The sequence below is a fragment of the Actinoplanes philippinensis genome (assembly GCF_900113015.1).
In the GTDB taxonomy this organism is placed as follows: Bacteria; Actinomycetota; Actinomycetes; order Mycobacteriales; family Micromonosporaceae; genus Actinoplanes; species Actinoplanes philippinensis.
The window spans coordinates 171,356-228,519 of record NZ_FONV01000001.1 but is presented as its reverse complement, the minus strand read 5'-3'; the positions used below and the strand labels follow the sequence as shown (position 1 = coordinate 228,519).

Below are 57,164 nucleotides of genomic sequence, written 5' to 3'. Positions count from 1 at the left end.
CGCACCGTGTGGAAGGGGGGCACGATGGCCGTACATCTGATGGTTTCTGCCGGACGCGGACCGCAAGAGTGCTCATGGGCGCTGGCCCGGCTGGTCGATCGGCTGGAGGCCGATGCCGCGAAGCGGGAGATCGTGACCCGGCGGGTGGAGACCGTGGCCGGGGAACGGGCCGGGACCTACCGGTCGGTGCTGCTGGAGATCAGTGGTGACGGGGCGGCCGGGTTCGCGGCGTCGTGGAGCGGGACGCTGTGCTGGCAGGCGCCGAGCCCGTATCGGGCCGGGCCGGGGCGCAAGAACTGGTACGTGACCGCGCGGCCGTGTTCCGTCGAGGAGCGGCGGACCGTCTTCGACGAGGCGGACGTGGAGATCGTGCCGACGCGGACCGGCGGGCCCGGTGGGCAGCACCGCAACAAGGCCAGCACCGCGGTCCGGGCCACCCACCGGCCCAGCGGGATCGTGGTGGTCGCCGACACCGAGCGGCAGTTCGGCCTGAACCGGAGCATCGCGCTGCGGCTGATCCGGGAGCGGCTGGCGGCCGGTGACGCCGCGGCCTCGCAGGCGGCCGGGACGGCCCGTTGGCGGATCCACGACGAGCTGGTCCGCGGCAACCCGACCCGTGTCGAGCGCCCCTGACCGATCAGAGCGGCAACCCCGATCCGTGTCGAACGACCCTGGCGATGAGGGCGGTGGCCCGAACCGGTGCCACCGCCCTCATCGATCAAGACGCCCGCCGGTTGTCGATGGTTGCCTGGGCAGCCGGAACGTAACGGGGTGTTCACATCCGGGCGGTCACCGCGCCGAGCTGTTTCACGTGCCGCAGCAACGGCGACGACTCGACCCGGTCGACGCCGTCCAGGCCGCTGATCCGCTCGGTCAGGTAGCGGTAGAAGGCCGCCATGTCGGTGCAGACGACCGTGGCCACCAGGTTCGTCGAGCCGGTCGTGGCCGCCGCGAACACCACCTCCTCGTGCCCGGCCAGCGCCGCCCCCACGGCGGCCAGCCGGGCCGGGGCGACCGTCACCCACAGCAGCACCGGCGCGTGGAAGCCGAACACCCGCGGATGCACCTCGACGTCGTAGTAGAGCGCACCGGACCGGCGCAGCTCCCGCATCCGGCGGCGGACCGTCGACTCCGGCCAGCCGGTCGCCGCCGCCAGCTCGGCGTGACCGGCGCGGCCGTCGCGGGACAGCACCTGCAGCAGCGCGTCGTCGCCGTCGGCCAGACGCACCGGGGTGCTGCCGGCCGGTGGCCCCGCGGTGGCCGGCCCGGCCAGGGTGAACGGCGGCGGTGGCGGCGACGGCACCCCGTCCGGCGCCAGCGCGGCCATCTGCTCCGCGGTCAGCGCGGCGTCGCGCAGGTCCGGGCCGACCGCGCCGCCGACGAAATGGTGGATCAGGCAGTGCGCGGTCACCGACACCAGCCGCGGCGTACGCGGAAGCTTGTGCAGCAGCAGCGACTCGCGGTCCTCGTGCGCGGCGAGCCGGGCCAGGCAGGAGATCTCGGTGCCGCCGGAGAACACGCTCACCCAGGCGGTGTCGGGCCGGCGGGCCAGCGCGTCGGCGAGCGGCGCCGCCATGTCCGGCGAGGTGTGCAGCCGCAGCATCCACGACTCGTAGCCGAGCCGGATCGGGTTGGGCATGCCGACCACCCGCACCCCGGCGCTCTCCCGCAGCCGCCGGTAACGCCGGGCCACCGTCTGGTCGGAGACGCCGAGAACCGCGCCGATCTCCCGGTAGCCGGCCCGCCCGTCGACCCGCAGCGCGTGCACGATCTGCCGGTCCAGCATGTCGATTTCCACGCCGGCCACCCTAGCTCGATGTCGAGATCCGCCGCATACCGCCGATGACGTGGTGTGTTCCGGAGGGCAGGCGGCAGAGTACGGCGCATGCGAAAGTGGTCACCCCTGATCGCCGTCTGTCTCGGCACCTTCCTGCTGCTCGTCGACGTCACCATCGTCATCGTCGCGCTGCCCAGCATCGCCGGCCACCTCGGCGCGAGCCCGCACGACCTGGCCTGGGTCCTCGACGGCTACGCCCTGGCGCTGGCCGCCCTGCTGCTCGGCGCCGGAGCGCTCGCCGACCGCTACGGCCGTCGCCGCACGTACCTCACCGGGCTGTTGATCTTCGGACTGTCGTCGCTGCTCTGCGCCGTCGCGCCGACCGTGAACACGCTCGTCGCCGCCCGGGCACTGCAGGGCGTCGGCGGCGCCGCGATGTTCGCCACCACCGTGGCCATCCTCAACGTCACCTACCGTGGCCGCGATCGTGGTGTCGCGTTCGGCGTGTGGGGCGCTGTCAACGGCGCCGCCACAGCCGCCGGGCCGCTGGCCGGCGGCCTGCTCACCGAACATTTCGGCTGGCGGTGGATCTTCCTGGTCAACCTGCCGATCGTCGTGGTCGCGGTTGCGGTCACGCTGCGTACGGTCACCGAGTCCCGCTCCGACCGGGCCGGCCGCTTCGACGTCCCCGGCACGATCACCTTCACCCTCGCCGCCACCGCCCTGGTCTATGGGCTGATCCGCGCCGCCGACGACGGCTGGGCCTCCGCCGCGGTGCTCGGCCCGATCGCCCTCGGACTCGCCGGGACCGCCCTGTTCGTCGCCGTGGAACGCCGGTCCGCCGCCCCGATGCTGGATCTCGCCCTGTTCCGGCGGCCCGCGTTCACCGGCCTGATCGTCGCCGCGTTCCTGTGCCAGGCCGCCGCCTTCGCGTACCTGCCGTTCGCCACGATCTGGCTGCAGCGGGTGCTCGGGTACGGGCCGGTCGACGCCGGGCTGCTCGGCGCGCTGCCGCTGAGCGGGGCCGCCCTGCTGGTCGGCGCGTTCGCCGGACGGTTCCTGCAGCAGGCCCGGCCGTGGCTGGCCATCGGGCTGGGACTGCTGCTGATCGCGGCCGGCGACGCCGCCCAGTCGGTCGTCGGGGCGGACAGCGGGGCGGCCGTGCTCATCCCCGGCCTGATCCTGGTCGGACTGGGTGCCGGGGTGGTGCTGCCGGTGCTGTCGTCGGCGGTGCTGGCCGAGGTGCCGCACGAGCGCAGCGGCATGGCCGGCGGGGCGCTCAACACGTTCCGCCAGCTCGGGTTCGCGTTCGGTGTTGCGATCTTCGGCACAGTCGTCGCGGATGTCTCCCCTCAGCAGAAGGCGTACGCCGCCGGGTTGAGTGACGCGGTTCTCCTCGCCGCCGGATTCGCCCTGGTCGCGGCCCTGATGACGGTTCTGCTGGCCCGCCCGAAGGTGGAACAGCCGGTGAAAATCGGGTGACAGGCCCCGGCGGCGGTGCGGCAGCATGGCCGTCGTGGTGGATACGCGCGGACCCGTCCGATATCTGTGGTGGCTGGCACGACAGGTGAAAGGGTGGGTGGCGCGCGGGGCGATCTTCGGGTCGCTGTGGTTCGTCAGCCTGGCCGTCACGCCGTACCTCATCTCCCAGGCCATCGACCGCGGCCTCGCGCCGCGCCGCGCCGGTGTCCTCTTCGCCTGGGCCGCGGTGATCCTGCTCGTCGGGGCGGCCAGCGCGGGCCTCGGCATCATGCGGCACCGCAACATGACCAAGCTGCGGCTGGCCGCCGCGCTCCGGACCGCCGACCTGGTGATGACGCACGCCACCCGGCTGGGCGCCGCCCTGCCCCGCCGGGTGACCGCCGGCGAGGTCGTCACCATCGGCATCTCCGACGTGTGGACCGTCGGCCGCGCCATGAACGCCGGCGGGGTCGGGGTGGCCTCGATCGTCGCGTTCTGCGTGGTCGCGGTGCTGCTGGAGCAGATCTCCGGGCTGCTCGCCGTGGTCGTGCTGGTCGGCGTGCCGGTGCTGGCGCTGATCATCGCGCCGCTGCTGCGCCGCACCCAGCGGGCCGCCGGCCGGTACCGCCACCACCAGGGCGAACTCAACGGCCGGCTGGTCGACGTGATCGGCGGCCTGCGCATCCTCAACGGGCTCGGCGGCAAGGAGGCGCACCTGGAGCGCTACCGGCGGGAGTCGGCGAGACTGCGTGACCAGGGCTACCGGGTCGGCGGGCCGTCCAGCTGGATCGGCGCGCTCGGCGACGGCCTGCCGGTGGTCTTCCTCGCCGTGGTGATCTGGCTGGCCGCCCGGCTCGCGGTCGCCGGCGACCTCACCGCCGGCCAGCTCGTCGCGGTGTACGGCTACACCGCGATGCTCGTCATCCCGGTCAACGTGATGATCTTCGTGGGGTTCGACGTCACCCGCGGCATCGTCGCCGCCCGCCGCATCACCGACTTCCTGCGCCTGCCCGAGGACGACCCGGCCGGCGAGCCCGGACCGCCCGGCCCGGCCCCGCTGCGTGACCCCGGCTCCGGGGTGTGCGCCGAACCCGGCCGGTTCACCGCGCTCGCCGGCGACCGGCCCGCCGACGCCGCCGAGATCCTCGACCGGCTCGGCCGCTACCTGCCCAGCGACGCCACCTGGGGCGGGCGGCCGCTCACCGGGATCGCCCAGCCCGACATCCGCAGCCGCATCCTGGTCGCCACCCACGACGCCGACCTGTTCGCCGGGCCGCTGCGCGCGGTCGTCGCCGGAGCCGCCGAACCCGACGACGACCGGGTCCGCCAGGCCCTCGACACCGCTGTCGCCCACGACGTCGGCGACGACCTGGACCGGCCGATCGACTGGGGCGGGCGCAACCTGTCCGGCGGGCAGCGGCAGCGCATCCGGCTGGCCCGGGCCGTCTACGCCGACCCGGAGATGCTGCTCGCCGCCGAACCCACCTCGGCCGTCGACGCGCACACCGAAGCGGCCATCGCCGACCGGCTCAGCGCCGCGCGTACCGGCCGGGGCACCGTCCTGGCCACCACCTCGCCGGTGCTGCTCGACCGCGCCGACACCGTCCACTACCTGGTCGGCGGCCGGGTCGCCGCCACCGGCACCCACCGGGAGCTGCTCGCCGCCGTCCCGGGATACCGCGCCCTCGTGGCCCGCGCGTTCGGAGCCGACCGGTGAACATCCTGCTTCCCGTCGCCAGCCCCCGCGAGGTCCTCCTCGCCGCCCGCCGGCTGGTCGCCGCCGACGGCCGGGCCGTCACCGGCATGCTCGCCCTCAGCTCGCTGGCCGCCCTCGCCGGGCTCGGCGGCCCCTGGCTGCTCGGCCGGATCATCGACACCGTCGCCGCCGGCGGCCGGATCACCGACGTCGACCGGCTCGCCGCCGCCGTCCTGGCCTGCGCCGTCGCCCAGACCCTGCTGTCGCGATACGCCCTGTCCGCCGCCTACCGGTTCGGCGAACGCACCGCCGCGCGCATCCGCGACACGTTCCTCGAACGGGTGCTCGGCCTGCCCGCCTCCGTGGTCGAGCGCACCCCCGCCGGTGACCTCGCCGCCCGCGGCAGCACCGACGTCGACGGCGTCGCCACCGCGCTGCGCGACTTCCTGCCGCCGATCTTCGTCGGGCTCGTGCAGATGGTGTTCCTCATCGTCGCCGTCGTCGTCCTCGACCCGCTGCTCGGGATCGTCGGCGTCATCGGGTTCTCCGGCATCTGGTTCGTCACCCGCTGGTACCTCCGCCGCGCCCGCAACGCCTACCTCACCGAGGGCGCCGCCACCTCCCGGCTCGCCGACGAGATCGCCGCCACCACCGACGGCGCCCGCACCGTCGAGGCGTTCGGGCTCCACCAGCGGCGCGTCACCGCCGGCGACGCGGCGCTCGCCGAGACCCGGCGCACCCGGCTCATCACCCTCGGACTGCGCAGCGTGTTCTTCCCGATCGCCGAGACGTCGTACGCGGTGCCCGCCGTCCTCGCCCTCGTCCTCGGCGGCCTGCTGCACATCGACGGCCGGGTCACCGTCGGCACCGTCGCCGCGGCCGTCCTCTACCTGCGGCAGCTCGTCAGTCCCCTGGACACCATCCTGATCTTCCTCGACCAGATGCAGGCCGGCGGCGCGTCCTTCGCCCGCGTCGAAGGCCTCGGCACCGTCCCGGCCCCCACACTCGTGACCGACCGGGAGCCGACCGACGAGCGCATCGAGGTACGGGCCGTCCGGTACGCGTACGACGAGGGCCGCGACGTGCTCCACGACGTCGACCTGACCGTCCGCCCCGGCGAACGGCTCGCCATCGTCGGGCTCTCCGGCGCCGGCAAGTCCACCCTCGGCCGTCTCGTCGCCGGCGTCGAACGGCCCACCGCCGGCAGCGTCACCGTCGGCGGCGTCCCCATCGCCGAACTGCCGCCCGACCAGCTGCGCCGCCACGTCGTCCTGGTCACCCAGGAGCACCACGTGTTCCGGGAGACGCTGCGGGAGAACCTGATGGTCGCCGCCCCCGACACCGAACTCCACGAGGCGCTGCGCACCGTCGGCGCCGACTGGGCCGACGACCTCGACCGTGACCTGGGCGAACACCCGCTCGACGGCGCGCAGGCCCAGCAACTGGCCCTGGCCCGGGTGGTCCTCGCCGACCCGCACACGGTCATCCTCGACGAGGCGACCGCGCTGCTCGACCCCACCGCGGCACGCACCGCCGAACGGTCCCTGGCGGCGGTGCTGCACTCGCGTACCGTCATCGCCATCGCCCACCGCCTGCAGACCGCCCACGACGCCGACCGTGTCGCCGTGATGGACGACGGCCGCATCATCGAACTCGGCACCCACGACGAGCTGGTCGCCGCCGACGGCCCCTACGCGGCGCTGTGGCGCTCCTGGCACGGCGGCGAGAGCATGCCCGTCGGATAGCGCCGCAGCGATCCGCCGACGCCCCGCGCCCACACCGACATGCGGGCGCGGGGCGTCGGGCACTACCAGGCGGCGACGTCGTCCAGATCGCCGGCCTGGCGGTACCCGGAGAGCAATCGCACCGCCTCGGCCTCGCTCGCGCTGTCGTCCCGGTCGCCCCACCCCTCCCGGACCAGGCTCACCGAGCACCCGCCGACGACCATCGTCAGCACCCCGTCGCCCCGGCGTCTCACCTCGTACGGCCCGGCGCTCAGGTCACCGCCGGCGGTGTCGTCCGGCCGGGTGCCGGGACGGGCCCGTTCCACCCGCAGCGAGAACCACCGCTCGTCGTCACCGAGCCGCAGCGCGCCCTCCTCGAAACCCCTGTCGCCCAGGGTGACGCTGCAGCTCAGCAGGGGCGCCCCGGGCACCCGGAACGGTGTCGTGCACCGCTGCGCGGCGTCGAAGCGCACCGTCCCGGTCACCGCCACCGCCTGTTCCCGGGTGTGCGCGAACGTCTCCAGCCTCGCCCACAACCCGTCGGCCGGCTGCCACCGGACCGTCCAGACCCCCGCGCCGCCCGGCAGCCCGTCCACCCAGGCCACCCCGGGCCGGTTGCCGACCCGCACGTCGTACGTCGTCACCGGATCACCGGACGCCCCGAGCGTCCGTGTCTCCGCTGCCAGATCCTTCTCGGTACGGGCCAGCACGAACAACGCCGTCATCGGATCACCCCGGACCTCGACGCTCTCCACCCCGCCGCCGGCCGCCCAGGTGACGGACGAGGCGCCGGCCGTCAGCTCCGCCGCCGTGAAGTGCAGTGTGGTCGCGTCGGTGCCGACGAGCTCCGGCCGCGCCGAGGCGCCCGCCCGATCGGCAGCGGCCGGCAGCACCATCGGGACGGGCCCGGATCCGCGCCCGCCGGCGCCGAGGACGGTGGCTCCCGCAACGATCGCCGCCACCGCCGCCGCGCCGAGGACGGTGCCGGCCCGGCGTCGCCGCCGGAGACGGCCGCCGTGCGTGCGCGCCCGCTCGACCAGCCCTCCGACGTCGACGCCCGCACCGGCGTGGGCCTGCAGGCTCGCCGTGATCCGCTCCTCGAGATCGTGCGACATCAGAGCGCTCCCGTCGTCAGGGCGGAGGTCAGCGACGCGCCCGGCCCGGAGCCCGGCGTGCAGGTCGCCGCGGAGGCGGGCGGAGAGGCGGGGGCCGGCGAAGAGGCCGGGGCCGGTGGACCACCCGGCGGGGAGGGCGGCGGTCCGGGCGGTGACAGCAGCGGCGCGGCACGCAGCGCCGTCAGGGCCCGCGCCGCATGGGTACGCACGGTGCCCGTCGAACAGCCCAGGATGTCGGCGATCGCCGTGTCGCCGAGATCCTCGTAGTAGCGCAGAACGATCACCGTGCGCTGGCGCACCGGCAGCGCCTGGACGAGCCGCCACATCGCGTCGCGCTCGTCGACCGCGGCAGCCTCGTCGCCGGCGCCCGCCGCGTCGGCGACCACCGGAACCGTCACCTCGTGGCTGCTGCGCCGCCGCCACCACGAGTGGTGCGCGTTGACCAGCATCCGCCGGACGTAGAGGTCGGGCTGTTCGGTGCTGCCGATCCGGCCCCACCGCGCGTAGGCCCGGGTCAGCACATCCTGCACCAGGTCCTCGGCCCGATGCGGATCACCGGTGAGCAGCCGGGCGAGCCGCACCAGCGACGGCCCCCGCGCGTAGGCGTATTCCTCGAACGTCACGCCCTATTGAACGCACCGGCCCACCCTCCGCGTAGACACCACCGGCAAGATCGTTTCCGGCCGGCTCCGGGGCTGTCGAGCGGCACGGGGGACGGCTACGAGAACCGGCCGGGTTGGGGTTGACCGGGGTTGGCGGCCGCACGTAATCTACGCGTAACTCTGAAACGTTTCACGATGTGACCGCCGAACCCGACGAACGAAGAGCGGATTCCCATGACCAACCCCTCAGTCTCCGAGCTCATCGCCCGCTCGAACCGCCTCGGCGCGGATCCGCGGACCACCAACTACGCCGGCGGGAACACCTCGGCCAAGGGCGCCGACACCGACCCGGTGACCGGTGAGCCGGTCGACCTGGTGTGGGTGAAGGGCTCCGGCGGCGACCTCGGCACCCTCACCGAGAAGGGCCTGGCCGTGCTCCGCCTGGACCGGCTGCGGGCGCTGACCGGCGTCTACCCGGGTGTGGAGCGCGAGGACGAGATGGTCGCCGCCCTCGACTACTGCCTGCACGGGCGCGGTGGCGCGGCCCCGAGCATCGACACCGCGATGCACGGCCTGGTGGACGCGCCGCACGTCGACCACCTGCACCCGGACGCCGGCATCGCGATCGCCACGGCCGCCGACGGGCCGGCGCTGACCAAGGAGATCTTCGGCGACCGGGTGCTGTGGGTGGACTGGCGGCGGCCGGGCTTCCAGCTCGGCCTGGACATCGCGGCGGCGCACCGGGCGAACCCGCAGGCGATCGGCGTCATCCTGGGCGGGCACGGGATCACCGCGTGGGGCGCGACGAGCGAGGAGTGCGAGGCCAACTCCAACGAGATCATCAGCACCGCGGCGGCCTACATCGCCGAGCACGGGCGCGGCGAGCCGTTCGGCGCGGCAGTGGTCACGGCACTCGAGACGGACGAGCGGCACGAGCGTGCCGCCGCGCTCTTCCCGGTGATCCGCGGGCTCGCCTCGACCGACCGCCCGCAGGTCGGGCACTACGACGACAGCGACGTGGTGCTGGAGTTCGCCGGCAGCGAGCGGGCCGGCGAGCTGGGCGCGCTCGGCACCTCCTGCCCGGACCACTTCCTGCGCACCAAGGTGAAGCCGCTGGTCCTGGACACCGCGCCGGACGCCCCGCTGGACGAGGTGATCGCCCGGCTCAGGGAGCTGCACGAGGCGTACCGGGCGGACTACCGCGGCTACTACGAGCGGCACGCGACCGAGGACAGCCCGGCGATCCGGGGCGCCGACCCGGCGATCGTGCTGGTCCCGGGGGTGGGCATGTTCTCGTTCGGGGCAAACAAGCAGACCGCGCGGGTGGCCGGCGAGTTCTACGTGAACGCGATCAACGTGATGCGCGGCGCCGAGGCGATCTCCCGGTACGCGCCGATCGACGAGTCGGAGAAGTTCCGCATCGAGTACTGGGCGCTGGAGGAGGCGAAGCTGCAGCGGATGCCGAAGCCGAAGCCGCTCGCCACCCGGATCGCCCTGGTCACCGGCGCGGGTTCGGGCATCGGCCGGGCGATCGCGCTGCGGCTGGCCGCCGAGGGCGCGTGCGTCGTGGTCAGCGATCGGGACACCGAGGCGGCCGCGACCGTGGCGGCGGAGATCGGCGGCACCGACGTGGCGGTCGCGGTGAGCCTCGACGTCACCGACGAGGACGCGGTGGCCGCTGCCGTACGACAGGCCGTCCTGGCCTTCGGCGGGGTCGATCTCGTGGTCAACAACGCCGGCCTGTCGCTGTCGAAGTCGCTGCTCGACACCACCGCCCGTGACTGGGACCTGCAGCACGACGTGATGGCGAAGGGCTCGTTCCTGGTGTCGCGGGAGACCGCGCGGGTGCTGATCGCGCAGGGCCTGGGCGGCGACATCATCTACATCTCCAGCAAGAACTCGATCTTCGCGGGCCCCAATAACGTCGCCTACGGCGCCGCCAAGGCCGACCAGGCCCACCAGGTCCGCCTGCTCGCGGCCGAACTCGGCCCGCACGGCATCAGGGTCAACGGCATCAACCCCGACGGCGTGGTACGGGGCTCCGGCATCTTCGCCGGGGGATGGGGCGCCGACCGTGCGGCCGTCTACGGGGTGCCCGAGGAGAAGCTGGGCGAGTTCTACGCGCAGCGCACCCTGCTCAAGCGTGAGGTGCTGCCGGAGCACATCGCCAACGCGGTCTTCGCGATCACCGGCGGCGACCTGACCCACACCACCGGGCTGCACGTCCCCGTCGACGCGGGTGTCGCCGCGGCGTTCCTGCGATGAGCGACGCGTTCGCGGCTGTCGATCTCGGCGCGTCCAGCGGGCGCGTCGTGGTCGGCCGTTTCCACGACGGCACCCTGGAGCTGGAGGTCGTGCACCGGTTCCCGAACGAGCCGGTGCGGGTCGTCGGCACCCTGCACTGGGACATCCTGTCGCTGTACCGGGGCGTGCTCGACGGGCTGGCCGCCGCCGGCCCGGTCCGCAGCATCGGCATCGACTCGTGGGCGGTCGACTACGGGCTGATCGACGCCGACGGGGCGCTGCTCGGCAACCCGGTCCACTACCGGGACGCGCGCACCGACGGGATCGCCGACCGGGTCAAGGACCTCTACGACGTCTGCGGACTGCAGAAACTGCCGTTCAACACGGTGTATCAGCTGATCGCGGCCGAGCCGACGGCACAGTACGCGGCGGCCGACCGGCTGCTGATGATCCCCGACCTGCTGGCCTACTGGCTGACCGGGGGGATCGGCGCCGAGTACACCAACGCGTCGACGACCGGGCTGCTCGACGTCCGTACCCGCGAATGGTCCTGGCCGTTGATCTCCGAGTTGGGGTTGCGGGCCAGGCTGTTGCCGCCGGTACGGCACCCGGGCGACCGGATCGGACTCTTCGGCGGGACCCCGGTGATCGCCGTCGGGTCGCACGACACGGCCAGCGCGGTCGTCGCCGTCCCGGCCGAGGGCGACGACTTCGCGTACATCTCCTGCGGCACCTGGTCGCTCGTCGGCCTGGAGCTGGACGCGCCGGTGCTGAGCGAGGAGTCCCGCGCCGCGAACTTCACCAACGAGGGCGGCGTCGACTCGACGATCCGCTACCTGCGCAACGTGATGGGCCTGTGGCCGCTGCAGGAGTGCCTGCGCGAATGGGGCTCGCCCGCCCTGCCGGAACTGCTCGCCGCGGCCGCCGCCGAACCGGGCCTCGCCCACGTCGTCGACCTGGACGACCCGGTCTTCCTGCCGCCCGGCGACATGGCGGGCCGGCTGCGCGAACGGGCCGGCCTGCCCGCCGGCGCGAGCCACGCCACGATCGTTCGCTGCATCCTGGACAGCCTGGCGCTCGCGCAGCGGCGCGCGGTGCGCCAGGCCCAGGAGCTGGCCGGACGCGACGTCAGCGTGGTGCACCTGGTCGGCGGGGGAGCGCTGAACGAGCTGCTCTGCCAGCTGACCGCCGACGCCTGCGGGCTGCCGGTGCTGGCCGGGCCGGTCGAGGCCACCGCCATCGGCAACCTGCTCGTCCAGGCGCGTGCCGCCGGGGTCGTCGAGGGTGGACTGGATGCGATGCGGGCGCTGGTGCGCCAGACTCAACGCATCGTGCGCTACACACCGGCGGGCTCGGAGCAGGACTGGGACGCCGCGGCCGCACGAGCAGGGAGGTGACCCGTGCGGATCGCGCTCTTCGCCACCTGCCTGGCCGACACGCTCTTCCCGGAGGCGGCCAAGGCCACGGTGCGGCTGCTCGAACGGCTCGGCCACGAGGTGGTGTTCCCGTTCGAGCAGACCTGCTGCGGGCAGATGCACATCAACACCGGGTACCAGAAGGACGCGTTGCCGCTGGTCCGGCGATATGCGAAGACCTTCGATCCGTACGAGGTGATCGTCGTCCCGTCCGGGTCGTGCGCCGGGTCGATCCGGCACCAGCACGGCATGGTCGCGTCCGCCTACGGTGACGCCGGGCTCGCCGCCCGCAGCGAGTCGGTGGCGGCCCGCACCTACGAGCTGTCCGAACTGCTCGTCGACGTGCTCGGGATGGAGGACGTGGGGGCCTACTACCCGCACCGGGTCACCTACCACCCGACCTGCCACAGCCTGCGGATGACCCGGGTCGGCGACAAGCCGCTGCGGCTTCTCCGGCAGGTCCGCGGACTCGACCTGGTCGAGCTGCCGGCGGCCGAGCAGTGCTGCGGGTTCGGCGGCACCTTCTCGATCAAGAACGCCGAGACGTCCACGGCGATGCTCGCCGACAAGATGACCAACATCGTCTCCACCGGCGCCGACGTCTGCACCGCCGGCGACACCTCCTGCCTGATGCACATCGGCGGCGGACTGTCCCGTCTGCGGACCGGGGTGCGGACCGTCCACCTCGCCGAGATCCTGGCCTCCACGGAGTACGCATGAGCGAGCCCGCGAGCGCATCATCGAGCACCTTCCTGGGCATGCCGGCCACCGCCCCGCGCGGCGTCGGCCACCTGCGCGGCGACCGGCCGTTCCCCCAGGCGGCCCGGGACGCGCTGCAGAACTCGCAGCTGCGGCGCAACCTGCGGCACGCCACCACCACGATCCGCGGCAAGTCCGGCCGGGTGATCGCGGAGCTGCCCGACTGGCAGGCGCTGCGCGACGCCGGGTCGGCGATCAAGACCGACGTCATGTCCCGGCTGCCGGAACTGCTGGTGGAGCTGGAGGAGCGCGTCGTCGCCGCCGGTGGCGTGGTGCACTGGGCGGCCGACGCCCACGAGGCCAACCGCATCGTCACCGGCCTGGTGCAGGCGACCGGCTCGGAACGGGTCATCAAGGTCAAGTCGATGGCGACCCAGGAGATCGGGCTCAACGAGGCGTTCGAAGCGGCCGGGATCACGCCGGTCGAGACCGACCTCGCCGAGCTGATCGTGCAGCTCGGCGACGACAAGCCCAGCCACATCCTGGTGCCGGCCATCCACCGGAACCGGTCCGAGATCCGGGAGATCTTCCTGCGCGCCATGCCCGGCGTGGACCCGGCGCTCACCGACGACCCGCCGGTGCTGGCCGCGGCCGCCCGGCGCTACCTGCGGGAGACGTTCCTGTCGACGAGGGTGGCGGTCAGCGGCGCCAACTTCGCGATCGCCGAGACCGGGACGCTCGGGGTCGTCGAGTCCGAGGGCAACGGGCGGATGTGCCTCACCCTGCCGGACACCCTGATCACCGTGATGGGCATCGAGAAGGTCCTGCCGTCGTGGCGTGACCTGGAGGTCTTCCTCCAGTTGCTGCCGCGGGCGTCGACCGGGGAACGGATGAACCCGTACACCACGATGTGGACCGGGGTCACCCCCGGCGACGGTCCGCAGAACTTCCACCTGGTGCTCCTCGACAACGGGCGCAGCGCGGTCCTCGCCGACACCGCCGGGCGGTCGGCGCTGCACTGCATCCGCTGCTCGGCCTGCCTCAACGTGTGCCCGGTCTACGAGCGGACGGGCGGGCACTCGTACGGCTCGGTCTACCCCGGGCCGATCGGCGCGGTGCTGTCGCCGCAGCTCACCGGGGTCGCTGACAACGCCTCGCTGCCGTTCGCCTCGTCCCTCTGCGGCGCCTGCTTCGACGCCTGCCCCGTGAAGATCGACATCCCGTCGCTGCTGGTGCACCTGCGGAACAAGGCGCCCCATGCGGCGGCCGAGAAGGCGGCCATGGCGGCCGCCGCCCGGATCATGGATCGCCCCCGGTGGTACGCGTCCGCGCAGCGGGCCGCCAAGATGGCCCGTATCGCCGGCCGGCGTGGCCGTGGCCTGCCCCCACCGCTGTCCGGCTGGACGGCCGGTCGCGACCTGCCCGAGTTCCCGGAGCAGACGTTCCGCGACTGGTGGTCCGGGCGAACGGACACCCCCGCCCGGCCCGCCGCCGACCCGCCATCGCCGGGCTTTTCGTCCGGAGTGTCCGGGAGTGACGGTGGCTCGTCGGCGGGCCGGGATGCGTCCGCGGGGCCGGGGTCGTCGGCGGGCGGGGAGTCGTTGGCGGCCCCGGAGTCGTCGGTGGGTCGGGAGTCGTCGGCGAGCCCGGATGCGTCCGCGGGCCGGGAGTCGTCGGCAGGCTGGGAGGATGAGCGATGAGCTCGCGGGAACTGATTCTCGGGCGGGTGCGGGCTGCGCTGCGGGACGCGCCGGTGGTGCCCGAGCCGCCGCGTGACTATCGGCCCGCCGGGGCGAACTGGGCCGACCTCGATGTGCTCGTCGACCGGCTCGTCGACTACAAGGCCGAGGTGTACCGGGTGACATCCGCCGAGGTGGCCGCAACCGTGGCCGGGCTGGTGGGGGAGGGCGGGGCGGTGCTCGTACCCCCTGGCCTGCCGCACCTGTGGCGTCCGGAGGGCGCCTTCGCCGACGACGGCCTGCCGCCGGACCGCATCGCCGGAGCCGACGCCGTGCTCACCGCCGCGGCGGTCGCCGTCGCCGAGACCGGGACCATCGTGCTGGACGCCTCACCGGATCAGGGACGGCGCATCATCACGCTGCTCCCGGACGTGCACGTCTGCGTGCTGCGGCCGGCGCAGGTGGTCGCCTCGGTGCCGGACGCGATCGCCCGCCTCGACGCGACCCGGCCGCTGACCTGGATCAGCGGCCCGTCCGCGACCAGCGACATCGAACTCAACCGGGTCGAGGGCGTGCACGGCCCCCGCCACCTGCACGTCCTGCTCCTGACCGACTGAGCCCGCCGGGTCGAGGGCGTGCCCGGCCCGGCCACCTGGACGTCCTGCTTCTGACCGGCTGAGCCCGCCGGGTCGAGGGCGTGCCCGGCCCCCGCCACCTGCACGTGCCGCTCCTGACCTACTGAGCCGGCCCGCCGGACGGTGAGTTGCTTGCCGTTGCCGCCGGTGGTGGGGTCAACGCCGCTGGGCGGCGATCAGGGCCAGCAGGGTGGCGTGGGTCTCCGGGTCGGCGGCGGCCACCAGGCCGCCCCGGCCGGTGTGCAGCGGCCCGCCGTCGAGGTCGGTGACGATGCAGCCGGCCGCCTGGCACAGGACTGTGCCGGCGGCGAAGTGGACGCTGTCGCGCAGGTGGCCGTCGGTGACGTAGGCGGCCCGCCGTCCGGCCGCCACCCACGCCAAGGCCAGCGTGGTGGAGACGACCCGGGGCCGGAACCGCTCGATGAAAGCATCGTCGGAGAGCAGCGCCGCGGCTAGGAAGCCAGGCCGGTTGGGAAACGGCGGATCCAGGTTGAGGTCGACCAGACGCGAGGCGGCCGACGGAACCAGCGGCCGGTCCTCGCCGCCGTGCCGGGCGAAGGCGCCGTGTGGGGCGGAGGCGCCGTGTGGGGCGGAGGCGCCGTGTGGGGCGGTGGCGCCGTGTGGGGCGGTGGCGCCGTCGCCGCCGGTCCAGAACACCTCGGCGTTGAACGGGTCGGCGACCGCCGCCGCGACCGCCCGGCCGCCGGCCCGCAGCGCCACGTTGACCGCGACGAGCAGGTTGTTGACGGCGTAGTTGAGGGTCCCGCAGAGCGGGTCGACCAGCCACATCCGGTCGCTGCCGGCGTCACCGGTGCGGCCGCTCTCCTCGCCGAGCACCAGGTCACCGGGCCGCGCGTTGCGCAGCATCGTCACGATCGCCCGTTCTGCCTCGATGTCGGCGAGCGTCGCGAAATCGTCGCCGTCCTTCGCGAAACGGACCGGCGCCGGCGCCCCCGGGAGTGGGAGGCCGTAGTGGGAGCGGACGACGGCGGCGCCGGCCTCGGCTGCCGCGATGGCCAGTTCACGGTCGGTGATCGGCATGGGTGCACCCTAGCCTTGAGCTGACTTGCTCGCGTACGTAATACTCGTGGACGAATAATCGGCGGCGACTCGGGAGCGAAGGCCATGGGGAAGCGGCGCAAGGTGAGCAACCTGCTCGGGTTGCACATCCTGGCGACGTTGACCGTGCAGCCGTTGCACCCGTATGAGATCGCCGCCCAGTTGCGGGCCTTCGGCAAGGATCAGGACATCAAGATCCAGTGGGGCTCGCTCTACACGGTCGTGCGCAACCTGGAGAAGCACGGGTTCATCGAGGCGGCGGAGACGGTCCGGGAAGGCCGTCGGCCCGAGCGCACGGTGTATCGGCTGACCGAGGCCGGCCGGCACGAGATGGCCGACTGGCTGCGCGAGCTGATCGGGCAGCCGGAGCAGGAGTTCCCCCGGCTGCGTTCGGCGCTGTCGGTCGCCGGGGTGCTCCCGCCCGACGAGATGATCGAGCTGCTGCGGCAGAGACACCGGACGCTCACGGCGGAGAACGAGGCGGATCGCGCCGCGCTCACCGCCACCCGGCGCGAGGTGCCGCGGCTCTTCCTCATCGAGGCGGAGTATGCGCTGGCCATGCGCCAGGCCGAGGAGGCCTGGCTGGCCGGTCTCCTCCGGGAGTTGCACGACGGGTCGGTCCCGGGGCTCGGCGCGTGGCGCCGGTTCCACGAGACCGGCGTGATGCCCGACCTCAGCGAGCTGATGGGGCCGGGGGCGCCACCCGAATGACAGAAGGGCCCCGGCCGGTGCGGGAACACCGGCCGGGGCCGCCACCTCACCACCGACCGCGGGAACGGTCCGGGCATCCGAGGCGTGTAGCAGTGACCAGGATATCCGGACACGGCCCGTGGAGATCAGGAGTGATCACCATGAGTCATGCCGTGACGGCTGACGATCTGCGCAAGTCCTATCCCGGCGGGGTCCGGGCCCTCGACGGGCTGAGCCTCGACGTCCGGCCCGGCGAGGTGTTCGGCCTGCTCGGGCCGAACGGCGCCGGCAAATCCACCACCGTCAAGATCCTGACCACGCTGGCCCGGCCCGACTCCGGTCGGGCCGAGGTCGCCGGCCACGACGTGCTGCGGCATCCGGAGCGGGTGCGCCGGGAGATCGGCGTGGTCGCCCAGCGGTCCGCGCTCGACCCGATGGGCAGCGGCCGGGAGAACCTCACCCTGCAAGGGCGGCTCTTCGGGGTACGGGCCACCGCGCTCCGCCGCCGGGTCGACGACCTGCTGGAGCGCTTCGACCTGACCGGCGCCGCCGACCGGGTGGTACGGGGCTGGTCCGGTGGCATGCAGCGCCGCCTCGACGTGGCGCTGGCCCTGGTGCACCGGCCGGGCGTGCTGTTCCTCGACGAGCCGACCACGGGGCTCGACCCGGAGGGGCGGGCGGCCATGTGGGCGGAGATCGGGCGGCTCGCCGCTGGCGAGTCGATGGCGATCCTGCTCACCACCCACTACCTGGACGAGGCGGACCGGCTGGCCGCGCGGCTCGCCATCGTCGACGGTGGACGGGTCGTCGCCCACGGGACACCGGAGCAGCTCAAGGAGGAGCTGCGCGGGGACGCCGTACATCTGGAACTGCGGCAACCACCGGACGAGCCGACGGCGCGGCAGGTGATCGCGCTGGTGGCGGGCTTGCGGGAGGTCGCCTTTGACGGGCGGCGGCTCAGCGCCCGGGCCGACGACGGCGCCGCGGCCGTTCCGGCGGCCCTGGCTGCCCTGGAGTCGGCCGGGATCGGCGTCGCGGCCGTCACCGTCGCCCGGCCCTCGCTGGACGACGTGTACCTGCGTCACGCGGGACGGAGGTACGCGGCATGAGCACCGCCACGACTCTCGCGGCGCACACCTGGTGGATGACCGGGCGGCGGCTGAAGGTGCTGGTCAAGCAGCCGGCGTTCGTGGTCATCCTGCTGGTCCAGCCGGCGATCTGGCTGTTCCTGTTCGGCAATCTGTTCCGCCGGGTGGTGGAGCTGCCCGGGTTCGGAGCGGGTGACTATCTCGACTACATCGTGCCCGGTGTGGTGGTGATGACAGCGGTCTCGTCGAACATGTGGGCCGGCATGGGCGTGCTCGAGGAGATCGAGCGCGGCACCATGAACCGGCTGCTCACCACTCCGGTGTCCCGGTCGGCGATCATGAACGCGCTCGTCGTCGAGCAGGGGATCAGCACGGCCGTGCAGGTTCTGGCGATCATCCTGCTCGGGCTGGCGGCCGGGGCGGACTATCCGGGCGGACCGGCCGGGCTGGGCGTGCTGCTGGTCGCGGCGCTGCTGCTCGGCACGGTGTTCAGCGCCCTGTCGAACACGATCGGGATGCTGGTGCGGCAGCGGGAGACCATCATCGGCGTCAACACGCTGCTGCTCCTGCCGCTGACGTTCCTGTCGTCGGCGTTCATGGCGGAGGCGCTGATGCCGTCGTGGATGCGGACCGTCGCCCACGGCAATCCGGTGAACTGGGCGCTCGACGCGGCCCGGGCGGCGATGAGCGCCGGCCCGGACTGGGGTGTGGTCGCCGTCCGCTGCGGCTGGCTGGCCCTGGCGGCGGCCGCGATGGTGTTCCTGTCCACCCGTACCTTCCGGGCCTATCAGAAGTCGGTCTAGCCGCGGAGGAGGCTCTGACCCGTGACCCGCCGACCGGGTCAGCGGGTCAGGGCCTCGACCCGGCGGACCAGGTCCTGGGCGGTGAACGGCTTGGGCAGGTAGTCGTCGGCGCCGGCATCGAACGCGGCGGCCGCCTCCAGCCAGCGGCCCCGTTCGGTGAGCAGCAGGATCGGGACGTCGGCGGTGTCCTCGGCGGCGCGCAGGGCCTGGCAGAGGGCGGTGGCCGTCATGTCGTGGCCGGCGACGAGGACGGCACAGTCCGGCGGGTGGGCGTGGGCGGCGCGGAGAGCCGCCTCCCCGGTGTTGCGCGACGACACCAGCAACCCGGCCGAGGTGAGGACCGTCTCGATGATACGCAGCAGCGTCGGATCGTCGTCGACCACGAGAACCGAAGTCACCCTCACCCCCTGCTGATCGCAAAGCGTCCCCGGCGCCGTTGATCACTCCCTACAGTAAGGGCCGTGCCGGAGTTCGGGGACCGGATCTGGAGCGTGAGCCGGCTGCTGCGCGCCGCGGTGCTGCTCACCCTCACCGCTGTCGCCGCGGTGGCGGCGACCGGGTTCCTGCGCAACGACGAGAGCCTGCAGGCCCACGCCGAGCTGCGCCGGTCCGGCGAGATCATGGACAGCATCGTCGCGCTGCGGGCCGCCGTGGACGGTCTCGCGGCGCCCCCGCAGACGCCGGCGCCGCCGCCGGGCCCGGTGACCGAGCCGGGTGAGGCGGGCGTGCTGGAGCCGATGGACCCCGCGGACGTGGCCGACCCGGCCGGCGCGGCGGCGGTGGTGCCGGGCGCCCCCGGCGCCGACCCGTTCAGCCCGCCGGCCATCACCACCACCGCCCCCGCGGACCTCCTGCGGGTGCGGGCCGACGAGGTGGGCCGGCTGGCCGGCGACGACCCGGTCCACCGCGGGCTGCTCGCCCGGATCGACCCGGCAGCCGACATCTCCGTGCTGCGGGCGGCCACCGACGGCATGCTGAGCCACGAGCAGACCCGGCTGGACCGGCGGATCGGCGACGTCGGCGCGGTGGCCCGCAACAGCCGCTGGATGATCGTCTGGGTGGCGGTGCTGGTGACGCTGATGGTGCTGACCGGCGGCCACCTGCTGAAGCGGCGAGTGAGCCGTACCGCGGACACGCTGGCCGCCGCCGTCCGCCGGGCCCGCGCGGGTGACCTCACGCCGGTGCCGGTCCGGGGCCCGCGCGAGCTGGCCGAGCTGGCGGTCACGTTCAACGAGGCGATGGCGGAGATGGGCCGGGCCCGCGACCGGGCGAACGCGGCGACCGCAGCCGGGTCGGCGTTCCTGGACGCGATGAGCCACGAGATCCGCGCGCCGATGACGGCGGTGACCGGGATGACCGGGATGCTGCTGGAGACCGGGCTGGACGACCGGCAGCGCGAACTCGCCACCACCGTCCACGACAGCGGCGCCACCGTGCTCGGCGTGGTCGACGACCTGCTGGACCTGGCCCGGATCGAGAGCGGCGACCTGCTGCTGGACCGTCGGCCGTTCTCGTTGCGGGGCTGCGTGCGCCGGGCCATGGACCCGGTGGCGGCCGCCGCCGAGGCGAAGGGCCTGCATCTGGCCGCGCACCTGTCGGCCGGCTGCCCGGAGCGGGTCCACGGCGATGACGTGCGGGTGCGCCGGATCCTGACCGCGCTCCTGCGCCAGGCGGTGGCCACCACCGAGCACGGCGCGGTCACGGTCAGCGTCTCGGCGCACCCCCGGCCGGAGGGTCTGGAGGTGCGCTTCTCGATCCGTGACACCGGGCTCGGCGTGCCGGCCGAGCGCCTGCCCGACCCGGGGATCCGGCTGGCCCGGCGGCTCGCCACGTCGATGGGCGGCGGCGTCACCACCGAGACCAGACCCGGGCGGGGTACGACGGTGACGGTCGCGGTGCTGCTGGCCGAGGCGCCGCAGCCGGCCCTCGTCGGCCGCGCCCCGGTCGACGGGCGCAAACAGCAGCTGCTGGTGCTGGTGGCCGAGGACGATCCGGTGGATCAGCGGCTGACCCGTCGCCAGCTGGAACGCCGCGGGCACCGGGTGATCACGGTCGCCGACGGGGAGGCGGCGGCCGAGGCGGTCCAGCGCGACCGGTACGACCTGGTCCTGCTCGGATCGGGCCTGGGGGTGCTGGACGGCCCGGCGGCGGTCCGGCTGATGCACGCAGACCCGCCGCTGCACGGGGTGCCGCGGATCGTCGCGATCTGCCCGGCCGGCGACGACGAGAAGGACGACTTCACGGCGGCCGGTGTGGACGGGATCCTGTCGCGCCCGGTCGACTCCGGTGACCTCGACGTGGTTCTGGCGACCGCGGCCGCGTACGCCGATGTCCGCCTGGCCGGCGCCGGACGTCTGCCCGGACCGGACGACGGCGAGCCGGACACGATCCGGGCCTGCGCCGACGTGATCGCCGGCCCGGACGCCGAGCCCGAGGACCGCCGCCGGCTCGCCGAGATCCTGCACAACTTCGCCGACCGCCTGCCCGGTGTGCTGGACCGCATGGACGAGGCGGCGGCCACCGGCGACACCCGCAACCTGGCCCGTCTCGCGCACGGCCTGAAGGCGTCGTCGGCGACGCTCGGCGCGAACCGGTTCGCCGCCCTCTGCGCCGACCTGGAGGACCGCGCCCAGCACGACCCGGCGACCGGCGACGTGCTGCACGACCTGCACGAACGGGCCCGGGAGATCAGCGAGACGATGGAGACGATCTCCCGTCAGCTGACCCGGGCGTCCTGACCGTCTTGCCGGATCCGGGGCCCGACATCGGGTGGAAACAGCCACAATCACGTTCGTGAGCGATACAACGGGGCAAAACGCGAGTAAACGGCGCATTCGGTGGATCGGGGCCGTGATCGTCGTCGGCGGGGCGGTGGCCGGCGGGGTGATCGGGGCCCTCAACCGCGACAGCGGTGGCAGACCGGCCGCGATCGTCGTCGCCGTCGCCGACCGGGGCGCGGTCACCGTGGACGTGGCGACCACCGGCGCCGTCGAGCCGGCCACCACCCGCAGCCTGGCCTTCACCGTCGCCGGCACCGTCGGGTCGGTGCAGGTCCGCGCGGGCAGCCGGGTCAGCAAGGGCCAGAAGCTCGCCGCCCTGGACGCCACCGACGCCACCGACGACCTCGCCGACGCCCGGAGCAGCCTCACCGAGGCCCGGACCCGGCTCAGCGCCGCCCGGACCGTCGCGGCACGGGCCACCGCGAGCGCCACCACCTGCGCCCGGCCGGGACGGACCGCCACACCGGCCCTCGCCGCCGGGATCCGCGCCGCCGTCGGGGCGCGAGCCGCCACCCCGTGCGCGACCAGGGGCTACCCGGACACCGGTGGCGACCCGGTGCTCACCGCGGAACAGCAGGTCAACCGGGCGGCCCGGGCGGTCGAGCTGGCGCAGCGGGCACTCGACGGAACGTCCCTCACCGCGCCGATCGCGGGGACCGTCGTGGCCGTCGAGGGCAAGGTCGGTGACCAGGTCCGCAGCGGGTCGACCTTCATCAGCCTGGCCGACACGTACGCCATGCAGGTGCGCGCCGACTTCCCGGAGGCCGACGCGGGCGCCCTGGCCGCCGGGCAGGCCGCCACGGTGAGCCTCGCCGACTCCGACGACGTCTACACGGCCGAGGTGGTGCAGGTGGACCCGGCCGGGACGTCGGACGGCACGCTGGTCCGCTACGGGGTGGTGCTGGCCTTCGCCGACCCGCCCGCCGACCTCCTCGTCGGGCAGAGCGCCCAGGTCAAGGTGCGCACCGGCGAGGTGTCCGGCGCGCTGCGGGTGCCGTCGACGGCGGTGCACGACGTGTCCGGCGGATCGGGCACCGTGCTCCTGAGGGTCGGCAACCGGTCGGAGGAGCGCGTTGTGGCAGTCGGGCTCCGCGGGGACCTTTACACCGAGATAACCGGCGGACTGGAGCAGGGCGACCAGGTGGTGCGTTCCTGGTAGTGACGGGACTGCCGGAACGACAGGATTGCCGGAACACAGCACGCCACGAACCGGCCGGAAGGCATGATGACGGTGTGAATGCGCTGCGTCGTCCCAGTACGGCCGTCAACGCCCTGCTGGCTCTCCTGATCGTCGGTGCCGGGTTCTGGGGCCGGGCCCTGCTGCGGGACACCTCGGAGACGACCCGGGCCAGCGCGTCCGGCGTACGGACGGTCGTCGCCACCCAGGGCACGGTGACCCGTACCGTCTCCGCCGACGGGGCCGTGGCCAGCGCCTCCACCGCGACCGCCACCTTCACCACCGCGGGGACCGTCACGGCGATCCCGGTGAAGGTCGGCCAGACCGTCTCCGCCGGCACCCTGCTCGCCAAGGTCGACCCCACCGCCGCCCAGCGCGATCTGGACCTGGCCGAGGCGAACCTGGAGGCGGCACGCGACGCGCTGGACCGCGCGGAGGACGCCGGCACCGACACCGACAACGCGTCCCACGCGGTGACCGAGGCGAAGCTGGCGGTCGACGAGGCCGAGGCGGCGGTCGCCGGGACCCGGCTGATCGCCCCGATGGCCGGCACCGTGGTCGCCGTCAACGGCAGCCTCGGTGGGTCCTCCGCCGTCACCGGCGACGCCACCAAGGGCTTCGTCGACCTCGCCGATCTCACGAAATTGCAGATCACGGCGGCGTTCTCGGAGGCCGACGCGACCGAGCTGAAGGCCGGTCAGAGCGCGACGATCGTCTGGAACGCGCTGCAGAACGCCGAGACCACGGGTGAGGTGGTCGCCGTCGACCCGACCGCCACCACCGAGAACAGCGTCGTCACCTACGGCGTGACGGTCAGCCTGCCGAACCCGCCGGACGGCGCCAAACCCGGCCAGACCGTCACCGTCTCGGTCGTCACCGGCAGCGTGGAGAAGGCCGTCATGATCAACTCAGCGGCCGTCACCACGGCCGGCAACCGGCACACCGTGACCGTCCTGGACAGCGCCGGCCGGCAGGAGATCCGCCAGGTGCAGGTCGGGCTGGAGGGCGACGACGCCGCGCAGATCACCTCCGGGCTGGCCTCCGGCGAGCGTGTCGTGGTCCCGACCAGCACGACGGCCACCACGACCACCACCAACCTGCGCGGCGGCAACGGCTTCCCGGGCGGTGGCGGCGCGCCCCCTGGCGGCGGGAACGGCGGTCGCTGATGGGCCGGCCGGTTCTCGACGTACGGGAGCTCACCAAGGTCTACGGCGAGGGCGACACCGAGATCCGCGCCCTCGACGGCGTGAGCCTGCAGGTGGAGCCGGGCGAGTACGTGGCGGTGATGGGCTCGTCCGGCTCCGGCAAGTCGACGCTGATGAACATCCTGGGCTGCCTCGACGTCCCGACCACCGGCACGTACCTGCTGGACGGGGTGGACGTCGGCTCGCTCAGCGACGCCCAGCTGGCCCTGGCGCGGAACCGGCTGATCGGGTTCGTCTTCCAGGCGTTCAACCTGATCCCGCGTACCAGCGCCGTCGCCAACGTCGAGCTTCCCCTGGCGTACGCCGGGATGAAGGCTGCCGAACGGCGCCGCCGGGCGATGTTCTCCCTCGACCTGGTCGGTCTCGCCGACCGGGCCGAGCACGAGCCCAACCAGCTCTCCGGCGGCCAGCAGCAGCGGGTGGCGGTGGCCCGCGCGCTGGTCACCGAGCCGGCGCTGCTGCTGGCCGACGAGCCGACCGGCAACCTGGACAGCCACGCCACCGACGAGGTGCTCGCGGTCCTCGACGAGCTGAACGCGGTGGGCCGCACGATCGTGCTGATCACGCACGAGGACGAGGTGGGGGCGCGGGCCGGCCGGCTGATCAGGCTCTTCGACGGACGGGTCACCAGCGACTCCCGGCAGGAGCCGTCCGGACGACACGCGGTCGTGGGGGTCTAGGGTGAATTTTACGGAGATTTTGCGATTTGCTCTGCGGGGGATCGGCGCCAACAAGCTGCGTTCGATGCTCACCGTGCTCGGCATCCTGATCGGGGTCGCGGCCGTGATCCTGCTCGTCGCCGTCGGCAACGGCTCGGCCCAGGCGATCGCCTCCCGGATCGAGGCGCTCGGCACCAACACGCTGACCGTGATGAGCACCAGCCGGGGCAGCGGCGGACTCACCATGCGCATCGCCGAGTCCCTCGACGACGGCGAGATCGCCCCGGACGTACGGTCGGTGTCGCCCGTGGTCAGCACCTCGGCCACCCTCACCTACGAGGGCGCCGAGCACGAGATCAGCTCCTTCGTCGGCACCACGCCCAGCTGGTTCGCCGCCTCCAACTTCCCGGTCGCGGACGGCGCGGTCTTCACCGCCGACGACGAGGCGCAGGCCCGCCGGGTCGTGGTGATCGGGCAGACCGTGGCCGAGGAGCTGTTCCCCGGCGTCGACCCGGTCGGCCGGCAGGTCACCGTCGGCGGCGCGCTCTTCACGGTCACCGGCGTGCTGAAGGAGAAGAGCTCGGCCGGCTTCCAGGACGCCAACGACACCGCGGTCGCCCCGATCAGCGCCGTCCGGCAGGTGCTCGCCGGGTACGGCTCGCTCAGCTCGGTGCTGGTGGAAGCGGCGAGCCCGGCGATGGTCGACACCGTCCAGGCCGAGATCAGCACGATCCTCGACCACCGGCTGGAGTCCGGCGCCTACCGCGTGCAGAACGCCTCCCAGCTGCTGGAGACCCAGACTGAGACCGCCGGCACGTTCACCACCCTGCTCGGCGCGGTCGCCGCGATCAGCCTGCTCGTCGGCGGCATCGGCATCACCAACATCATGCTCGTCACGGTCACCGAGCGAACCCGCGAGATCGGCATCCGCAAGGCCCTCGGCGCGCCCCGCCGGGTCATCCTGACCCAGTTCCTGATCGAGGCGACCCTGCTCAGCGTCATCGGTGGCGGGCTGGGGGTCGCCGCGGCCGTCATCGGCAGCCGCTTCTCGATCGTCGGCGTGCAGCCGGTGATCGTGCCCAGCTCGGTCGCGCTCGCCCTCGGCGTCTCGGTGCTGATCGGCCTGTTCTTCGGCGGCCTGCCCGCCGCCCGCGCCGCCCGGCTGCGCCCGATCGACGCCCTCCGCTATGAGTGAGCCTACCGATGAGGAACGTCCCGTGACTCCTGCCAAGCACGACACCGAGGTCCTGTCCCGCCCCTCCGGCACCCACCCGGAGCTGAACGAGGCGCTGGCCGCGGCCGCCCCGCGCCGCTGGTGGAACCGCACCACACTGGCCCTGCTCGGCGTGGCGCTGCTGGCCGGCGGCTTCCTCGGCGGCGTCCAGGCGCACGAGCGGTGGGGCACCCGGCAGAGCACGGCCGGCATCCCGAACGGCGCCGGCCTGCCCAGCGGCTTCGGCGGCTTCGGCGGCGGCGCCTCCCGCGGACCCGGTGACGGGCCCGGCGGCGGCGCGCAGCCGGCCACTGCCGGTGGCACCACCGGCACGGTCAAGATGGTCGACGGCACCACCCTCTACGTGCAGACCCCGGCCGGCGAGACGATCACGGTCCGCACCAGCGACCGGACCGCCGTGAAGGTCAGCCAGACCGCTGGCCTGGACAGCATCACCTCCGGTGTGCCGGTGACCGTCGAGGGCGTCCCCGACTCCGAGGGCATCATCACGGCGACCACCGTGACCGCGGGCTGAGCCGGCGGCGGTCTCCGTGCGGTAGCGGATCCGGTCGCCGGAAGTCACAGGATCGCGGGCCGGCCGCCGATGGTCGCGGCCATGATCAGTGGTGTCACCGCCTCCACCGGCTCGTACTCGTACCGATGGATCCCGGCCACCGGCCGCCGCGAGAACCCGATGGTCCGGCTCGCCGCGGCGCTGGGCCTCACCACCGACGAGCTGAGAGCACGACTCGACACCGGCCGCAGCCTCGACGACGTCGCGGCCGAGCGGGGCGTCGCGCACGACGACCTGATCAGCGTGATCAAGTCCGGGCTGACACCGGAGATCGCGGCCGGCGGCGCCGACGAGATCGCCGAACGGATCGCCGGGACGATCCACGCCGGCCCGGACACGACACTGCCACCACTGCCCGGCGGCCCGCTCGGCGAGAACGCCGGACTGCGCGACGAGACCAAGCTCGCGGCGATCGGCCGCCTGCTCGGCATGAGCGCCGCCGACGTCGCCGCGGCCGCCACCGGACCGTACCGCCTGATCGATCTCCTGAAGTCCAAGGACGTCGACCTGTCCGCCCTACGCGGCGTCCTGACCAGCGGCGACCTCGTGGATGTGCTGGCGTGAGCGGGCGCGGAAGGGCGTCCACCAGTTCGCCCGGCCCAGCAACGCCATCGCCGCCGGGACGAGCACTCCCCGGATCACGGTCGCGTCGACGGCCACCGCCACCGCCAGCCCGAGACCGGTCATCTTCACCACCGGACTCGAACTGAGCACGAAACCGCCGAACACGCAGACCATCACGACCGCCGCCGAGGTGATCACCATCCCGGTGCCGGCCAGCCCCTCGCGCACCGACCGCCGATTGTCACCGGTCGCGTCCCACGACTCGCGCACCGCGGTCAGCAGGAACACCTCGTAATCCATGGAGAGGCCGAAGAGCAGGGCGAACAGCAGCATCGGCACGTACGACTCGATCGGCGCCGGACCGTCCAGCCCGAGCAGCGTGACACCCCATCCCCGCTGGAACACGGCGGTCAGCACCCCGTAGGCGGCCGCCACCGAGAACAGGTTCATCACGGCCGCCTTCGCGGCCACCACCGGGGCGCCGAAAGCGGCCAGCACCAGCAGCGCGGCCAGCACGACCACCAGCCCGACGACGTACGGCATACGCGCGCCCACCCGCTCGGCCAGCGCCGCCTTCACCGCCGTCGGGCCGGTCACGTACACCGCGGCGCCGGGAGCCGGCACACGTTCCAGCGCGGCGGCCGTGGCGACCGTCGCGGGATCGCCCGGCCCGGTGAGAGGCACGACCCGTACCGAGACCAGCCGTCCGTCCGCCGAGACCCGCGCCGGTTGTGTCTCGGCCACCCCAGCGACCGTGCCGGCCGCCGTCACCAGGGCCCCGACCCGTGGATCGGCGGCGCCGGCCACCGGGGCGGCCGGTTCGGGGAACTCGGCGACCAGCGTGAGCGGCCCGTTCACCCCCGGTCCGAACGCCTCGGCCAGCGCGTCGTATCCGGCCCGGCCCGGCGTACCCGGCGGCTCGTCACCCGCATCGGTCTGGCCGAGCGTCATGCCGGTCACCGGCGCCGCGACGACGGCCAGAAGAACGGTGCTGACCAGGGCGTACGGCCACGGCCGCCGGGTCACCCGGTCAGCGAGCCGGCCCCAGGCCGAGTGCCCTCCGGGTGGCGCGTCATGGCCGGGGACCGCCGCTGCCCGGCGGCGGCGCAGCACCGGCAGCGCGTCGACGCGCGGGCCGAGGACGGCGAGCAGGGCGGGCAGCAGGGTGACGGCGGCGGTCACCGCGACCAGCACGATCAGACCGGCGGTCCAGCCCAGGGTGGTCAGGATGGGCACACCGGAGACGGCCAGCCCGGCCAGGGCCACGACGACCGTCCCGCCGGCGAAGGCGACGGCGCTGCCGGACGAGACGACCGTGGCCGTGATCGCCTCCGGGACCGCGGCGCCGCGGGACAGCAGCGCGCGATAGCGGGTGATCATGAAAAGGGCGTAGTCGACGCCGACGCCCAGGCCGATCATCGTGGCGATCGTGGTGGCCACCGCGGGCACCGCGGTCAGATGCCCGGCCAGGCCGATCACGCCCAGGCCGCACACCAGCGTCAGCAGAGCGGTGAGCAGCGGGAGCGCGGCCGCCACCAGTCCACCGAAGGCCAGCACGAGCACCACCAGCGCCACCGCCAGCCCGAGCGCCTCGCTGCGGCGGGTGTCGGTCTCGGAACGGGCCAGGACACCACCGGGCAGCACCTCCGTGCCCGGTCCGGCCGCGGTCCGGGCCGTGGACAGGACCTCGTCGATCACGTCGCGGCCGAGATCCCGGGCCTCCACGTCGAACTGCACCGTCAGGTAGCCGGTGGTCCCGTCGGCGGTCAGCGTCCCGGCCGCGGCGCTCGGCGGGGCCACCGAGGTCACGTGCGCGACGTCCGACAGCCGTGCCGACACGTCCGTCACCGTGCCTGCGGCCACCGGCCCGCTCGCCGAGCGCAGGATGACGGTCCCGGTCGCTCCGCCGGCGCCGGGGAAGTGCTCGTCCAGCAGGTCGCGGCCGTGCTGGGCGGAGCTGCCGGGCAGCGTGGTGTCGTCGTCCACCGGCCTGCCGAACACCACGACCAGCGCGGCCACCGCCGCGGCCGACAGCAGCCAGCCGGTGATCGTCCACCACGGCCGTCGCACGGCCGCCCGGCCCAGCACGGTGAACAGCCGGTGCGTACGGGTGCCCGGCCGCGCCGCGCTCATGCCGCACCCCCGCAGCCACCGGCCGCCGCCCGTGCCGGACGGGTGTCCGCGACGAGGCCGGCGCCTTCCACGGTCAGCCGGAGACCGTCGGGCCCGGCCGCGGCGCCGGTCCACGTCAGGCCGGTGGGCAGGGCCGGCAGATCGACGCGGGGGGCTCTCAGGCCCGGCAGCCGGGTCGCCGGCAGGCGCAGCCCCATCGCCGGCAGCTCGACCTCGATCGGGCGCACGGTCAGGGTGGTCCCGGCGATCTCCGGGGCCGCCACCACGGTCACCGGCACCTCCCGGCCGAGCATGGTCCGTGTGGTGGACAGGAGCAGCCGCCCGGCGTCGTCGGCGGTGACGTCGCCGGTGAAGCCGGCCGGTGGCCCACCGGGGATCGGGGCGGGTCCGGACGGCTCGGCGCCGCCGGGCTCGCGTGACGACTCGCGCAGCAGGTCGTACCCGACGGTGATAGTGGCGGTGAGGGAATCGGCCCGGACGGCCTCGCCCTCCGGGAGCCGGACACCGGTCGCGGTGGCCTCCACGCCCACCCGGAAGCGGCCCGCGGGGACGCCGGCGGCGGTGACCCGGAGGCCGTCGAAGCGGCCACGGGCCACCTGGGTCAGGAAGGGGAAGCCGCCGAACGCCACGGACGGCTCGGACGGCAGACCGCCGGCGCAGCGCAGCCGGTCGGCGAGGCGATCGGCCGCGGCGGAGGCGGCGACGCGGTCCGTGGTGACGGCCGCCACCAGCAGGCAGCCGGTCACGGCGCCGAGGATCAGGGTCTTTCGGAACGAGGGTTTTCGCACCCGCCCATGTCACCGGCGGCCGATGACGGCCGGACCGGAGCCGGATGAGAGCCGGATGGGAATCTCGAACCAGACCGTGAGGCCGCGGGCGGCGGTGGCGATGCCGGTGACGCCGCCGTGGGCGCGGACCGCCTCGGCGACGATGGCCAGGCCCAGACCCGCGCCGTCCGTCCCGGCCCGTGACGGATCCGCGCGCCAGAAACGTTCGAACGCCCGCGCGGCCTGCTCCGGCGTCATCCCGGGGCCGTCGTCGCTGACCGATACCCGGATCCCGGCGCGGGGCGGCTCACCGGCTGCGTCGTCCGGGCCGGGCCGCACGTGCGGGACGGGGTCGACGGTGATCCGGGCCGCTGCGCCCGGCGGGGTGTGGGCGCGAACGTTGCCGAGCAGGTTCGCCAGGACACGGCGCAGCGTTCCCTCGTCGCCGTGGACCGTGGTGGCCGGGGCCGAGACGCTCACCTCGATGGGGCGGTCCGGCTCCACGGCGCGGGCGTCGGCGACCGCATCGCCGATCAGCGCGGCCAGGTCGACGGGTTCCCGGCGGGCCGGCGGATCGGACTCCAGCCGGGTCAGATAGAGCAACTCGTCGACCAGGGCGTTCATCCGGCCCGCCTCCTCCTCCAGGCGGCGCAGCACGTCGGGGCGGCGGGACAGGTCGACCACGCCGGTACGGACGAGCTGCAGGTAGCCGCTGATCGACGTGACCGGGGTGCGCAGCTCGTGCGAGGCGTCGGCGACGAAGGCCCGCATCCGCTGCTCGGAGCGTTCCCGGACGGCCATCGCCGACTGGAGGCGGGCCAGCATCCCGTCGACGGCCACCGCCAGCCGGCCGACCTCGGTACGGGCCGCCGCGCTGCCCGGGTGCGGCGCGCCGACCCGGTGGTGCAGGTCCCCGGCGGCGATCGCCCCGGCGGTGGCGGCGATCTCGTCGAGGGGCCGCAGACGGTGCGCCACCAACCGGCGGGCCAGAGCCGTGAGCAGCACGAGAACCACCGTCGCGGTGATCGCGGCGATCCACGCCAGGCGTCCGACGGTGTCCCGGATCGGGGCGAGCGGCAGCCCGACCAGGACCGTGCCGTTCGGGACCGGCACCACCCGCACCCGGTAGTCGCCGAGCACCGTCTGCGGCCCGTCACGGCCGGCCCGCGCCGCGTCGAGCAGCGGCGTGGCGTGCAGCGGCGTGCTGCCGACGAGCCGGACCGTGTGGCCGTCCGCCCGGCGGAACTCGATCAGGTACTCGGTCACCGACACCGCGGAGCGCAGCTCGGCGCCACCCGGGGCGGTGAGCAGCGCGGCCCGTTGCCGCACCAGGACGGCGGCGGCGGTGAGCTGTTCGTCAGCGCGATCCAGCAGGTACGACCGGAGCGCCACCGCCGCGGTCAGCCAGGTGACGGCCAGGGCCGCCGCGGTCAGCCCGGCCACCCCGGCGAGCAGGTGGAAACGCAGGGACCGGCGGCCGGTCACCGGTCGGCCCGCAGCGCGTAACCGAAGCCGCGATGGGTGACGATCAGCGGCGGCCCGTGCCGGTCGAGCTTGCGCCGGAGGTAGCCGACGTAGGTGTCGACGACGTTGGACACGTTGCCGGCGCCGCAGTCCCAGACGGCATCCAGGATCTGGGCCCGCGACAGCACCCGTCCCGGGTTGGTGAGGAAGTACCGGAGCAGCCTCAGCTCGGTCGGGGACAGGTCCAGTCGTACCCCGTCGCGGGTGACGGCGAGGGTCTCCTGGTCGAGTTCGACTCCGGCGTACCGCAGCGGGGGTGTGCCGTCCGGCCCGGCGCCCGTCCGGCGCAGCACCGCCCGCACCCGCGCGAGCAGCACCTCCACGTCGAACGGCTTGGTGACGTAGTCGTCGCCGCCGTACGCCAGCCCGGACAGTTGATCGGTGCGGGCGTCACGGGCGGTCAGGAAGATGATCCCGCCGCCCAGCCCGTCCGCACGCAGCCGCCGGCACACCTCCATCCCGTCGCCGTCGGGCAGCATCACGTCCAGCAGAACCAGATCCGGCCGGTGCGCCGCCGCCGACGCGAGGGCGGCCGCGGCGGTTCCCGCGGTGTCGACGGTGAAGCCGTGGAAGGCCAGGACGGTGCGCAGCAGGTCGACGATGTTGGGCTGGTCGTCGACGACGAGGACACGGGCGCTCATGGTCCTGCCATGGGATCACGCCCGGATGAGAGCCGGATGAGAGAGCTGGTCAGCGACGCAGGTGGCGGCGGACCAGCACGACGGTGAGGCCGGCCACGAAGAGGTCGACGACGACGATCAGCCCCGGCCAGCCGAAGAGCAGCATCGCCGGGGGAACCAGGATGAAGAGGGCGGCGCACAGCACCGCGACCACGGGGAACGGCAGCTCCGCGGCCGGCGCCCCGCCCATCCGCGCGGCGAACTCGGGATCGCTCAGGTGGATCCGGCGTTCGAGCTCCGCGATCGTGCGCCGGTCGTCATCGTTCAACATCGATGCCCCTCCCGGAGAATGCAGTGCGCACTTATACCCGGAGATCCGCGAGTCTAAACGACGCGCAGGAGGGAAATCTGTACCCATGACGAAAGAGCCGACGAAAGAGCCGACCGATCAACCGGTCGAGGACCTGCCGCGTCACCCGGCCGCACGGCCGCGCGCCGAGGCCGACCGCGAGCTGGTGCCACCCGACGCCGACCTCGGCGAACCCGGGGGCACCGGCCCCGAACAGACCGTCAGAGGCCGGTCAGGAGGGCGCTGAGCAGGGCGGTCCGTTCGGCGATGCCGGAGACCGAGACCCATTCGGTACGGGCGTGCGCGCCACCACCGTGCGGGGCCAGGCCGTCGATCGTCGGAAAGCCCAGCGCGCCGGTCGTGTTGGTGTCGGCGGCGCCGTCGGCGGGCCGGCCGTCGACACGCTGCCCGATCCCGGCGGCGATCGACCGGATCCGCTCCAGCAGCGCGTCGCCGGCCGGGCCGGGCCGCCAGGTGGGCCGGTGCGACAGCAGCCGCGCCGCCACCACGGCCCCATCCCGGACCGGCCGCAACCCTCGGAGCCCGCCGAGCACCGCCTCCTCGTCGTCCGGGTCGGAGAAGCGCAGCCCCAGGTCGGCGTGCGCGTGCCCGGCGACCACGTTGGTGCGCCCGCCGCCGGCGATGACACCGGTGTTCAGCAGCACCGGGCGGGCCGCGACCGCCGACCGCACCCGGATCAGCTGGTCGACCAGCTCGTCGATGGCGCTGACCCCGGCGTCCGGGTCGAGGGCGGCGTGCGCCTCCACCCCGGTCACCTCGACACGTGCCCGGGTGCTGCCGCGGCGGCCGGTCTTCAGGCCGCCGCCCGGATGCGGCGGCTCCAGGCCGAGCACGGCACGGGCCCGGGCCGCCTCGGCACGGACCAGGTCACCGGCGGTCGGCGAGCCGATCTCCTCGTCGGCGACGACGATCACCCGTACCTCCGGATGCTCTCGATCGCTGATCTCGCCCGCCGCCGAGAGAAGGGCGGCGAGGCCCGCCTTGGTGTCGTAGACGCCCGGCCCGCGGATCACGTCGCCGTCGGCCGACCACGGCATCGTGGCCAGCGTGCCCACCGGCCACACCGTGTCGTAGTGGCTGAGCAGCAGGATCGGATCCCCGCCCACCCCGCGCGCGGGCAGGGTCCAGACCAGGTGGTCGCCGGTCGGATGCCGCTCGCGGGCGGTGTGGAAGCCCGCCGCGGCGGCGTCGGCGTCGAGGAACCCGGCCAGGGCGGCCAGCGCCCGGGCGTCGCCGGTGGGTGACTCGCACACCGTGTACCGGTACAGCGCTTCGAGCGTGGCAGACAACATATGCGAAAGCTAAGTTGCTCGGAGAGTGTTGTCAACGAGTGGTGATGTTGCCAGGATGGCGAATATACGAAACGTATCTTTGTGGCGGAGGGTGTCATGGACGTTGTCGTGCGGGAGCTGGACGGGACAGCCGAGCTGACCGCCGCGGCCCGCCTCTACCGAGCCGTCTTCGGCTACGACCAGCCGGAGTACGGGGTGAGCCCGCGCCTGCTCGCCGCCCTCCGGGAGAACTCCGGCTCGGTCATCGGCGCCCTCGACCGGACCGGCACGATGATCGGCTTCTGCTACGGGTTCTCCGCGGTCGACGGCGGCGAGCTCTACCACTACTCGCAGGCCGCGGTCGTCGCCGCCGACGCCCAGGGCCTCGGCGTCGGCCGCCGGCTCAAACACGCCCAGGCACAGGTCGCCCGCGGCACCGGGGCACGGACCATGCGGTGGACCTTCGATCCGTACGCGGTGCGCAACGCCCATTTCAACCTGAACGTCCTCGGCGCCACCGGCGTCCGGTTCCTGCCCGACTACTACGGCGGCGGCACCGACCGTGTCCTGGTCAGCTGGGATCTGTGGCACGCCCGCAAACCCGGCGCCCCGGCCGGCGCCGTCAGCTCCCCGGCCACCGACCGGCACCGGCTGCGGGCCGGCCTGGAGGAACGCTTCGCCGCCGGCGCCCGCTGGACCGCCGTGACCCGCGACGCCGACCGGGTCACCTGCACGTTCGAGAATGACCGGTCATGACGTCTCATCCCTCGACCCCGTCCGGACGGTTCGACCGCAACGTCCAGCGACGGTCCGCGCAGGTCCTCAAACAGCGGGTCCTCGAGCAGCAGCGGGAGGAGTTCGAGAAGGCCCTGGCCTGGGCCGCCGAACAGGACGCCATCGAGCGGGCCGCCGCGCTCATCGTCTCGGCCCGGCGGCGCTACCTTCTGGGGTACGGCAAATCGCTCGCCTACGCGTCGATGCTGGCCACCGACCTGAGCGCCGGACTGTCCGGGGTGCACCTGGTCGGTGACGGCTCGTTGCGCGCCCTCGACGTGCTCAGCGACATCCGCCAGGGCGACCTGCTCGTCGCCGTGTCCATGTCCCGGTACCGTCGCGAGACCGTCGACGTCGCCGCCGCCTACGTGCGCCGCGGCGGTGATCTGGTCCTGATCACCGACGCCGACGACGCCCCGCTCGCCGCCGTCGCCACCACGAGCATCGTGATCGGGGCGGGCAGTGCCTCCTACGCCAACTCGCCGACCTCGGTGGCGCTGGCCCTGCACCTGCTCGCCACCCTGACCATCGCCAGCTCCAAGGGCGCGGGCCGCCGCCTGCACCAACGCGACGAACTGGCGGCCGAGCTCGGACTGTATGCGGAGCACGATGATCAGAATTGACCGGGTGGAGCTGCGCCGGGTGCGGTTGCCGCTCGTCCACGAGTTCCGGACCAGCTCCCACGCCAAACGCTTCCTCGAACACATCATCGTCACCCTGACCAGCGCGGACGGGGCGGTCGGGTGGGGCGAGACCGCGTCACCGTCCGGCCCGTACTTCTCTCCGGAGACCGTCGACAGCTGCTGGGCGATGGCCACCACCTTCCTCGCCCCGCTCGTCCTCGGCGCGGGGTCGTCCGCCTCCGGTTCCGGGTGGCGGCATCCTTCGGAGGTGGCGGCCGCCATGGCCAAGGTGCGGGGCAACCACTTCGCTCGCGCCGGGTTCGACATGGCCGCCTGGGCGCTGTGGTCCGAGACGACCGGCGTGCCACTCGCGAAAGCCCTCGGCGGCGACCGGGCCCGGGTCGCGGCGGGCGTGTCCCTCGGCATCGAGCCCACCATCGACGACCTGCTCGAACAGGTCGCCCTCCGGGTCGGCGAGGGCTACCGCCGGGTCAAACTGAAGATCGCCCCCGGCTGGGACGTCACCCCCGTCCGAGCGGTCCGTGCCGCGTTCCCCGACCTGCCCCTGCACGTCGACGCCAACGGCGCCTACCCCGCCGACGAGGTCGCCGTCTTCCGGCAACTCGACCGCCTCGGCCTGCTGATGATCGAGCAGCCGTACGCTCCTCGGGCCCTCGTCGCCCACGCCGCCCTCCAAGCCGTCCTCGACACCCCGCTCTGCCTCGACGAATCCGTGGAGGAACCGGACGACCTGACGACAGCCCTGCGCCTCGGCGCCGGCCGGATCCTCAACATCAAGGTGTCCCGGATGGGCGGCCTCACCCCGGCCGTCCGCGCCCACGACATGGCCCGCGAGCACGGCATCCCGGTGTGGTGCGGCGGCATGCACGAGTTCGGCATCGGGCGGGCCGCCAACGTGGCCCTCAGCTCCCTGCCGGGCTTCACCCTGCCGTCGGACGTGTCCGGCTCCGACAAGTACTACGCCCGCGACATCACCACGTCACCGATCGTCTGCACGGCCGGCTGGGTCGACGTCCCGGCCACCCCGGGCCTGGGCTTCACCCCCGACCTCCCGTTCCTGACCGCCAACACCATCACCCACCACACCGTCCCGTAGCCCCCGCCCGGCCTTCGTCCGGCGCGGGGCGGGTGCGTCAGGGGGTGAAGACGGACTTCACCTCGGCGGGGGTCAGGCCCCGGGCACGGTAGCCGGTGGTGCCGGATTCCAGGAGTTCGCGGGCGGCGTCCCGCAGCGCGCCGTAGGCAGCCCACGCCAGCGAACCGCCGGTGGACACCCGGCGGACGCCGAGGGCGGACAGTTCGGCCACGTCCGGGGTGCCGCGCAGGGCCAGGACGTTGACCGGGGCGCCGACCGCCCCGACGACCCGGGCGATGTCGTCCGGAGTGGTCAGACCCGGAGCGAACAGCACGTCGGCTCCGGCGTCGCGGTAGGCGATCAGACGGGTGACGGTGTCGTCGAGGTCGGCGTGGCCGTACAGCAGATTCTCGGCCCTGGCGGTCAGGACCAGCCCGTGACGCCGTGCCGCCTCGGCGGCCGTGCCCACCCGTTCGGCGCTGACGGCGAGCGGCTGCACACTCTCCGCGACCGGATGGTAGTCCTCGATGGAGAGCCCGGCCGCGCCCGCCTCCGCCAGCAGGCCGACGGTCTCCGTGATGCCCTCGGCGGTCTCGGCGAACAGCCACTCCGAGTCGACGCTCACCGGCACGTCGACCGCGGCGGCGACCGCGGCCACATGGGCGACCAGCTCGTCGCGTGTCACCTGCTGGTCGAGCTTGCCGAGGGCGGCGGCGAGGCCCGAGGACGTGGTGGCCAGCGCGGCGAAACCGGCGTGCCGCAGGACCCGGGCCGAACCCACGTCCCACGCGTTCGGCATCACGAACGTCCCGGCGGCGTGCAACTGGTGAAAGCGCTTCCGTACCGCATCCATGCCCACACCCTGCCATAGGGTCTTCGGCGTGGCTGTCTCTGAATACATCAAGCGCATGCGTGGCGCGATCGGGCACGACCTGCTGATGCTGCCCGGGGCGAGCGCCGTGGTCACCGACGACGACGGACGGGTGCTGCTGGCCCGGCGGTCCGACAACGGGCGCTGGTCGGTTCCGGCCGGGGTGGTGGACCCCGGCGAGCAGCCCGCGGACACCGCGGTGCGGGAGGTCTTCGAGGAGACCGGGGTCCGCGCGGAGATCGTGCGGCTCGCCGGGGTGGCGTCGCATCCGGTGGTCTACCCCAACGGGGACCGGTGCGAGTACCTGAACGTGTGGTTCCGGTGCCGGGCCGTCGGCGGCGAGGCCGGAGCGGCCGACGACGAGTCCCTGGAGGTGGGCTGGTTCGCGCCGGACGCCCTGCCCGAGCTGGACGAATGGTCCCGGCTGCGGATCGGCACGGCCCTCGGCCCGGACGGCCCGGCCTGGTTCGCGACCGCCGGCGAGAAGCACCCGGCCCTGAACCGGCCGGACGCCCTCTAGTCGAAGACCGAGATGCGGGTGCGGTGGTGGCGCGGGGTCACGATCTCGTCCACCACCGCCACCGCCAGGTCGGCGTAGGAGAGGGTGACACCGCCGCCGGTCTCGCCCCCGGTGCGGTAGGCGCCGGCCCGCGGCCCCTCCAGGAGCTGCGCCGGCGGGGTCAGCACCAGCCAGTCGACCGGCGTCTCGGCGGCCCGCAGCCGGTCCAGGCCGGCGGTGTGCGCGACCGCGAAGTGCCGGAACTGTGCGGGCAGCACCGCTGGATCGTCGTAGAGCGGGTTGCCGCCGGCGTCGACCAGGTTGGCGAACAGCCCGATCACGATCAGGCGTGGCACCCCGGCGGCGGCGAGCCCGTCGAGGAGGTTGTCGGCGGCGGTGACGTAGATCCTGCCGTCGAGGGTGCCGAGTCTCTCCAGGGCTTCCGGCCCGGAGGCGGGCGACACCGCGTTCACGGCGGCGTCGTGGCCGGCGACGAGCGCGGCGACCGAGGCGGGGTCGAGGACGTCGCCCCGCACCACCCGGCCGGGCAGCCGGTGCTCGGCCGGGTCACGGACGACGGATGTCACCTGGAGGCCGCGGCGCTGCGCCTCGGCGGACACGGCCCGGCCGGCCCGGCCACCGGCCCCGAAGATCACGATGCTGGTCATGCGGCGGACGCTAACCCCACAGGGCCTGGTTACCGCAACGGTACCGGCGTTAACGTGGGCCGGTGGAACCCCTGGATCCGGAGATGTTCGCGCCGCAGTGCCCGGCCCGGCAGGTGCCGGTGCAGGTCGGTGACAAGTGGACGGCCATGGTGGTGATCTGTCTGGAGGGCGGGCCACGCCGGTTCGGCGAGCTGCTCGTGCCGCTGCGGTCGATCACGAAGAAGGTGCTGGCCGAGACGTTGCGGGCGATGGAGCGCGACGGCATGGTCACCCGCCGGGAGTTCCCGGCCAATCCGCCGCATGTGGAGTATGAGCTGACCCCGCTCGGCCGCAGCCTGCTCACCCTGATCGACGCCGCGCGCGACTGGTGCGAGGAGCACCTGCCGGACCTGATCGAGGCCCGGCGGGCTCACTCCGCGGCGTGATCGCTCAGGTCAGCTCCTTCAGCGCGGCGTCGAAGATCTCGTGGTGGCGTGCCACGTCGGCGAGGGAGGTCTCCGGGCACATCAGCGCCATGTTGTGGAACGGGGTCAGCAGCACGCCCCGGTTCGCCAGATAGAGGTGCAGGAAATCCTCCAGTACGGCGTTCGCGCCGGCGGCCGACTCGGTGCCGTTGCGCGGGGCGGGACTCGCGAACCGGTACTCGACGCGGGCGCCCAGCCGGGACACCGACCACGGCAGGCCGTACCCCTCGATGATCTTCTGAATGCCGTCGGCGAACGCGGTGGCCGTCTCGATCATCGTGGCGAACGCGTCGTCGGTGAGCACCTCCTGCAGCGTGGCGCGGGTCGCGGCCATCGACACCGGGTTGCCGGCGAGCGTGCCGCCGACCCCGCCCATGTCGACCAGGTCCAGGTCGCCTCGGCCGCTCAGCGCGTCGGCCAGTTCGGCGCTCAGGCCGTACGCCCCCACCGGCACCCCGCCCCCGATGGCCTTGCCGATCGTCAGCACGTCCGGTTCGAGCCCCCAGAACGCGGTCGCCCCGCCCGGCCCCGCCGAGAACGTGTGCGTCTCGTCGTTGATCAGGTACGTCCCGAACCGCCGGGTCAGCTCCCGCACCCCCGCCAGGTAGCCCTCCTCCGGCAGCACGATCCCGATGTTGGTCAGCGCCGGCTCCATCAGCACCGCCGCCACGTCACCGTGCGCGAGCTCCCGTTCGAGGCCGTCCAGGTCGTTGAACTCGGCGACCCGGCTGGTCAGCGTCACGTCGACCGGCGCGCCCACGTTGCCCTCCCGCGAGACGCCGCGCCCGTCCGGGCCGGCCACGATCAGCGACTCGTCCACCGAACCGTGGTAGCAGTAGCTGTTGACCAGGATCTTCGAACGGCCGGTGACGGCGCGCAGCAGGCGGATCGCCCAGCGGTTCGCATCGGTGGCGGTCAGCGCGAAACTCCACGCCGGCAGACCGAACCGGCGCGCCAGCTCGGCGCCGGCGACCGCCGCGTCCTCGGTCGGCATCATGGTCGCCAGGCCACGCTGAACACGCTCAGTGACGGCGGCGACGACCGGGGCGGGGGAGTGGCCGGCCATCGCGCCGGTGTCCCCGAGAGCGAAGTCGACGAACTCGTTGCCGTCGACGTCGACGATCCGGTTGCCCCGCGCTCTGTCGAGGTGGATCGGGAAGTCTCCGGCGGCCTTGTTCATCCACGTCATCGGCACACGGCCGAAGAGATGATCCGATCTCTGGTACGCGGCCCGCGAACCCGGATGACGGTCGGCGAAGGTGGCACGCTCCCGCGCGAGGAGCGACATTAAACGGGAATCCGTCGACATGGCGCGACGCTACCAGGGAATCATCACTCCTCGGTCGTTCTCAGTACGGTAACCGTCTTCGCCCCGCCGTCGGTCACGTACAGCCGCCGGCCGTCCGGGGAGATCGCGTTCACCCGGGGACTGTCCCCGACCCCGACCGTCGACACCACCTTGCCGTCATCGAGCGCGATCACCGACAGGGTGTCCGAACCCTCGTTCACGATGTACGCGTGCTCACCGTCCGCGGAGATCATCACCGCCTGTGGTTCCTTACCCACGGTGACCTTGTGGATCAGCCGCTGGTCGCCGGTGTCGTACACCTCGACGGTGTCCAGGTCGTAGTTCGTCACCACCAGCCGCTCCCCGTCCGGGGTGACGGCCAGCGCGTGCGGCGACCGGCCGACCTTGAAGTTCTTCCGCACCAGCCGGTCCGCCACGTTCACCACCGAGATCTGGCTCGACTCGTGGTTGGCCGTGAACGCGGTCGCCCCGTCCGGTGTGAACACGATCCAGTGCGGGTTCGGCGGCACCGAGATCCGCGCCGTCTCGGTCAGCGACTGCGGGTCGTAGATCTCCACCCGCGCCCCGTTGTGGATCGGCACCCACACCGTCCCGTCCGGCGCCACCGCCGGCTCGAACGGCCGCGGACCCGTCCGGATCGTCTTCACCAGCGACTTCTTCGCCGTGTCGATCACCGCGAGCCCGTTCCCGGTGAAGTTGTTCTCGAACAGCGTCACGTACAGCCGTCCGCCGTCCGCCGACAGCGCCAGGAACCGTGGCGTGTTCGGCACCTTCACCACATCGACCTTCTTCGACGCGACATCGACGATGTGCACGTCCTTGGAGTTCTGGTCGGCCACGAAGAGGGTCTTGCTGTCCGGCGAGACCGTCACACCCTCCGGCTCCTGCCCCAGGTCGAACCGGTCGACCACCACCGGCTTCGCCAGACTCGGCGGCGCCGGAACCTCGGTCCCCGCCGGATCCGTCGCCGGCACACTCGCCGCACCACCCTCCGGCTGCGTCTCCGTCCGATCCGGCGTCACCGTCCGCTCCGGGGCGGCCTCCGTCCGCTCGCCCCGGGCCAGCGCGAAACGCACCCCCACATACGACCCACCGGCGAGCAGCGCGAGCACGACGACGGCCGCGGCGATCAGCGCGCCTTTCCGCCGCGGCTTCTTTTCCCGGGGGTACGGGTCACCGCCCGCCGCCGGCCCGCCCGCGCCGGAGTCGTAGCCGCCCTGGTATCCCGCCGGGTAGCCGGCCCGCGGCGGTTGTCCACCCCCGGCCCTGCCCCCGCCGGGCCCGTAGTGCCCACCCTGCCCGAGGCCACCTTGTCGGGTGCCGCTTTGCCAGGTGCCGCTTTGCCCGGTCCCGCTTTGCCCGGTGCCGCTTCCCCCGGTCCAGCCTTGGTCGGTCCCGTCTCGTCCCGTGCCGCTTTGTCCCGTGCCGCTTTGCCAGGTGCCGGGGCCGCCTTGTGTGCCGCCGGTCGACTGGCCGGGGTGGGTCGTGTCCGGGCCGTAGGTCGCTCCGGCCGGGGCCGCGGCCGTCCAGGCGTCCGTTCCCGGCCACGGCGACGCGGGAGACGTCGGCCAGCCGCTGGTCGGCGCAACCTGCCAGGGGCCGTCTTCCGCCGAGGACGTGCCCGCCGCGCCCGTTTCCGTCCCGCCGGATCCGGTCGTTCCCCGCGCCGGCTGGTTCGAGCCAGGGGCGCCGGACGGCGCCACGGGAGTTTCCGGCCACGACACGTCCGGGACCTGTCCGGTCGAGGCCGGCGGCGACACCGGCCACGGGACACCCGAGGTGGGGGCGGGGTTCTGCTCGCCCGGCCAGCCCGAGGCAGCTGCGGCGGGTCGTCCAGGACTCTCCGAACTGCCCGGAGACGTTCCCCAGGGACCCGCCGGAGCACTCTGCGGCTGCTCGGCCCCGGGCCATCCCCGGCCCGGAACGTCCCCGGCCGGCCCCACCCGGGTCTGTTCCCCCGGGCCGGATGCCCGGGACCCGCCTGCCGCGGCCCCGGAATCGGCCGGTGTCGCCGCAGGCCGTTCGGCTCCCACCTGTCCCGGCGAGACGCGTTCGGTTACTGCCTGTGCCGACGTGGTCGGTCCGGTTTCCGCCTGTGCCGACGTGGTTGGTCCGGTTTCCGCCTGTGCCGACGTGGTTGGTCCGGCTTCCGCCTGTGTCGAGGTGGTCGGTTCGGCTTTCGCCTGTGTCGACGGGGTCGGTTCGGCTTCCGCCTGTGTCGAGGTGGTCGGTTCGGCTTCCGCCTGTGCCGACGGGGTCGGTTCGGATTCCGGCGGTGCCGATGTGGTCTGTTCGGAGGGCACCGGAGCCTGCCCGGTCGGTGCCGGGTCTCCCGGCCACCGCACGCTCTCCTCAGCGGGCTGCCGCTGTCCCGGGATCGTCGCCCCGTTCCCCAGCGAGCCGCCAGCGGGCATACTGCCGAACCCGGCTCCCCGCCCGGCGCCGGCAGAACCGTCATGATCTCCCGTGACAGCTCCGGGTGTCCGGCCGTTGGCCGTCGCCGGGTCGTGCCCCGCACCGGACGTCGCCCGACCGGGCTCAGCAGCGTTCGGTACCGGTGTGCTCTCCTCGGAGCCACCGGACGGCCCCGGCTTCCGTCCGGCCGCGGGCCAGATCCCGTCCGGGTCGGACCGTCCCCATGTGCCGGAGTTCCCACCGGGCCACGCCATCGCCCCGGAACCCGGACCAGCCGACGCTCCCCAGCCACCGCCCGCCGCGACCGTCGAGCCCTCCGATTCGTCCGCCGAGCGTGTCTTCCCGGGTGCGGAGCTTGCCGGTTCGGACGCCGAGCCGGCCGGCCCGTGTGCGGTCCCCATCGGATCGTCGGCCGCACCGCTCTCGCGGATGGACGGGCCGCTGTCCGCGGAACTGCCGAAGGTGGCCGAACCGCTGTCATGAACGACCGGGCCGGGGTCCGCGGTGATGTCCGGGCTGGTAGGGCGCGCCTCCCGGCTCGCCGAACCGGACGAGAACTCCTCCGAGCCCACCGATGCCGGCTGCCGATCGAAGCTCTCCGGCGGTTCCGTGCTGCCGGTGCTCGGCGTCGCGGAATGGTCCCCGTTCACCGAAGGCGAAGCCGGCTCGGGCCACGCGGTCGCCGGCGTTGGCGCTTCCGGCCGAATGACCGGCGATCCCTGGCCACTGTCGGCCTCCGAGAGTCCCGCCTCAGCCGAATCGCCATCGGTGTCCCCGGCCGTGAGGGACGCAGAGTCGGCAACCGCCGGACCGGCGGATCCCGGATGCCGCGGCGGGACATCCTTCTCCGAGGCGGCCGGCGAACCCTCGCCGAACGGCGCGGCCGACGTTTCCTCGCGAGATCCGGCACGATCCCCCTCGCGCGACGCGGCAGGCGTCTCTTCGCGCGACGCGGCAGGCCTCTCTTCACGCGGCACGGACGGCGTCTCTGCGTGCGGCACGGACGGCGTCTCTTCGCGCGGCGCGAACGGCGTCTCTGCGTGCAGCCGGGACGGCGTCTCTTTGTGCGGCCCGGACGGCGTCTCTGGTGAGGCAGCGACTGGGAATGAGCCCCGGACCGTCGCCTTCGGGGCGATGAGCGGCGCATCCTCGGACGAGGCCTCCGCGTAGCCGACCTCATGCGCCCCCGTGGACTCTCCGGAGGAGGCGTCGCCCGCAGCCTCGGCCGGGCCCGCCGTGGCAGCGGATACAGGGTTTCCCTCAGCAGCCTCGTCACGTTGCGGCTCGGCGTCGGAGGTGAAGGCCGGTCGTCCCGGTGGGAGGGATGTCCGGTCGGCGCTGGGCGCGGGTGAGGTGAGCGCCGGTTCCTCGGAGGGGAAGGGAGTCGTCTCTCCGGCGGGTGCGGGGGAGTTGGGCGGGTCGGTTGGTGCGGGCGCATTGTCCGCTGTGGGGCCGGGGCGTCCGAGTTCGGCGGGCGTCCGGTCGGTGGTGGGTGGGGTCGACGTCGGGTCCGGAAGGGCTGGGAACAGTGACTTGTCCATGGTGGACGGAGTGGCGGCCGCTCGTTCGGGCTCGGTGGGTGGGGATGACGGGGTGGCGGTCTGGGAAGGCGTCGCCTCGGGGGCGGGCGGGGGCAGGACGAGGGCCGGTCGTTCGGGTTCGATGGGCGGCCCGGACGCGGCGGACCTCTCCGTCGATGCGGGGGAAGGCGACGCGGCGGGCACCTCACGAGGCGGTGATCCGCTGGGTGCGCCCCACGCGGGCGGGGCGTCGGGGTGATCGCTCAGCGGGCGCGGGGACCGGTTCGCCGAGGAGGGTGGTCCACTGATCGGAGCCCACGGCGAGACTCCCCGGACCACCCCCGACGACGGTGGCCCACTCGCCGGACCCGAACTCGTGTCCGTGTCCGGTCGATCGGGCGCCCCTCCGGCCGTACCGGATGAAGTGCCTGAAGCTGACGCCGCATCGCCTGCCGGGACCGGCGGCCCTTCGCCCGGCCAGACCGTCGCCGGGGTCTCGCCCGGCCAGGCGCCGCCGGAATCCTCCGGGTTCCAGGCGGATTCTCCCGGCCAGGCCGTCTCGGGGCCGGGCATCGCCCAGTTGGCGGCCCACCCGACCGTCCCACCCGCGGGCGGCCCCGACGGAACCCCCACCGGCGACCCGGAAGACGCCGCACCAGCCGGAGACCCCGAGACCGGATGTCCCGGCGTCGCGCCGGGGGTGGCGGTGTCGAGGTCCCCCGAGACCTCGCCGGTGACGGTGAGCCGCGCCGACCCCGCCGGCCCGTCGAGGGTGACCGCCCCGCCGAGGCGCCCGACCGTCGGGAACCACGACACGCGCAGCAGGTTGCCTTCGAGGCGGGCGTGGAGGCCTTCGACGGTGCTCGACACGACGGACGCGGCGGCCAGCGGCGGCCCCTGGACGGCGACCTCGGCGGTGAGCTGCCGGGTGCCGGGCGCGACGCGGCCGAAGTCGACGGACGGCTCGGCGATGCGGATCGAGGTGCGGCGCAGGGCGGCGGTGGCGGCGGCGGCGACCCGGCCGTCGCCGGTGGCGAGGCGGCGCAGGGCTTCGCGGGCCTCGACGGCGCGGGACAGGTCGTTGCCGGCGGCGGCGACGGCGAGCTGGGCGATCAGGGTCATCTGGTCGCTGCCGGGCCGGCGAACCCGGGCCAGCCACGGCTGCCGCCCGGAACCGAACACCCACTGCCGGACGCTCGGGTCGCGTTCGCGCAGGTGGTCGTAGAGTTCGCTGATGCCGATCCAGCCGTCCCGGTCGCGGTCGGCGGCGCCGCCGGAGACGCCTTCGGCGATCATCCCGGCGAAGGTGGGCGGCTCGGGGCGCGGGGTGGCGGCGATGACGACGCGGCTCTGTCCCTCGGTGGAGCGGGCGGCCCGGAAGTGGTGGCCGGCGTCGACCGGGCCACCGGTGCGGCCGTCGAGCAGCACCACCGCCTGTTCGGCACGGCTGCGCTGCAGCAGCGCGGCGATCTGGGCGACATCGATGCCGGTGTCCGCGGGCCGCCCCATCACGGTGTCCGAGGCGGCCAGGTACAACCCGCCGCCGGGCCCGGTCAGCATCACGCCCCGGAAGTAGAGGAGGACACAGTCCTCCTGGTCACGCCCCTCGAACAGGGACTTGACCCGCCCGTAGGCCTCGCGCGCCCCCGGATCGCGCAGATGCGCCGTCTCGAACCCGCCGAGCGCCGGATCCGCGAGCACGTCCGCGAACGCCGGAACATCGGCCGACGGCACGGAGAATCGGCGCAACACGGGATCTTCGTGCTGCTCGACGCTGATGACTACCGCAAGTCGTCGCCCGTTCATCGAATGCATCACCCGTCATCCATGGTGCGATGCCGAGGCCGGACACGAAACCCCGAGAAGATTACGAACCGCGATTTCTCCACCGCGGAGCGTTTTTGATCTCGATTTCCGGTGACGCATTCATGATCTTTGAGCGGTGCGGGCGCGTATCGATCCACCTGCGATGATGTTGCCGGCCCGGCGCGGAATCCGGCCGCCTTCCCATGGTGATCCGGCCCGGTCGCGCAGTCACGAAAAATTCCCGGAATTCACCGGATCCGGTGCCGCTACGTGGGCGGACGTCGATGTGACGGATAGGCGTCACGGCGAAAACCTTGCGTCACCCGGCGCCCGCATTCCTGTCCGACTCAGATCAAACCCGTGCGGTGGTACGCCCCACGCCACCCCCGACCGCAGCCACCGCGAACCCGGGCTGCCCCGCACGCCGGGCGGACCGTCCGGACCGCGGCGCGCCCGCCGGGGCGAAGCGGCCCGTCACCGGCTGCCCGCCCCGTTGACCGCAACAGATCAGCGGCATCCGGTTGTCGCGAACGGGCGCTCCGGTTCAGGCGAAGACGTCGAGGAAGCGGCCGCTGCGCCCGAAGTCGGCCACCTCCGCCGCGTGTGCCGCCTCGATCCGGGCCACCTCGGCCTCCGCGCGGACGATCGCGGCCCGGTCGGCGGTGATCACGGCGGGCGTCGCGGCGCACGGCATCTGATCGGTGGTGAGCCGGGCGCGGGCGCTCTGCAGCCGGCTGTAGGCGGTCGAGCTGTCGTAGCTGAAGGGCGAGGCGGCGTTGACCTTCATCGTGGCTCCTCCGTTGCTCTACGGTTGCGATCTCTCGCGACAGCCCGATACATCGTCCGCGCCGCTCCTCAGTTGCAACTTCCCCGAGTGACCTGGGCAACAACCGCCCTGCAACCGAAGGGCGTGGCCCGGTGCCTCTCGGTGCACCGGGCCACGCCCTGTCCGTGCGGCGGGCCGGCAGTGCCGCCCGCCCGGGGTTCAGCTCGTGGCGCCGACCAGTGCGCGGGCCCGCTCCGGCCAGGTGGCGAGACTCGCCGAGCCACGCATGCCGGCCGCGTTGATCGCCTGCTTGAGGCTGGTCACGTCGGAGTCGGCCAGCTTCGCGTAGGTGGTGATGCCGGCCGCGGCCAGGGCGATCGCCACCTTCGGCCCGATGCCCGGGATCTTCGTCAGGTCGTCGGGCTCGGCGACCGGCGCGGGCGTGCCCACGAGGTCCGGCTCGGCGGTGATGACGGCCTGCGCCGGAATGACCGGCTCAGGCGCGGCGACGGGCTCCGGCGCGACCACGGGCTCGGGCGCGGCGACCGGCTCAGCGGCGGCGACCGGCTCGGCGGCGGCGACGGGCTCGGGCGCGGCGACCGGCTCGGGCGCCACCACGGGCTCGGACACGGCGACGGGCTCGGGCGCGGCGACCGGCTCGGGCGCCACCACGGGCTCGGACACGGCGACCGGCTCCGGCGCGGCGACGGGCTCAGCGGCGGGCTCGGTCACGACCGGCTCGGTGACGTGCTCAGCGGCGACCGGCTCGGCGGCAACCGGCTCGTCGACGGAAACGGGCTCGGAGGTGATGACCGCGGTGGGCTCGTCCTGGGCGGCCTTCCCGTCCGACAACTTCACCGTCGGCTCGTCGGAGTCGGTGGGGCCGTCGGCGTCCCGCTCGTCGACAGCGGCGACACCGATGGCGGGGGCCGGCTCGACCTCAGCTGTCTTGGCAGCGACCGGCTCCGCGTCATCGACCGGCTTGGCGGCGGCAACCGACTCGGCGGCGGGCTCACCGAAGGCGGACTCCGCGGAGTCGGGCTCACCGGAGGCGGAATCGGTGGCGGCGGGCTCGGTCGCAAGGGACTCAGTTGCGACAGGCTCGGTGGCGACCGGCTCGGCGACGGCCGAGGGGGCGTCCTCCACTGCCGGGGCCGCGATCGGCTCGGCGGCGGCCGGGGTGTCCGTGGAGGAGGTGGGGGCCGCCGCGGCCTCGTTGTCGTCGGCGGTGGAAGCGGGGCTCTCGGCGACGACCGGGGCGGCGACGGCCGCCGGGGCGGGCGCGGTGGTCGTGGTGGCGCCGGTGCGGCGTCCCCAGACGAACCAGCCGCTTATCGCGCCGATCACGAGCCCGGCAACAAGGTAGAGGAATGATGCCATATCGGGCCTCCGGACAGGAGAGGAGGGTGCTTGTGGTAGCGGGCAGCTTTGCACATCCCGATGAGCTGTCTCGACGTGGGTGTCGACCAACGTCGAACAGCTACCACCTGCGACGTCCGGGGGTTTTACACCAAAGGTGCGGGACACCGTTCCAACGACCGATCACCCGATCAGGTACGGGAGATCGCGCCGGGAATGAACCGGTTGGACAGATAGGTGATCACCCACAGCACCACCCCGATGAGCAGCAGCACACCGGCGACCCGGTAGTCGGCCGCGGCCCGCCCGGACAGTGGGCTGGCGAGGAACGCGCAGGCGACCGCCCCGATGACCGGGATCACGGTGGGCGCCCGGAAGTGCCGGTGCTCGACCGGGTCGCGCCGGAGCACCAGGACGGCCACGTTGACCACGGTGAAGACGCAGAGCAGCAGCAGCGCCGTGGTCCCGCCGAGCGCGGTCAGGTCGGCGAACCAGATCAGCCCGAACGCGATGACCGTGGTGAACAGGATGCCCACCCACGGGGTGCGGCGGGTGCGGTGGACCTTGCCGAGGACGGTGGGCAGAACCCGCTCGTTGGCCATCCCGTAGAGCAGGCGGCTCGCCATCATCATGTTGATCAGCGCCGAGTTGGCGACCGCGAACATCGTGATGAACGCGAAGATCGACAGCGGGAATCCGGGCGCTCCGGCCGAGACGACCTTGAGCAGCGGGGTGTCGCCGGATCCGAGTTCCGATGGCGGGACGAGCGCGACCGCGGAGATGGCCACGAGCACGTAGATCAGCCCGGTGACGCAGAGCCCGATGAGCATGACCTTGGGGAAGATCCGTACCGGGTCGCGGGTCTCCTCGGCCATGTTGACCGAGTCCTCGAAGCCGACCATGGCGAAGAACGCGAGCGCTGTGCCGGCGGTGACCGAGAGCAGCACGCTCTCGCCGGGTGGCGTGTTGAACTCGGTGAGCCGGGACAGGTCGCCGTTCCCGCCGCCGAGCGCCCACGCCCCGACCCCGATCACGATCAGCAGGCCGGTCAGCTCGACGCAGGTGAGCACCACGTTGGCCTTGACGCTCTCGCCGACACCCCGGAAGTTGATCAGCGCGACCAGTGTCATGAAGCCGAGGGCGACGGCGGTGAGCGCGATCCCGTCGCCGAGGGACAGGTCGAAGGCCTTGGCGAAGTTCCCGGCGAACGCCTTGGACGCGCTGGACGCCGAGGTCAGCCCGGAGCACATCACCGCGAACGTCACCATGAACGTGAGGAAGTGCAGCCCGAACGCCTTGTGCGTGTAGAGCGCCGCGCCGGCCGCCCGCGGATATTTGGTGACCAGCTCCAGATAGCTGAACGCGGTGAGCAGCGCGACCACGAACGCCAGCAGGAACGGCAGCCACACCGCGCCGCCGACCTCGTTGGCCACCTTGCCGGTCAGCGCGTAGACGCCGGTGCCGAGGATGTCGCCCACCACGAAGAGCAGCAGGAGGGCCGGGCCGATGACACGGTTGAGTTCCGGCTGCTGAGTAGCCGGTGCCACATCCGCCATGAGTGCTCCCCGAGAAAAAGGTCCACTGCGGATAAGTGACGTTACGCGTACCTTGAGTGACATGCATATCGTGCTCGCCGCAAACCCCGAGACGGAACAGCCGTGGGTGACCGACGCGGTCGCCGATCTCGTCCGGCAGACCGGCGCGACGGTCGCCGTGGTCGCGGTGGACGAGCTGGAGAGCGAGCATCTGGCGCCCCTGCCCCGCAGTGTCTACCACGAGCGGGCGGAGAGGGCGGCGACCGCTGCCGTGGCGCGACTGGCGGCGGCGGGCATCGAGGCGACGAGCGCGGTCCTGCCGGGCCGGCCGGCCGAGCAGATCATCCGGTTCGCGGGGGAGCACCGGGCCGACCTCATCGTGGCCGGTTCGAGCGTACGCCCGGTGGTGGCGCAGCGGCTGCTGGGCAGTGTGCCGTTGACCCTGATCGAGAAGGCGGGCCGTCCGGTGCTGGTGGTCACCCGCCCCGTAACCGGGTGACCACCAGCATGTCTTACGGGACTGCCGGGTAGTTCGTCACGAAGACCGGCTGGCCGACCTTCGTCGTGTCGGCCGCCTCGCCGACGCCGTTGACCACGTGGTCGACGATGCCCGCGCTGAGGTTGACGGTCATGATGTGCTTCAGCTTCACACCGGGCGTGCTCGGCACCTCGAACCCGTTGGCCGTGTGGATCGACGGGTTGTTCTGGTTGAAGACGTAGACGCCTCCGCCGTACAGCTGGTGCTTCTTGACCTTGCTTCCGACCTTGTAACCGGCGTAGCCCTGGACCTTGCCGTTCATCCAGTCGGCCTGCGTCGGCGGGTCGTACGGCAGCTCGTTCTGGTAGAGCACGGTGGTGCCGCGCTCGCCGTTCCAGACGGTGTTGTACTTCTGGAAGTGCTCGACGAACAGGCCGGTCGCGGTGACGTCGTCACCGTTGACGACCGCGCCGTACCGCCCGGTGTTGGTCCTCCACCGGTCGGTGTCGCCGTTCACGCCGTTGGTGAAGCCCTCGACGCCGTGGTCGCCGCGCCACACCCAGGTGTGGTCGATCAGCACGTCGTCGCTGTTCACCTCGAGCGCGATGTTCGTCTTGCCGATGTGCGGGCCGCCGACGCGGAAGTACACGTCGTTCAGCGTGGTCGGGTTGCTCGCCGAGCTGTAGCCGAAGCCGTGCTGACGGCCGACGCGCAGCAGCACCGGCGACTCCTTGGCGCCGGCGTCGATGGTGACGCCGGCGACGATCACGCCGGGCACGTCGGCGACGTCCAGCGGGATCGAGCCGTTGACCGCGGTGAGCGTGGCGTGGCCGAGGCCGAGGACCACGGTGTTCGGGCGGAACACGTGGATGCTCTGGGCGATGTCGTAGACGCCCGGGGTGAGCAGCAGGTTCTTGCCGAGGGCCAGCTGCAGGTTGATCTTCGCGACCGAGTCACCGGGCTTGGCGACGTAGAAGTCGGAGAGCGGGATGCTGCGGCCTGACTTGTCGTCCCACGAGGAGCCGGCGGTGTTGCGCTTGGCCGCGGGCACCCGGACCTGGTACTTGCCCTTGGCGTCGACGAACAGGAACGGCTTCTCCCGGCTGACCGGCGTGGTCGGCAGCGTGGTGTACGGCGGGTTCGGGAACGCCGAGTCGTCGGGCGCCCCGGTGACCCCGGCGAAGACCTGGTTCCACACGGCGTTGGACCAGCTCGCCACCTCGCTGTTGCGGGTGAGCCACTGCTGCTGCGAGCCGTTGGTGGTGGCCGGCAGCTTCGAGTCGGCGATGAAGCCGCCCGAGGCGTACTGCGGTCCGGCGGTGCAGTAGTCCATCAGCGACAGCGTGCCGCCGTTGAACTGGGTGCGGCGCAGCGAGACGGCCTGCGACACGGCCCAGAAGTTGGCCGTCTGACGGCAGCCGTCCTGGCCCGTGCCGTTGATGTTGACGGTCAGGTTGGACAGGGTGCGCCAGAAGTTGACGAGCGCGATGCAGTTCGGGTTGGCCGGGTCGGAGCCGAGGCAGCGGTTGTACGCCTCGACCTTGCCGTTGATCACCACGTCCCCGGGGTTGGCCCCGAGACCGGCGATCTCCGTGTAGTAGCCGACCTTGATCTGGAGCGGCTTCTCGGCGGTGCCGTAGGTGCCCGGCTTGAACAGGTACGCGTACCGGGCCGTGCCCATCTCGTTGTCGACCTGCTTGGCGTAGGTCGCGTCCAGGGTGGCCTGGATCTCGCTGACCGGCGTGCCCGGGTCGAAGACGGTGACGTTGGGGCCGAGGTTCGGTACGCCGGCGGCCCCGCCGGTGTGCGCGGACGCCGGCAGCGCCGGCGCGAGGGAGAGGGCGAGCCCGAGGGTGAGCGCCGCCGCGGCGGCGCTGCGGGTCGGGCGGGGTCTCGTCATGCGGAGGGATTCCTTCCGAAACAAGATCGCAATGATGCCCGTCACAGAATCAATCGCTGAAGCTCCATGTCAAGCAGGGTGAACCGGCATACCGCGAAGATCGGTACGAACCCGGCGCGTTCCGGAACCAGACTGACCGAAAAGAGGGGTGGAACCGGTCCCGGAAGCGGTTTCGGAGCCCCTCAGCGGGACGACTCGGCGAACACGACCACGTTGCTGCGGTAGCTGCGCTCGCTGCGGTCGAAGGCGCCGCCACAGGTGATCAGGCGCAGGCCCGGCCGGTCGATCGGCGCGTACACCTCCGCGGTCGGGAAGTCGCGCTTGGCGTAGAGGGCGACCCGTGACACCCGGAACGTCGCCACGGAGTCGTCGTCCCGGCGTACCACGATCTGGTCTCCGGCCTTGAGCTCGCGCAACCGGAAGAAGACCGCCGGGCCGTCCCGCGCCGTGTCCACATGCCCCGCGAGCACCGACGCGCCGGTCTCGCCCGGCGACGGCGAGCCGCGATACCAGCCGGCCGGCGCGTCGCCGCGCAGCGGCGGCACCTCCAGGGACCCGTCACGCCGCAGGCCCAGCTGCATGACCGTGGTGTCCACGCCGATCGCCGGGATCCGCAGCCGCACCGGGAGCGCCGGCTTCAGGGCCTTCACCGGCGCGGCGCCGGGCGTGGCCGTCACCGTCGCCGGCGGCGCTGCCGGCCCGGCCGGAAGCGGTGGCAGGGCGTCCTCGGTACGCAGGCCGAGCATGACCGTCAGGGCGCCCAGCAGCGCCAGGACGCCGGCGAACGCCGCCGCCCGGCGGTCATGGACATGCGGCAGGGGCACGGCTCAGCGGTGGCCCAGAGGGCGGCGGAGGGAGTACGCGCCGACGCCGGCCGCCGACAGCAGGAGGAATCCACCGGTCACCAGCAGCGCGAGCCGGCGGCCGTCGATCTGGCTGCCCCCGCCCGCGTCCACACCACCCTCCGGTGTGGACGCCCGCTCCGGGTCGTCATCGGACGGCTCGGTGGCCGGGTCCCCGGTGACGACGTCGTCGGCCGGTGTGGTCGTGCCGCTTCCGCCGGGCAGCGGCGCCGCCTCCGGATCGCCCGCCCCGCCGGGGCCGGGTGAGCCGGGGCCGGGTGAGATCGTCCAGGACGCGCCCGTGCTGGGCCCCGGACCCGCTGTCGTCGACGCCGGATCGTCCGGGCCCGTGCAGTACGCCAGCAGCGCGAACAGCAGGATCAGCAACAGCAGCAGTCCCGCGCCGACCGCGATCAGCCGGTTGCGCTGCACGGAACGCGGCGCGCGGTGTGCTGGGGAACCGTTTCCGGACATGCGGTCCTTCCGCCGACGGCTGGGACTGATCGGGACGCTAGTCCTTCGGCTCCGTGATCGCATCCGGCGGATCCGCAGTGCAGTGACCGAACAGTTACCGTCCGGGCCCTTGACACCGGCCGGGAGAATACCCGCCATGATCGAGATCCGGGATCTGACGAAGACCTACGGGAAGGTGGACGCCGTCCGTGACGTGACGTTCACCGCTGCGCCCGGCCGGGTCACCGGCCTGCTCGGGCTCAACGGCTCCGGCAAGAGCACCACGTTGCGGATCCTGCTCGGCCTGGCCCGGCCGACCAAGGGCGCCGCGCTCATCAACGGCCGCCGGTACCGGGAGCTCGACCACCCGGTGCGGCACGTCGGCGCGGTCATCGAGCAGGGCCTCAGCCATCCGGGCCAATCGGGGTACGCGCACCTGCGTACCCAGGCTCTGCTCGGTGGTTTCCCGCGCGAGCGGGTCGGGCGGCTGCTCGAGTACGTCGGCCTGGAGGACGCCGCGACCAAACGGACCGGTGACTACTCGCTCGGCATGCGACAGCGGCTCGCGGTGGCGACCGCCCTGCTCGGCGAACCGTCCGTGCTGGTGCTCGACGAACCGGCGAACGGCCTGGACCCACCCGGCATGGCCTGGCTGCGGGAACTGCTGCTGTCGCACACGGCGGCCGGCGGAACCGTGCTGATCTCCAGTCACCTGCTCGCCGAGCTGGAGCACTTCGTCGACGACGTGGTGATCATCGGGGAGGGCCGCATCCTGGCGTCCGGGGCGCTCGCCGAACTCACCGGCACCACCCGGCTGCGGGTGCGTGGCGGCGACCCGGAACGGCTCGCGAAGGCCTTCGAGCAGCACGGCGCCACCGTCGCGCCGGACGGGCCGGTGCTGTTCGTCGGCGGACTGAGCCCGGAGCAGGCCGGCGAGATCGCGCTCGCCGCCCAGGTAGCGATCTACGAGCTGGTGGCCGAGGCCCAGCACCTGGAGGACATCTTCATGAGCGTGTCGGAGGCCCGATGATCGCCGTCATCCGCAGCGAGATGTACCGCAGCGTGAGCATCATGTCGTCGTGGCTCGCGCTGATCGGGTTCGCCTTCATGGCCGCGCTCGTCGGCTGGTTCAGCAAGGAGGCCTGGTCGCTGTTCGCCGGCGTCGGCGCCTTCGGCGTCGCGGTGACCGTGACCGCCCAGCACTACCAGCACCGGACCATGGTGCTCGTCCTGCTCAACCACCCGCACCGCTGGCGGGTCCTGATCTCCCAGTGCGTGTCCGCGGCGGTGCTCGGCGTGGTGCTCGCGGCCGTCAGCGGCCTGGCCGTGCTGCTCGGGGAGAGCGCCGCGCACTACCGGTCGACGGTGCTGGTGGCGCCGGTGATGGCGGTGTTCGGCACACTGTGCACGGTCGTGGTTCGGCATCCGATGTGGCTGTTGGGCGGGGTCTTCGCCTGGCTGCTGTTCGCCGAGGGCCTGATCAACGGCATGGCCATCGGGCTGCCGTTCGCCTCGTTCGCGATGGCCTCCGCCGGCAACGTCAAGGCCCTGCTGATCCTGCTGGCCTGGACGGCCGCCGCCATCCCACCCGCCGTCTGGTCCGTCTACCGGGACGTCTCCAGCGACTGACCCCGGGCGGCCCGGCCGTCCCCCGGGCCGGGGGTCAGCCGAGCAGGATGAAGGCGACCAGGGCCAGGACGATCGCGGCGATCACCGCGAGAGCCACCGGGCCGGCGAAGCGGCGCCATCCAGCCGGGGCCGGCGGCGAGGGGGCGGGCGTGGCCGGGGCGAAGCCGAGCTGCGCGGCGACGGCGTCGACCGGGGGCATGGTGTACGGCGCGGCCGGCACCTCGGGGTGCGGCGGGGGAGCGGCCGGCCGGGACTCGGAGACGGTCGGCAGGCCGCCGTGCTGGAATCCGGCCGGCTGGGCGGCGTACAGCGGAGTCTGCTCGGGGTTGTCCGGCGCGACGGTGTGGGCTCCGGGCGCTGCCGGGCCGCTCGGGGGGACCGGCGGGAAGTATCCGTTGGGTGGCGGCATGGGCGCGCCGCCGGGCTGCACGTGGTCGGTCCACTGGGCGCCGTCCCACCAGCGTCGCGCCGGCAGGCCGCTCGGATCGGCATACCATCCGGCGGGCTGCGTCATGGTCGGGCTCCTTCTCGGGCCGGGGCAGGAACTGAGGTCCCTGATCGGCCGGAGAAACCCGAAGCTGAGGGATTTCCGCCCGCCGGATGGGCCGGCGGGCGGAAACCCGGTGATGGTCCGCGAGGCGGACCGCTGAGGGATCGCCGGGCGGACCCGGCGGTCGGTGCGAGGTCTAGGAGCGCGTGATCACGAGGTTGTCCACGGCCGCCTCGACGAGGGAGGCGGTGCCGGCGTCGGCTGCCTCCACCTGGATGCGGATCGTCTGTCCGGCGTACGCCGAGAGGTTCGCCGTTGCCGTCGTCCAGGCCGCCGCCTTGTTCGCCGCCGCCGCGGTCTGGCTGAGCACCGTCGTCGTGGTCGTCCCGGACACCACCCGGACGCGCAGGTAGTCGGCGCTGGTCGCGTTGTTCAGGTAGGCCAGGTACCAGGACAGGCTGAGTGTCAGGGTGCCGGTCGGCAGGGTGATCGCCGGCGACGTGATCGTGGTGATCCCGCCGTCCAGGTCGTTGGCGCCCGCACTGGCTCCCGCCGTGGCCCCGGTGACCAGGGCGTAGCTGCCCTCGGCCGCCGCGTTCAGCTGGGTGGCGACGCCGGAGCTGGTGGTGGCTTCGGGATTGCCGCGTTCGAGCCGTCCCGCGGTGGCGGTGTCGGTCGTGCCCTGGGTCCAGCCGGTGGCGGTCTCCAGGCCGTCGGACCAGACGGTGGTGCCGGGCGGCGTGGTGGTGCCGCCGTCGGCGAGCGTCCACACGGCGTACGCGATGGCGTCGCTGTTTCGGTCCAGCGCCGTGTCGTTGATGTTGGCGGTGGTGTCGCACGACGCGTGGTAGCAGGGGTCGAAGCGGCCGGTGGTGCCGCCCCAGAGGGTGACCTGCGCGGACGTCTTGGACTGTTCGGCGCCGGTGAAGATGCCGCCGGCCGGGATGCCGGCGGCGATGAACGGGCCGTAGTCGCTGCGGCCGTCGAAGTCGGTGCCGCGGGTGGGCACACCGATCGAGGTGAAGTACGCGGCGAGGGTGGCTTCGATCTGTGCCGAGCCGGCCGGGCCGGGGCCGGATCCGGTGCCGTCGGAGTTGTCGCCGTCGTAGAGGAAGTAGCCGGGGTTCGGCGAGCCGATCATGTCGAAGTTCAGGTACCCCGTGATCGCCGCCTTCTGTGCCGAGGTCAGCGAGTTGACGTACGCCGTCGATCCTCGCAGCCCCAGCTCCTCCGCTCCCCACCAGGCGAAACGCAGGTGCCGGTCGGGCTGGAAGCCGGACCGGGCGACCTGCAGCGCCACCTCGAGGTTGGCTGCCGAGCCGGATCCGTTGTCGTTGATGCCGGGACCCGCGGTGACGCTGTCCAGGTGCCCGCCGATCATCAGCGTGTCGGACGTGTCGCCGCCCGGCCAGTCGGCGATGAGGTTGTACCCGGTCGCCCCGTTGTAGGTGAACGACTGCTGGGTGGTGGTGAACCCGGCCGAGTCGAGCAGGTTCTTCACGTAGGTGACGGACGCCAGGTAGCCGGGCCGGCCGTGGGCGCGGTTGCCGCCGTTGGCGGTGGCGATGCTCTGCAACTGGGCGAGGTGGGCCTTGACGTTGGCGATCGGGATGTCCGGCGCCGCGGCGGCGGCCTGCGCCGGGCCGGCGACGGCGAGGCCCGAGGCGATCAGCCCGGCCACGCCCACGATGGAGATTGCTCGCACGGGGTGGTCCTCCGTGTACTGAGGGGAACGGTCAGAGCCCGAAGCATCGCATCGGAGAGCGATCAACCGTTCATACCAATCGATACCTACTTTCAGCTGTGACGCATGCCCATGCCTGGATGGTTAGGCTGCGGGGACCGCCCCGGCGTGATCAGCCGCGACGGCGGTCCGACAACGGAAGGCAAGGGATGCGAAAAATCCTGGCGGCCACCATCGCCGCCTCCGTCGGTCTCCTGATCGGCGCCGGCACGATCCCGGTCGCGGCGTCGGCCACGGTCAAGACCGGCGGCTACACCCCGCCAGCCATCGACTGGGGTACGTGTACGCGCCCCAGTCTCCAGGCACGTGGCGCGCAGTGCGGGTTCCTGGTGGTTCCGCTCGACTACGCCAAGCCGAACGGCACCAAGATCAAGGTTGC

Annotated in this window: 51 protein-coding genes and 2 pseudogenes (2 of these 53 running past the window's edge); 30 read left to right on the top strand and 23 right to left on the bottom strand. The window is 73.2% G+C overall.

Annotated features, from left to right (window positions below):
• Both BM290_RS49015 and prfH read left to right on the top strand, forming a co-directional pair.
• Positions 1–40: the 3' end of a hypothetical protein gene (locus BM290_RS49015; protein WP_203779147.1), read on the top strand. Its footprint begins 209 nt before the window's first position; the window shows 40 of its 249 coding nt (coding positions 210–249); the start codon falls outside the window, past its left edge; its stop codon occupies positions 38–40.
• Positions 25–633 (top strand): peptide chain release factor H, encoded by a 609-nt coding sequence (gene prfH / locus BM290_RS01010; protein WP_093608963.1) that lies wholly within the window; start codon positions 25–27, stop codon positions 631–633. The genes BM290_RS49015 and prfH overlap by 16 nt, the downstream gene beginning before the upstream one ends.
• 142 nt (positions 634–775) lie before the next feature.
• Here the strand turns inward: prfH and BM290_RS01005 are convergent, their stop codons facing one another.
• Entirely contained in the window at positions 776–1,798 is a 1,023-nt protein-coding gene (locus tag BM290_RS01005) for an Lrp/AsnC family transcriptional regulator (RefSeq protein WP_093609820.1), read from the bottom strand.
• A gap of 87 nt (positions 1,799–1,885) precedes the next feature.
• Between BM290_RS01005 and BM290_RS01000 the strand changes: the two genes are divergently transcribed.
• The 3 genes from BM290_RS01000 (at position 1,886) to BM290_RS00990 (ending at position 6,679) form a co-directional block, all read left to right on the top strand.
• Positions 1,886–3,259, top strand: coding sequence for an MFS transporter (locus BM290_RS01000; RefSeq protein WP_093608961.1), 1,374 nt, complete (start codon positions 1,886–1,888; stop codon positions 3,257–3,259).
• Positions 3,260–3,356: 97 nt separating this feature from the next.
• Positions 3,357–4,955: an ABC transporter transmembrane domain-containing protein gene (locus BM290_RS00995; protein ID WP_203779151.1), complete on the top strand. Its 1,599-nt coding sequence runs from the start codon at positions 3,357–3,359 to the stop codon at positions 4,953–4,955.
• Positions 4,952–6,679, top strand: coding sequence for an ABC transporter ATP-binding protein (locus BM290_RS00990; protein ID WP_239143338.1), 1,728 nt, complete (start codon positions 4,952–4,954; stop codon positions 6,677–6,679). The genes BM290_RS00995 and BM290_RS00990 overlap by 4 nt, the downstream gene beginning before the upstream one ends.
• Positions 6,680–6,741: 62 nt before the next feature.
• Here the strand turns inward: BM290_RS00990 and BM290_RS00985 are convergent, their stop codons facing one another.
• The gene (locus tag BM290_RS00985; RefSeq protein WP_093608957.1) at positions 6,742–7,773 is read right to left on the bottom strand and encodes a hypothetical protein; all 1,032 of its coding nucleotides are present in this window, start codon (positions 7,771–7,773) and stop codon (positions 6,742–6,744) included.
• A gap of 170 nt (positions 7,774–7,943) precedes the next feature.
• Positions 7,944–8,396: pseudogene (locus BM290_RS00980) on the bottom strand (SigE family RNA polymerase sigma factor); the annotation flags it as partial.
• A 213-nt stretch (positions 8,397–8,609) separates the two neighbouring features.
• On the opposite strand from BM290_RS00980, the gene BM290_RS00975 reads away from it, so the two are divergent.
• The 5 genes and pseudogenes from BM290_RS00975 (at position 8,610) to BM290_RS00955 (ending at position 15,029) form a co-directional block, all read left to right on the top strand.
• Positions 8,610–10,640 (top strand): bifunctional aldolase/short-chain dehydrogenase, encoded by a 2,031-nt coding sequence (locus BM290_RS00975; RefSeq protein WP_093608955.1) that lies wholly within the window; start codon positions 8,610–8,612, stop codon positions 10,638–10,640.
• Complete coding sequence (locus BM290_RS00970) at positions 10,637–12,016, top strand: rhamnulokinase (protein WP_093608953.1); 1,380 nt, start codon at positions 10,637–10,639, stop codon at positions 12,014–12,016. The genes BM290_RS00975 and BM290_RS00970 overlap by 4 nt, the downstream gene beginning before the upstream one ends.
• A 3-nt stretch (positions 12,017–12,019) precedes the next feature.
• Positions 12,020–12,754, top strand: a complete 735-nt coding sequence (locus BM290_RS00965; RefSeq protein WP_093608951.1) for a (Fe-S)-binding protein — start codon at positions 12,020–12,022, stop codon at positions 12,752–12,754.
• A gap of 38 nt (positions 12,755–12,792) precedes the next feature.
• Positions 12,793–14,199, top strand: a pseudogene (locus tag BM290_RS00960) (lactate utilization protein B); the annotation flags it as partial.
• A gap of 230 nt (positions 14,200–14,429) precedes the next feature.
• Positions 14,430–15,029 carry a LutC/YkgG family protein gene (locus tag BM290_RS00955; protein ID WP_093608949.1) on the top strand — a complete coding sequence of 200 codons (600 nt, stop codon included), beginning with the start codon at positions 14,430–14,432 and terminating at the stop codon, positions 15,027–15,029.
• A 174-nt stretch (positions 15,030–15,203) separates the two neighbouring features.
• On the opposite strand, the gene BM290_RS00950 is transcribed toward BM290_RS00955, so the two are convergent.
• On the bottom strand, positions 15,204–16,088 hold the full coding sequence (locus tag BM290_RS00950; RefSeq protein WP_093608947.1) for an inositol monophosphatase family protein: 885 nt from the start codon (positions 16,086–16,088) through the stop codon (positions 15,204–15,206).
• Between the two features lie 84 nt (positions 16,089–16,172).
• Here BM290_RS00950 and BM290_RS00945 point away from each other — a divergent pair, with 84 nt between their 5' ends.
• The 3 genes from BM290_RS00945 (at position 16,173) to BM290_RS00935 (ending at position 18,687) form a co-directional block, all read left to right on the top strand.
• Positions 16,173–16,817, top strand: a complete 645-nt coding sequence (locus tag BM290_RS00945) for a PadR family transcriptional regulator (RefSeq protein WP_093608945.1) — start codon at positions 16,173–16,175, stop codon at positions 16,815–16,817.
• 140 nt (positions 16,818–16,957) lie between these two features.
• Positions 16,958–17,905 carry an ABC transporter ATP-binding protein gene (locus BM290_RS00940; protein WP_093609816.1) on the top strand — a complete coding sequence of 316 codons (948 nt, stop codon included), beginning with the start codon at positions 16,958–16,960 and terminating at the stop codon, positions 17,903–17,905.
• Positions 17,902–18,687 (top strand): ABC transporter permease, encoded by a 786-nt coding sequence (locus BM290_RS00935; protein ID WP_093608943.1) that lies wholly within the window; start codon positions 17,902–17,904, stop codon positions 18,685–18,687. The genes BM290_RS00940 and BM290_RS00935 overlap by 4 nt, the downstream gene beginning before the upstream one ends.
• 38 nt (positions 18,688–18,725) lie before the next feature.
• Here the strand turns inward: BM290_RS00935 and BM290_RS00930 are convergent, their stop codons facing one another.
• Entirely contained in the window at positions 18,726–19,085 is a 360-nt protein-coding gene (locus tag BM290_RS00930; RefSeq protein WP_093608941.1) for a response regulator transcription factor, read from the bottom strand.
• Between the two features lie 63 nt (positions 19,086–19,148).
• On the opposite strand from BM290_RS00930, the gene BM290_RS00925 reads away from it, so the two are divergent.
• The 7 genes from BM290_RS00925 (at position 19,149) to BM290_RS00895 (ending at position 26,859) form a co-directional block, all read left to right on the top strand.
• Entirely contained in the window at positions 19,149–21,425 is a 2,277-nt protein-coding gene (locus BM290_RS00925; RefSeq protein WP_093608939.1) for a histidine kinase dimerization/phospho-acceptor domain-containing protein, read from the top strand.
• Between the two features lie 112 nt (positions 21,426–21,537).
• A complete protein-coding gene (locus BM290_RS00920; RefSeq protein ID WP_239143339.1) occupies positions 21,538–22,626 on the top strand; it encodes an efflux RND transporter periplasmic adaptor subunit in 1,089 nt (362 codons plus the stop codon).
• Positions 22,627–22,700: 74 nt separating this feature from the next.
• Complete coding sequence (locus BM290_RS00915) at positions 22,701–23,810, top strand: efflux RND transporter periplasmic adaptor subunit (protein WP_093608935.1); 1,110 nt, start codon at positions 22,701–22,703, stop codon at positions 23,808–23,810.
• A complete protein-coding gene (locus BM290_RS00910) occupies positions 23,810–24,529 on the top strand; it encodes an ABC transporter ATP-binding protein (RefSeq protein WP_093608933.1) in 720 nt (239 codons plus the stop codon). Before BM290_RS00915 ends, BM290_RS00910 begins: the two co-directional genes overlap by 1 nt.
• 1 nt (position 24,530) lies before the next feature.
• On the top strand, positions 24,531–25,703 hold the full coding sequence (locus BM290_RS00905) for an ABC transporter permease (RefSeq protein ID WP_093608931.1): 1,173 nt from the start codon (positions 24,531–24,533) through the stop codon (positions 25,701–25,703).
• A gap of 22 nt (positions 25,704–25,725) precedes the next feature.
• Positions 25,726–26,256 carry a hypothetical protein gene (locus tag BM290_RS00900; protein ID WP_239143340.1) on the top strand — a complete coding sequence of 177 codons (531 nt, stop codon included), beginning with the start codon at positions 25,726–25,728 and terminating at the stop codon, positions 26,254–26,256.
• 81 nt (positions 26,257–26,337) lie between these two features.
• Positions 26,338–26,859, top strand: coding sequence for a hypothetical protein (locus BM290_RS00895; protein ID WP_143133556.1), 522 nt, complete (start codon positions 26,338–26,340; stop codon positions 26,857–26,859).
• Here BM290_RS00895 and BM290_RS00890 read toward each other — a convergent pair.
• The 6 genes from BM290_RS00890 to BM290_RS00860 all read right to left on the bottom strand — a co-directional run bounded on the left by BM290_RS00890 (position 26,812) and on the right by BM290_RS00860 (position 33,565).
• The gene (locus BM290_RS00890; RefSeq protein WP_093608925.1) at positions 26,812–28,992 is read right to left on the bottom strand and encodes an MMPL family transporter; all 2,181 of its coding nucleotides are present in this window, start codon (positions 28,990–28,992) and stop codon (positions 26,812–26,814) included. The genes BM290_RS00895 and BM290_RS00890 overlap by 48 nt on opposite strands.
• A complete protein-coding gene (locus tag BM290_RS00885; RefSeq protein ID WP_093608923.1) occupies positions 28,989–29,780 on the bottom strand; it encodes an LmeA family phospholipid-binding protein in 792 nt (263 codons plus the stop codon). The genes BM290_RS00890 and BM290_RS00885 overlap by 4 nt, the downstream gene beginning before the upstream one ends.
• Positions 29,781–29,789: 9 nt before the next feature.
• Complete coding sequence (locus tag BM290_RS00880) at positions 29,790–31,244, bottom strand: sensor histidine kinase (protein ID WP_093608921.1); 1,455 nt, start codon at positions 31,242–31,244, stop codon at positions 29,790–29,792.
• The gene (locus BM290_RS00875; protein ID WP_093608919.1) at positions 31,241–31,924 is read right to left on the bottom strand and encodes a response regulator transcription factor; all 684 of its coding nucleotides are present in this window, start codon (positions 31,922–31,924) and stop codon (positions 31,241–31,243) included. The genes BM290_RS00880 and BM290_RS00875 overlap by 4 nt, the downstream gene beginning before the upstream one ends.
• Positions 31,925–31,973: 49 nt before the next feature.
• Entirely contained in the window at positions 31,974–32,234 is a 261-nt protein-coding gene (locus BM290_RS00870; RefSeq protein ID WP_093608917.1) for a DUF3040 domain-containing protein, read from the bottom strand.
• A 239-nt stretch (positions 32,235–32,473) separates the two neighbouring features.
• A complete protein-coding gene (locus BM290_RS00860) occupies positions 32,474–33,565 on the bottom strand; it encodes a M20/M25/M40 family metallo-hydrolase (RefSeq protein ID WP_093608913.1) in 1,092 nt (363 codons plus the stop codon).
• A 96-nt stretch (positions 33,566–33,661) separates the two neighbouring features.
• On the opposite strand from BM290_RS00860, the gene BM290_RS00855 reads away from it, so the two are divergent.
• From BM290_RS00855 to menC, 3 genes are read left to right on the top strand one after another with little or no spacing between them, the layout of a single operon-like run.
• Positions 33,662–34,300, top strand: coding sequence for a GNAT family N-acetyltransferase (locus BM290_RS00855; RefSeq protein ID WP_093608911.1), 639 nt, complete (start codon positions 33,662–33,664; stop codon positions 34,298–34,300).
• Positions 34,297–34,941, top strand: a complete 645-nt coding sequence (locus tag BM290_RS00850) for a MurR/RpiR family transcriptional regulator (protein ID WP_093608909.1) — start codon at positions 34,297–34,299, stop codon at positions 34,939–34,941. The genes BM290_RS00855 and BM290_RS00850 overlap by 4 nt, the downstream gene beginning before the upstream one ends.
• Positions 34,928–36,058: an o-succinylbenzoate synthase gene (gene menC / locus BM290_RS00845; protein ID WP_093609814.1), complete on the top strand. Its 1,131-nt coding sequence runs from the start codon at positions 34,928–34,930 to the stop codon at positions 36,056–36,058. The genes BM290_RS00850 and menC overlap by 14 nt, the downstream gene beginning before the upstream one ends.
• Positions 36,059–36,095: 37 nt before the next feature.
• Here menC and BM290_RS00840 read toward each other — a convergent pair whose 3' ends face one another.
• Entirely contained in the window at positions 36,096–36,890 is a 795-nt protein-coding gene (locus BM290_RS00840; RefSeq protein ID WP_093608907.1) for an isocitrate lyase/PEP mutase family protein, read from the bottom strand.
• A gap of 28 nt (positions 36,891–36,918) precedes the next feature.
• Here BM290_RS00840 and BM290_RS00835 point away from each other — a divergent pair, with 28 nt between their 5' ends.
• Positions 36,919–37,428: an NUDIX hydrolase gene (locus BM290_RS00835; RefSeq protein ID WP_093608905.1), complete on the top strand. Its 510-nt coding sequence runs from the start codon at positions 36,919–36,921 to the stop codon at positions 37,426–37,428.
• Here BM290_RS00835 and BM290_RS00830 read toward each other — a convergent pair.
• Entirely contained in the window at positions 37,425–38,075 is a 651-nt protein-coding gene (locus tag BM290_RS00830; RefSeq protein ID WP_177319525.1) for an NAD(P)-dependent oxidoreductase, read from the bottom strand. The genes BM290_RS00835 and BM290_RS00830 overlap by 4 nt on opposite strands.
• Before the next feature lie 62 nt (positions 38,076–38,137).
• Between BM290_RS00830 and BM290_RS00825 the strand changes: the two genes are divergently transcribed.
• Positions 38,138–38,500: a winged helix-turn-helix transcriptional regulator gene (locus BM290_RS00825; RefSeq protein ID WP_239143341.1), complete on the top strand. Its 363-nt coding sequence runs from the start codon at positions 38,138–38,140 to the stop codon at positions 38,498–38,500.
• 4 nt (positions 38,501–38,504) lie between these two features.
• On the opposite strand, the gene BM290_RS00820 is transcribed toward BM290_RS00825, so the two are convergent.
• Entirely contained in the window at positions 38,505–39,848 is a 1,344-nt protein-coding gene (locus tag BM290_RS00820; protein ID WP_093608903.1) for a transaminase, read from the bottom strand.
• A 23-nt stretch (positions 39,849–39,871) separates the two neighbouring features.
• The gene (locus BM290_RS00815) at positions 39,872–40,960 is read right to left on the bottom strand and encodes a YncE family protein (protein WP_093608901.1); all 1,089 of its coding nucleotides are present in this window, start codon (positions 40,958–40,960) and stop codon (positions 39,872–39,874) included.
• Between the two features lie 3,666 nt (positions 40,961–44,626).
• Between BM290_RS00815 and BM290_RS48015 the strand changes: the two genes are divergently transcribed.
• Positions 44,627–45,688 carry a hypothetical protein gene (locus tag BM290_RS48015; protein WP_093608897.1) on the top strand — a complete coding sequence of 354 codons (1,062 nt, stop codon included), beginning with the start codon at positions 44,627–44,629 and terminating at the stop codon, positions 45,686–45,688.
• A 445-nt stretch (positions 45,689–46,133) separates the two neighbouring features.
• Here the strand turns inward: BM290_RS48015 and BM290_RS00800 are convergent, their stop codons facing one another.
• From BM290_RS00800 to BM290_RS00790, 3 genes are all read right to left on the bottom strand, one after another.
• Positions 46,134–46,376 (bottom strand): hypothetical protein, encoded by a 243-nt coding sequence (locus BM290_RS00800; RefSeq protein ID WP_093608895.1) that lies wholly within the window; start codon positions 46,374–46,376, stop codon positions 46,134–46,136.
• 198 nt (positions 46,377–46,574) lie between these two features.
• Entirely contained in the window at positions 46,575–47,735 is a 1,161-nt protein-coding gene (locus BM290_RS50525; RefSeq protein ID WP_143133555.1) for a helix-hairpin-helix domain-containing protein, read from the bottom strand.
• Between the two features lie 170 nt (positions 47,736–47,905).
• Positions 47,906–49,270, bottom strand: coding sequence for an APC family permease (locus BM290_RS00790; RefSeq protein WP_093608891.1), 1,365 nt, complete (start codon positions 49,268–49,270; stop codon positions 47,906–47,908).
• Between the two features lie 61 nt (positions 49,271–49,331).
• Between BM290_RS00790 and BM290_RS00785 the strand changes: the two genes are divergently transcribed.
• On the top strand, positions 49,332–49,748 hold the full coding sequence (locus BM290_RS00785; protein WP_177319524.1) for a universal stress protein: 417 nt from the start codon (positions 49,332–49,334) through the stop codon (positions 49,746–49,748).
• A gap of 13 nt (positions 49,749–49,761) precedes the next feature.
• Here the strand turns inward: BM290_RS00785 and BM290_RS00780 are convergent, their stop codons facing one another.
• From BM290_RS00780 to BM290_RS00770, 3 genes are all read right to left on the bottom strand, one after another.
• Positions 49,762–51,627, bottom strand: a complete 1,866-nt coding sequence (locus BM290_RS00780; protein WP_093608887.1) for a glycosyl hydrolase family 28-related protein — start codon at positions 51,625–51,627, stop codon at positions 49,762–49,764.
• Between the two features lie 182 nt (positions 51,628–51,809).
• On the bottom strand, positions 51,810–52,451 hold the full coding sequence (locus BM290_RS00775) for a class F sortase (protein WP_239143344.1): 642 nt from the start codon (positions 52,449–52,451) through the stop codon (positions 51,810–51,812).
• Between the two features lie 3 nt (positions 52,452–52,454).
• Complete coding sequence (locus tag BM290_RS00770; protein WP_143133554.1) at positions 52,455–52,943, bottom strand: hypothetical protein; 489 nt, start codon at positions 52,941–52,943, stop codon at positions 52,455–52,457.
• Positions 52,944–53,079: 136 nt separating this feature from the next.
• Between BM290_RS00770 and BM290_RS00765 the strand changes: the two genes are divergently transcribed.
• Together BM290_RS00765 and BM290_RS00760 are read left to right on the top strand one after the other, a co-directional pair.
• Positions 53,080–53,952: an ABC transporter ATP-binding protein gene (locus BM290_RS00765; RefSeq protein ID WP_093608883.1), complete on the top strand. Its 873-nt coding sequence runs from the start codon at positions 53,080–53,082 to the stop codon at positions 53,950–53,952.
• Positions 53,949–54,551 (top strand): hypothetical protein, encoded by a 603-nt coding sequence (locus tag BM290_RS00760; RefSeq protein WP_093608881.1) that lies wholly within the window; start codon positions 53,949–53,951, stop codon positions 54,549–54,551. Before BM290_RS00765 ends, BM290_RS00760 begins: the two co-directional genes overlap by 4 nt.
• 34 nt (positions 54,552–54,585) lie before the next feature.
• On the opposite strand, the gene BM290_RS49010 is transcribed toward BM290_RS00760, so the two are convergent.
• The gene (locus BM290_RS49010; RefSeq protein ID WP_203779148.1) at positions 54,586–55,065 is read right to left on the bottom strand and encodes a DUF2510 domain-containing protein; all 480 of its coding nucleotides are present in this window, start codon (positions 55,063–55,065) and stop codon (positions 54,586–54,588) included.
• A gap of 172 nt (positions 55,066–55,237) precedes the next feature.
• A complete protein-coding gene (locus BM290_RS00750) occupies positions 55,238–56,746 on the bottom strand; it encodes a M28 family metallopeptidase (RefSeq protein WP_093608879.1) in 1,509 nt (502 codons plus the stop codon).
• Positions 56,747–56,934: 188 nt separating this feature from the next.
• Here BM290_RS00750 and BM290_RS00745 point away from each other — a divergent pair, with 188 nt between their 5' ends.
• On the top strand, positions 56,935–57,164 hold the start of the coding sequence (locus BM290_RS00745; protein ID WP_093608877.1) for an alpha/beta hydrolase. The gene runs 1,363 nt beyond the window's last position; 230 of the gene's 1,593 nt are visible here — the first part of the coding sequence; its start codon is at positions 56,935–56,937; its stop codon lies off the right edge, out of view.

Excerpts from the sequence above, each read along its gene's own strand:
- prfH (WP_093608963.1), top strand. The coding sequence starts at position 25 with ATGGCCGTACATCTGATGGTTTCTGCCGGACGCGGACCGCAAGAGTGC.
- BM290_RS01000 (WP_093608961.1), top strand. The coding sequence starts at position 1,886 with ATGCGAAAGTGGTCACCCCTGATCGCCGTCTGTCTCGGCACCTTCCTG.
- BM290_RS00985 (WP_093608957.1), bottom strand. The coding sequence starts at position 7,773 with ATGTCGCACGATCTCGAGGAGCGGATCACGGCGAGCCTGCAGGCCCAC.
- BM290_RS00975 (WP_093608955.1), top strand. The coding sequence starts at position 8,610 with ATGACCAACCCCTCAGTCTCCGAGCTCATCGCCCGCTCGAACCGCCTC.
- BM290_RS00970 (WP_093608953.1), top strand. The coding sequence starts at position 10,637 with ATGAGCGACGCGTTCGCGGCTGTCGATCTCGGCGCGTCCAGCGGGCGC.
- BM290_RS00955 (WP_093608949.1), top strand. The coding sequence starts at position 14,430 with ATGAGCTCGCGGGAACTGATTCTCGGGCGGGTGCGGGCTGCGCTGCGG.
- BM290_RS00950 (WP_093608947.1), bottom strand. The coding sequence starts at position 16,088 with ATGCCGATCACCGACCGTGAACTGGCCATCGCGGCAGCCGAGGCCGGC.
- BM290_RS00945 (WP_093608945.1), top strand. The coding sequence starts at position 16,173 with ATGGGGAAGCGGCGCAAGGTGAGCAACCTGCTCGGGTTGCACATCCTG.
- BM290_RS00940 (WP_093609816.1), top strand. The coding sequence starts at position 16,958 with ATGAGTCATGCCGTGACGGCTGACGATCTGCGCAAGTCCTATCCCGGC.
- BM290_RS00935 (WP_093608943.1), top strand. The coding sequence starts at position 17,902 with ATGAGCACCGCCACGACTCTCGCGGCGCACACCTGGTGGATGACCGGG.
- BM290_RS00910 (WP_093608933.1), top strand. The coding sequence starts at position 23,810 with ATGGGCCGGCCGGTTCTCGACGTACGGGAGCTCACCAAGGTCTACGGC.
- BM290_RS00895 (WP_143133556.1), top strand. The coding sequence starts at position 26,338 with ATGATCAGTGGTGTCACCGCCTCCACCGGCTCGTACTCGTACCGATGG.
- BM290_RS00890 (WP_093608925.1), bottom strand. The coding sequence starts at position 28,992 with ATGAGCGCGGCGCGGCCGGGCACCCGTACGCACCGGCTGTTCACCGTG.
- BM290_RS00875 (WP_093608919.1), bottom strand. The coding sequence starts at position 31,924 with ATGAGCGCCCGTGTCCTCGTCGTCGACGACCAGCCCAACATCGTCGAC.
- BM290_RS00870 (WP_093608917.1), bottom strand. The coding sequence starts at position 32,234 with ATGTTGAACGATGACGACCGGCGCACGATCGCGGAGCTCGAACGCCGG.
- BM290_RS00860 (WP_093608913.1), bottom strand. The coding sequence starts at position 33,565 with ATGTTGTCTGCCACGCTCGAAGCGCTGTACCGGTACACGGTGTGCGAG.
- BM290_RS00855 (WP_093608911.1), top strand. The coding sequence starts at position 33,662 with ATGGACGTTGTCGTGCGGGAGCTGGACGGGACAGCCGAGCTGACCGCC.
- BM290_RS00850 (WP_093608909.1), top strand. The coding sequence starts at position 34,297 with ATGACGTCTCATCCCTCGACCCCGTCCGGACGGTTCGACCGCAACGTC.
- menC (WP_093609814.1), top strand. The coding sequence starts at position 34,928 with ATGATCAGAATTGACCGGGTGGAGCTGCGCCGGGTGCGGTTGCCGCTC.
- BM290_RS00840 (WP_093608907.1), bottom strand. The coding sequence starts at position 36,890 with ATGGATGCGGTACGGAAGCGCTTTCACCAGTTGCACGCCGCCGGGACG.
- BM290_RS00830 (WP_177319525.1), bottom strand. The coding sequence starts at position 38,075 with ATGACCAGCATCGTGATCTTCGGGGCCGGTGGCCGGGCCGGCCGGGCC.
- BM290_RS00820 (WP_093608903.1), bottom strand. The coding sequence starts at position 39,848 with ATGTCGACGGATTCCCGTTTAATGTCGCTCCTCGCGCGGGAGCGTGCC.
- BM290_RS00800 (WP_093608895.1), bottom strand. The coding sequence starts at position 46,376 with ATGAAGGTCAACGCCGCCTCGCCCTTCAGCTACGACAGCTCGACCGCC.
- BM290_RS50525 (WP_143133555.1), bottom strand. The coding sequence starts at position 47,735 with ATGGCATCATTCCTCTACCTTGTTGCCGGGCTCGTGATCGGCGCGATA.
- BM290_RS00790 (WP_093608891.1), bottom strand. The coding sequence starts at position 49,270 with ATGGCGGATGTGGCACCGGCTACTCAGCAGCCGGAACTCAACCGTGTC.
- BM290_RS00785 (WP_177319524.1), top strand. The coding sequence starts at position 49,332 with ATGCATATCGTGCTCGCCGCAAACCCCGAGACGGAACAGCCGTGGGTG.
- BM290_RS00780 (WP_093608887.1), bottom strand. The coding sequence starts at position 51,627 with ATGACGAGACCCCGCCCGACCCGCAGCGCCGCCGCGGCGGCGCTCACC.
- BM290_RS00770 (WP_143133554.1), bottom strand. The coding sequence starts at position 52,943 with ATGTCCGGAAACGGTTCCCCAGCACACCGCGCGCCGCGTTCCGTGCAG.
- BM290_RS00765 (WP_093608883.1), top strand. The coding sequence starts at position 53,080 with ATGATCGAGATCCGGGATCTGACGAAGACCTACGGGAAGGTGGACGCC.
- BM290_RS00760 (WP_093608881.1), top strand. The coding sequence starts at position 53,949 with ATGATCGCCGTCATCCGCAGCGAGATGTACCGCAGCGTGAGCATCATG.
- BM290_RS49010 (WP_203779148.1), bottom strand. The coding sequence starts at position 55,065 with ATGACGCAGCCCGCCGGATGGTATGCCGATCCGAGCGGCCTGCCGGCG.